The organism is Sphingobium sp. MI1205, assembly GCF_001563285.1.
Taxonomy (GTDB): domain Bacteria; phylum Pseudomonadota; class Alphaproteobacteria; order Sphingomonadales; family Sphingomonadaceae; genus Sphingobium.
This window is the reverse complement of record NZ_CP005188.1, coordinates 3,307,030-3,351,250: the sequence shown is the minus strand read 5'-3', so window position 1 is coordinate 3,351,250 and position 44,221 is coordinate 3,307,030. Positions and strand designations below refer to the sequence as shown.

Below are 44,221 nucleotides of genomic sequence, written 5' to 3'. Positions count from 1 at the left end.
AGCAAGGGATAGGTTGCGGGTAAAAATACCCCTTTTGGATAGCACCCACTAGCCGGAATCTTATCCACATGCCCCCAACAGGCCGTCATTTTCATCCACAGCCTGTGGGTAACGTGGACAAGTGGATTGAATCGGTCCCGAATCCCTGACCGGGAAGAGTCAAGCTGTTGGCAAAACGGGGCACAGCGCATAAACCCCGCTGCCAAGCGCCCTACTATCATCATCATCCTTCTAAGAATCTAATTATAAGAGAGTATATGACGGGACCAGATGCCGGCCTTTCCACCGGAACCACCAAGCCGCTGCTTTCGGTGCTGAAGGGTGAATGTCCCGCCGTGCCGCCCATGTGGCTGATGCGTCAGGCGGGCCGATATCTGCCGGAATATCGCGCCTTGCGATCGGAAAAGGGCGGATTCCTGGAACTGGTCTATGACAGCCCTGCCGCCGCCGAAGTCACGCTCCAGCCGCTGCGCCGCTTCGGCTTTGACGGCGCTATCCTTTTTTCCGACATTTTGATCGTGCCCTATGCCATGGGCCAGGATCTCTGGTTCGAAACGGGGGAGGGGCCTCGCCTTGCACCGATCCTCAGTGAAACAGATCTCTCCGCGCTTAAACCCGACCTTGGCCGCTATGAGGCGGTCTATGAAACGGTGCGGCTGGTGAAGGCGGCGCTTGACCCGTCTGTCACCTTCCTTGGTTTTGCAGGCAGTCCCTGGACCATTTCCACCTATATGGTCGCGGGGCAGGGCAGCAAGGATCAGGGGGCGGCGCGACGCCTCGCCTATCAGGATCCCGAACGCTTCGGCGCGATCATTGACGCGATCGTCGATGCGACGGTTCTCTATCTTTCCGGCCAGATTCAGGCGGGTGTCGAAGCGGTGCAGCTGTTCGACAGCTGGGCAGGCAGCCTAGCCCCGCTCCAGTTCGAACGCTGGGTGATCGAACCCAATCGCCGCATCGTCGAAAAGCTCAAGGCCCTGCACCCCACCATTCCCATCATCGGCTTTCCCAAGGGCGCGGGCGCAAAGCTGGCCGACTATGCCGCCGGTACGGGTGTCGATGCGATCGGCGTTGATGAAACGGTCGATCCGCATTGGGCCAACCGCGTGCTGCCCCAGGGGCTGCCGGTGCAGGGCAATCTTGATCCGCTGGCGCTGATCGCCGGGGGCAGGGCGGTCGAGGAATCGGTCGACAATATCCGCGCGGCCTTTGCGGGCCGTCCGCATATCCTCAATCTTGGCCATGGCATCCTGCCCGACACGCCGATTGCGCATGTCGAAGCGTTGATCGCCTATGTCCGGCAAGGAAAGGATCGCTGATGCCCTATCTCGGCGCCGCCTATCTGTGGGTGAAGGCCGCCCATCTCATCTTCGTCATCTTTCTGATGGCGGGCCTGTTCATGATGCCGCGTTTCTTCGTCTATCACCACCAATGCGCCGTGGGATCGGACGAGGATCGCAAATGGATCGATCGCGAAAGGCGGTTGCTGAAAATCATCCTCAACCCTTCGCTGATACTGGTATGGCTATTCGGCCTCATGCTGATGGTCGAAATCGGCGCGTGGCATTTCGGCTGGTTTCACCTGAAACTGCTCTTCGTCCTGGGCCTGTCCGCCTATCATGGCTGGATCGCGGGCTATGTGAAGAAACTTGCTGTGGGCCAGCGCCCCATGACCGAGAAGAATCTGCGCCTCATCAACGAAATCCCCGGCATAGCCGCCGCCGTGATCGTCGTCGCGGTGATCGTAAAGCCCTTCTGACTCTCATCATCCCGGCAACTTCCCCCGGCGTCCCAGCGGAAGCTGGGATCTCGTGAGGTCACACTGAACGCCAGAGATTCCAGCTTCCGCTGGAATGACGGCAGTCACGCAACCGGCTCGACCGCGATATTGTCGATCAACCGGGTCCGCCCCAGCTTCGCCGCGCCCAGCAGGCGGGCAGGGCGGTCGAGCACGCTCATCGGCTCCAGCGTCACCGCATCGCACAGCGACACATAATCGACCGGGTCAAATCCATGTGCAGCCAACATCGTAATCGCCTTGGCAATGGCGGATTCAACGGTCGCGCCCTTTTCCATCTGCCGCGCCGCTTCGCCCAGCGCGCGGGGCAGGGCGAGCGCGGCCTTGCGCTCTTCCTCGGTCAGATAGGCGTTGCGCGATGACAGGGCCAGGCCATCCTCCGCCCGCTGCGTCGGCACGCCGATGATCTCGATGGGCATGTCGAGGTCGCGCACCATCTGCCGGATCATGGCGAGCTGCTGATAATCCTTCTCGCCGAACAGCGCGACCTGGGGCTGCACCTGGTTCAGCAGCTTGGAAACGACTGTGGCGACACCGTCGAAATGGCCCGGCCGCGCTGCGCCATCCAGTCCTTCGGTGACGCCGGAAACCGAAATATTGGTGGCATATCCTGCCGGATACATGACCTCGGGCGTCGGCGCCCACAGGATGTCGACGCCCGCCGCCTGGAGCATCTGTGCATCCTTGGCCTCGCGGCGCGGATAGCTATCGAGATCCTCATTGGCCCCGAACTGCTTGGGATTGACGAATATCGACACCACCACATGCCCGGCATGCCGCCGCGCCTCCTCTACCAGCGCCATATGGCCTTCATGCAGCGCGCCCATGGTCGGGACGAGCGCGACGGGCCGTCCGTCGCTTTTCAGGGCTTCAATCGCGGATCGCAGGGCAGGAAGGTCACGCAGGGTTTGCACGGGACGAATGGCTCCGATAAGGCAACGGCCAAGGGGAATAATATCCCGCTAAAGCCACGACCCGGCAACAGGGTCAAGAATCGTTGCGATAATAACGGGGGTATCAATGGGTCCGAATGCCCACGCGCATCATATCGTCTTCGCCAATGAAAAGGGCGGGACCGGCAAGTCAACGACGGCTGTCCACACCGCCATCGCGCTGACGGCGCTCGGGCACAGGGTCGGCATGATCGATCTCGACCCGCGCCAGCGCACCGTCACTCGCTACATGGAAAATCGCGCCGAAACCGCCCGGCGTCGCGGCATAGAGCTGCCCGCGCCCGAATTCGCCGTGTTCGAAGGGGACACGGTAGAGGCGCTGGAGGAACAGGCCACCGCCCTTGCGGAGGGCAAGGATTTTCTGGTCGTCGATACGCCCGGCCGCGACGATGTCTTCGCCCGGCACATGGCGGCTCGCGCGCACACGCTGGTGACGCCGATGAACGACAGTTTCGTCGATTTCGACCTCATCGGCCAGGTCGACGCCGAAACCTTCAAGGTCCGCCGCCTGTCCTTCTATTCCGAACTCATCTTCGAAGCGCGCAAGACGCGGGCAAAGGCGGATGGCGTCTCGATCGACTGGGTCGTCCTGCGCAACCGCGTCCAGCATCATGACGCCCGCAACAAGAAACGCGTTGGCGATGCCCTGATGGAACTGTCCCGCCGCGTCGGATTCCGGGTGATTCCGGGTCTCTCGGAACGCGTCATTTTCCGAGAGCTTTTCCCCTCGGGGCTCACCCTGCTCGACAAGGGGCATCTGGGCGACCTGGGCGTCAGCCATATCGCCGCCCGCCAGGAACTGCGCGAAATGGTGTCGGGGCTTTCGCTGCCAGCCCGGGAGGAAACGGCGTCGTTCGATCTGCTCGGCGCTGCTTGATGGGTCTTTTCGCGCTTCTTTTTCTCGGGCTTGCGGCCTGGCTGATCTGGACGGGACGGTTGCAACGCATGAGCGTGAAGGACGGAATGGTGCTGGGCGCCGCGCTGGTGGGCGCGGTGATGGCCGCCAAGGGCAAGCCGCTCGCCGGCGCGCCCTTGCTGATGGGAGCGGTCTACTTCTTCTTCAATCAGGCGAAGAAAAAGCCAAAGGCCGTGCGCTCGAAACAGCCATCGCCTGAAACCCTCAGCCTCGACAAGGCGCGCGCGCTGCTGGGTGTTGGCCCGGATGCCGACGCGAATGCGATTCGCGCGGCGCACCGGCGGCTGATCGCCTCGGTCCATCCCGACCGCGGGGGGACCGAAGCGCTGGCGGCGGAAATCAACGCCGCCCGCGACCTGCTGCTGGCCCAGGCAGCGGAAAAGGACGCGTCACGCCGGGGCTGATGCGATAGAAGGGTGCATGTCGATGGCCCACCCTTTCCACCCCTCGCTATTGCGCGAATATGACATGCGTGGCGTGTTTGGCGACACGCTGGACGAGCATGATGCCCATGCGGTCGGCCGCAGCTTCGGCACGCTGGTCAGGCGGCGCGGCGGATCAAGGGTGGTGATCGGCCGCGATGGTCGGCTGAGTTCGCCCTGCCTCGAATCCGCGCTCGCCGACGGCCTTGCCCAAAGCGGCGTGGATGTGCTGCGCATCGGCATCGGCCCCACGCCAATGCTCTATTATGCCGAAGCGGTCCTGGATGTTGACGGCGGCATTCAGGTAACCGGCAGCCATAATCCCGCCGATCACAATGGCTTCAAGCTGGTATTGGCGCATGAACCCTTTTTTGGCGCGGACATCGCCCGGCTTGGCAGCATGGCGGCGGCTGGCGACTGGGAAGAGGGCAGCGGCAGGGTCGAGAGCATCGACATCGTGGACCGCTATGTCGCCCGGTTGTTGCAAGGGTTCGACGGTGCGCCCTGCCGGATCGGCTGGGATGCGGGCAATGGCGCGGCTGGCCCCGTGATCGACAAGCTCGTCCAGCTGCTGCCGGGTGAGCATCACACGCTCTTCACCGAAATAGACGGTAATTTCCCCCATCATCACCCCGATCCCACGATCGAGGCGAATGTGCAGGATCTGCGCGCCCTTGTCCTTTTAAACAAACTCGATTTCGGAGTGGCTTTCGACGGCGACGGCGACCGCATCGGCGTGATTGACGGCAAGGGGCGGATTATCCAGGGCGACCAGCTGCTCGGTCTGTTCGCCGAACTGGTCCTGAAAAACCGGCCCGATGCGACGATCGTTGCCGATGTGAAATCCAGCCAGGCGCTGTTCGACCGTGTCGCCGCGCTTGGCGGCCGACCGCTCATGTGGAAGACCGGGCACAGCCACATCAAATCCAAAATGAAGGAGGTTGGCAGTCCCTTAGGCGGCGAGATGACGGGTCACATCATGTTCGCCGACGATTATTACGGCTTCGACGACGGCCTCTACGCCGCGATACGGCTGATCCGTGCCGCGAGCGAGTCTGGCGAGACGATCGCCTCCCTTCACGATCATATGCCCGTCATGCTGAACACCCCGGAACTGCGCTTTCGCGTCGAGGAAAGCCGCAAGTTCGCGATCGTGGAGGAGATTCTGTCCCGCCTGCGGGCGGAGGGCGCAAGCATTGATGAAACGGACGGCGCGCGCGTCGCTTCCGATTCCGGCTGGTGGCTCCTGCGAGCGTCCAATACGCAGGCAGAACTGGTGGCCAGGCTGGAGGCGCATGACCCTGACGGGTTGGAGCGCCTTCGCACCGAACTACTCTCGCAATTGCGGCAGTCAGGGGTCGTTCCGAACGGCTGAACGGCCCTGTTATAGTGATCGGCCGGAAAAATTCGCGAGGCACTTCAACCGCTTTACCTTACGGAACCATGGCGTTTCGGCGTCGATTGCATGAAACGCAATCAAGCCTCCGTCTTTCGCAGTTGCGGTATGCCGGGTCGAAAGGCAGAAGGAATGGGCCTTTCAGGCATCCTCTCCTAAAACTTTCAAAGCCGTCCTTCGGGGCGGCTTTTTTTTGTCCCTCGCGACGCGCGCGCCTTTTTGGAGTGCTGAACTGGAAATTAACCATATCGCTGCTAGGCGATGCCTGGATTAGTTCAGAGAGGTTCTTCAATGCTCTTCAGTCGCGGCGCAACTGCCCGCTTCCTGGCCGCACTCGCCCTGACGGTTCCCGTCCCGGCACTTGCTGGCGGTTTCTATCTGCAGGAACAGTCGCCCAAGGAAACCGGCCGCGCGCTTTCCGGCGGCGCGGCGGCGGCTGACGATCCATCCACCGTTTATTTCAACCCTGCCGCCATGACCCAGTTGCCCGGCATCCAGATGTCGGCGGGAAGCGTCATGCTGTTCGCGTCGTCGGCGCAGGACAATCGCGGTACGAACCGCACCGTCCCCGGCCTTCCCGGTTCCGTGCCGGTATCGGGCGGTTCAGGTGGCCAACCCTTTGACAGCCTGATCCCCGTACCCAGCTTTCATGCGACGGGACAGGTCACCGACCGGCTCTGGCTGGGTTTGAGCGTGACCGCGCCCTTCGGCCTGAAGCTGGACTATGATCCGGATTTCTTTGGCCGCTACGATTCCCTTCATACCGACCTTAAAACCTATAATGTCCAGCCTTCCTTCGCCTACCGGATCAGCGACAGCCTCTCGATCGGCGGCGGCGTGGATGTGCAATATGCCAAGGTGACGCTCACCAACGCCCTGCCCAACCTGTCCCCGCTTGATGCCGACGGGATGTCCCGGGTCAAGGGCGACGACCTGTCGCTGGGCTGGAACGCAGGGCTTTTCTACACCAATGGCGTCACCAATGTCGGCGTCCATTACCGGTCTGGAATGGACCACCATATCGAAGGCAGCTCGACCCTGTCGGGCTTGCTCGGACCGCTTTCCGCCGTCAATGGGACGACGCCCGCATCGTCCGCGCTTCGCTTGCCCGACATCGCCACGGTCAGCATGATGCACCGGTTGACGCCACGCGCCCGGGCGATGCTAACCGCGCGCTGGTATAACTGGTCGGTTTTCCGCGACATCTCCATCACTTCGGGCACCGGCACGTCGGTCAAGGAACTGGAATATCGCGACAGTTTCAGCGTCAGCGCAGGCGGCGAATATGATGTCAGCCCCGCTTTGACGTTGCGCGCGGGCACGATGTTTGACCGCACGCCCACCAATCCCCAATATCAATCGACGCGCGTGCCCGATGGCGACCGCGTCTGGCTGTCGACCGGGGCCAGCTGGACCATGTCGTCCGCGCTCACGGTCAATCTCAGCTATGCGCATAATTTCATAGAACAGGCGACGGTGATCCGGCCCGACCGATTTTATTCAGGGTCGGCCAGCGTGACCGCGAGCACCCTGTCGCGGGTCAGCGGAAATGTTGATCAGATCGCCGCGTCGGTCACGGCGCGCTTTTAACAGCGCGGTTTCAACTGGGGCCGGGAATCACTATAGGGGCGTCATCATCATGGAGCCCCTCGTTCATGTCCGACCATAATCCCGGCCTTCGCCCCTGGCGCGACATCGCTCGCCGCCAATGCCGCCAGATCATGGTCGGCAACGTGCCCGTAGGCGGCGGCGCGCCGGTCACTGTCCAGACCATGACCAATACCCCGACCCATGACGTCAAGGCGACCGTGGATCAGATCCGCCGGTGCGAGGAAGTGGGCGTGGACATCATCCGCGTCTCCTGCCCGGATGAGGAATCGACCGCGGCGCTGAAACAGATTGTCCGCGCCGCCCGCGTGCCGATCGTCGCCGACATTCATTTCCATTATAAACGCGCTCTGGAAGCGGCCGATGCGGGCGCGGCCTGCCTGCGCATCAACCCCGGCAATATCGGCAGCGAAGCGCGGGTGAAGGAAGTGGTCGACGCGGCCAAGGCCAATGGCTGCGCGATCCGTATCGGCGTCAATGCCGGTTCCCTTGAAAAGGATCTGCTCGAAAAATATGGCGAGCCCTGCCCGGAGGCACTGGTCGAAAGCGCGCTCGACCATATCAAGCTGCTCCAGGACCAGGATTTCCATGAATATAAGGTCGCGGTAAAAGCCAGCGACGTATTCCTTGCCGTCGCCGCCTATATGCAGCTTGCCGAAGCGGTCGATTGTCCCCTGCACCTTGGCATTACCGAAGCGGGCGGCCTGATCGGCGGCACGGTGAAAAGCGCGATCGGCATCGGCAACCTGCTCTGGGCCGGGGTCGGCGACACGATCCGCGTCTCTCTTTCCGCCGAACCGGAAGAGGAAGTGCGCGTCGGCTATGAAATCCTGAAATCCCTCGGCATCCGCACGCGCGGGGTCAAGGTCATCTCCTGCCCCAGCTGCGCGCGGCAGGGTTTCGACGTGATCCGCACCGTGCAGGCGCTGGAGGAACGTCTCCAGCATATCCACACGCCCCTGTCGCTGTCGGTCCTTGGCTGCGTGGTCAATGGTCCCGGCGAAGCGCGCGAAACCGACATCGGCCTGACCGGCGGCGGCGCGGGCAAGCATATGGTCTATCTTTCCGGCCTCACCGATCACACGATCCAGGATGAAGGCATGATCGACCATATCGTCAACCTGGTCGAAGCCAAGGCAGCGGAGATCGAGGCGGCGAAGCTGGAAGCGGAAACCACCGACGCGGGCAACGCAGAGGCGGCGGAATAGGGCAGGGGGCGGCTTCCCGGCCCGCGATCGTTTGTGGCGGACCGACCCATTTGCTCGGTAACAATTAGCTTGCTCACTATCACTCCCGTTCGGGCTGAGCCTGTCGAAGCCCTTCCCGAACGTCCGTGGCAAGCAGGCAGTCGAAAGAGCCTTTTCTTCTTAAGCTCCACCCGCGAAACGCCGCGCCCCTTCCACCGCCACAGCGATGTCATGAACATAACCCAGTCCCGCTCTCTCGCCGTCCCTTTCGCCGTCTGCTGGGCTGCGGTCGCGCTTTTCGCCGTGATGGACGCGACGATGAAGGGACTCAGCCTTTCCATCGGCCTCTTCAATGCGCTGTTCTGGCGCGCCCTGACCGGCAGCCTGCTTGGCCTCGCCCTCATGCTCGTCAGCCGCCATCGCTGGCCCCGACCGGCGGTGCTGCGGCTGCATCTGCTGCGCGGCAGCGTGGTCGCGGTGATGGCCAGCCTTTTCTTCTGGGCGCTCATGCGCATGCCGCTGGCCGAAGCCATCGCCCTGTCCTTCATCGCCCCGCTGATCGCCCTGTATCTCGCGGCGCTGCTGTTGGGGGAACGGGTCGAGCGCGCCGCTGTCGCGGCATCGCTGCTTGGGCTTGGGGGCGTCGGGGTGATCCTCTCGGGCCGGATGCAGGGCAGCTATGACTGGGACGCGCTGCTGGGCGCGGGGGCGGTGCTGCTGTCGGCCGTTCTTTTCGCCTGGAACCTCATCCTCCAGCGGCAACAGGCGCAACTCGCCTCCCCGGTCGAGGTCGCCTTTTTCCAGCATCTCGTGATGTTTGGCCTGTTCGGTGCGTGCGCCCTGGCTGCGGGGCTGTTGCCAGCATGGGGGGTGCTGCGCCTCGATGTGCCCGAGGCGCATTCCTGGCTGCTGATCGCCCTGGCCGCCGCGCTCGCCTTCACCTCGCTCGCCGCTTTCGCCTGGGCTTATGCGCGGGCGGAGGCGCAATATCTGATCCCGGTGGAATATACCGCCTTCGTCTGGGCGGCGATCATCGGCTGGCTGGCCTTTGGCGAGCGGCTGACCTTCTCCACCCTCGCGGGGGCCGTGCTTATCGTCGCAGGCTGCCTGATCGCCGCGCGCGTAAAGCGCCCGATCGAAATGCATGAAGGAATCGCATAGCGCTTCACGGACGCGCAAATTCCTTTCTTCTCGCCACTTCATTCACGCATTCGATCAAGCCGAGCCGAAAACCCGGACTCTTGACGCGGACTCCCCGCTCGGCGCATTGTGCCGAAACGGAACATTTGGGGGACATTCAAGACCATGGCTGTCAGCCGCGGAGCCAAGCGCACGCCGGAATGGCGCGAAATGCTGAAACGCAGTCTGATCCGCAGCGGCGCGCTAATCAGCGCGATCGCGCTGATGCTGGTCACGCTGTTCCTGGCGCTCGCGCTGCTCAGCTTCCGCTTAAGCGATCCATCGATGATGACGGTCGCCGACGATCAGGTCCAGAACATCATGGGCTGGCCGGGCGCATGGGTGTCCGCTTTCCTGTTCACCCTGTTCGGCGTGCCGATCGCGCTGCTGTTGCCCCTGCTGGCGATCACCGCTCGCCGCCTGTGGGGCGATCAGGACATGACCGGGTGGAAATCGCAATTCGGCAAATGTTTTGGCGGCATCGCGCTGGTCGGCATTGCGCTGGCCATGTTCCAGCCGGATTCGCTGATCGACCTTCCCTCCGGCTGGGGCGGGCTGCTCGGTTTAGCGACAGCCAATGGCGTGCGCAGCCTGGCGGTTCAGGCGGGAGCGGCACAGGGCTGGATTACTGGCATCCTCATCGTGCTGACGCTGATAGGTGGGCTAGCGCTCTGGTATCGCAGCCTGGCGCTTGAAAAGCCGATCCTGGCGCTCCGTCGCCCCACCATGCCGAAACTTGCCCTGCCACGGCCCAGCTTCGCCCTGGCCGGGTCTGGCGCGACCGCGGATCTGGATGATGAAGCCGAGGCCGAGGATAGGGTGGTCGCGCCGCGCCGGACGGTCAGCAACGAGCCCAAACCGCCCATCACCATCCAGACGCCCAAGCCCGCCCCGGCGCAGCGGCAGATGGCGCCGGTGTCGCAGGATGACCTGTTCGGCAATAGCTCGCTGCCCTCCCCCGACCTGCTGAACCCGATCCCTGCGAGCCAGAACCAAAAGATCGACAAGGCGGCGCTCGAACGGAATGCGCGGTTGCTGGAATCCGTGCTCGACGACTTCCATGTGAAGGGCAATATCGTCGAGGTTCGTCCCGGTCCGGTCGTGACGATGTATGAGCTGGAGCCCGCGCCGGGGATCAAGGCCAGTCGTGTCATCGCGCTGGCTGATGACATTGCCCGCAACATGTCAGCCCTCTCGGCCCGCGTCGCCACGATTCCGGGACGCACCGTCATCGGCATCGAACTGCCCAACGCGAATCGGGAAGGGGTGTCGTTCCGCGAACTCATCACGTCCGAACAGTTTGTGCAGGATGCTACGCTGCCGATCATCCTGGGCAAGAATATCTCTGGCGAGCCGATCATCGCCGATCTTGCGCCGATGCCACATCTGCTGATCGCGGGCACGACCGGATCGGGCAAGTCGGTGGGCCTCAACGCCATGATCCTGTCGCTGCTCTACCGCATGACGCCGGATCAGCTGCGTCTCATCATGATCGACCCCAAGATGCTCGAACTGTCGACCTATGACGACATCCCGCATCTTCTCTCACCCGTGGTCACCGAACCGGCCAAGGCTATTCGCGCACTGAAATGGGCGGTGGAGCAGATGGAGGACCGCTATCGCATGATGGCGTCTATTTCCGTCCGGAATCTCGCCAATTACAATGAAAAGGTCCGCGCCGCGAAGGCAAAGGGCAAGCCCCTGGGCCGCCGCGTCCAGACCGGTTACGACCCGGAAACCGGCAAGCCGATCTATGAGGAAGAGCAGCTGGATTTCCAGCCGCTGCCGCAGATCGTGGTGGTCGTGGACGAGCTGGCCGACCTGATGATGACGGCGGGCAAGGAAGTCGAATTTCTGATCCAGCGTCTCGCGCAAAAGGCGCGCGCCGCAGGCATCCACCTGATCCTCGCCACCCAGCGTCCATCGGTTGATGTCATCACCGGCGTCATCAAGGCAAACCTGCCTACCCGCATCAGCTTCTTCGTGACGTCGAAGATCGACAGTCGCACCATCTTGGGCGAACAGGGCGCCGAACAGCTGCTGGGCAAAGGCGACATGCTCTACATGCACGGTGGCAAGGGATTGATGCGCGTTCACGGTCCCTTCGTTTCGGATGATGAGGTACGGGTAGTCGCCGATCATTGGCGGGCTCAGGGCCAGCCCGACTATATCTCCGCCGTCACCGAAGAACCGGAAGAAGGCAGCTTTGCGCTTGATGGCGTCGATCTGGGCGACGATAGTCCCGACGCGCAGCTGTTCCGAAAGGCCTGCCAGCTCGTCTTCGAAAATCAGAAAGCATCCACCAGCTGGCTCCAGCGCCAGCTGCGGGTCGGCTACAATAGCGCCGCGCGCCTCATTGAACGGATGGAAGAAGAAGGACTGGTCGGCCCGCCCAACCATGTTGGTCGCCGGGAAGTACTGCGTGACGAAAATGGCAACCCGATCTGATCACGATTGCGTCAAATGCAACCGCCTTCGTGCATTACGCATTTGCTCAAAAAATCCATGCCGTTCAATAAGGAACTGCCTTTCAGGCATCCTCTCCTAAAACTTCCAGGCTGGTCTTCGGACCGGCCTTTTTTTTGGCCGCGCGGCACCGTACAGCGGACAGGCAATCGAGCGGCAGGGCGAGCGTCATCAGTTCGCGGGTTCAGGAACGCATCAGTTCACCATGGGTTCAATGCATCGCCCCTATTTTTGACCCCTTAACAACGCGGAGAAAAATGCATGAAGCGCCTGGTTGCGCCCCTCATACTGGCTCTTGGCGCCGCGCCCCTGCCGAATTTGGCCGCCCCTGCGGTTGCGCAGCAGGCACAGCGGGGTCTCGAGCAAGTGAATGCCTATATTCGTGGCGTCACGACCATGACGGCCGACTTCACTCAGACTGACCGTAATGGCCAGACGCTAACGGGCAAGCTGACCCTGAAGCAGCCCGGCAAAATCCGCTTTCAGTATCAGAAGGGCGTGCCGATGCTGATCGTCGGCGATGGGAAGGCCCTGACCATGATCGACTATGAAGTCCGCCAGGTGCAGCGCTGGCCGATCGGCAGCTCGCCGCTTGGCGCTCTGCTTGATCCCCGAAAAGACCTGTCCCGCTTCGGCAAGCTGATCCAGACCGGCGATCCGAAGGTGATCAGCGTTCAGGCGCGCGATCCCAAGCGTCCCGATTTCGGTACGATCACCATGATCTTCGAGCGGGATCCTTCTGGCCCGGCGGGACTGCAACTCTACGGCTGGGTGGCGCTGGACTCGCAGAATAACCGGACCACGGTGCGACTTTCCAACCAGCGCTATGGCGTCGCCGTGGCTGATTCGGCTTTCCGCTGGAACGATCCGCGGCCAAAGGGGCGTTCCGCGGGCGGATGAACTGGGCTTGGGTTGAGATGGACGGATTGACGGTTAATCCTGTTCATCTTCGGCTCATATCCAGAGCTCTAATAAGGACTCCACGGCGAGAGACGAAGACCGGGATTTCCCCCCTGTTACCCGGAACCTTGGCTCCCGTCGCAAAGCGCTTAAAGGGCGCGATCGAGACCCCCGTTCCATGCCCCCGGAGCGGGGGTCTTAATTTGTAGCCTTCTCCCTGCGCCGAGTCTCCTGCAGACCTTGCACCTCCTATCGCGGGGTCTTAGGGGATCAGCATGCCGCAGACACTCAGCATCGCCTCCTGGAACATCAACAGCGTTCGTGCCCGGCTCGACATTGTGGAACGTTTCCTGACCGAGGAAGCGCCCGACATCTTATGCCTTCAGGAAACGAAGGTGGTGAACGAGACATTCCCCACCGACATGTTTCGAAGGATGGGTTATGTGCATCAGGTGCTGAACGGTCAACGCATGCACCACGGCGTCGCGATCATGAGCAGGGTGCCGATCCATGAGGATGACCGGCTTGACTGGCAGGCCAATGGAGAGGCGCGGCATGTCGGTGTCCGGCTCGACAATGGCGTGCGGATCGAAAATGTCTATGTGCCGGCCGGCGGGGACGTGCCGGATCGCTCGGTAAATCCGAAATTCGGCCAGAAGCTCGATTTCCTGGAGCGGATGATCCAATGGTCCGCGCAGCTTGAAGACAAGCCGACGATCCTGACCGGCGACTTCAACATCGCCCCGATGGAATGCGATGTGTGGAGCCACAAGCAGCTTCTGAACGTAGTCAGCCATACGCCGGTGGAATGCGAACTGCTTGAACGGCTGCAGATTTCAAATGACTGGGTCGATATTGGCCGCAAATTCTTCCCCGCGCCGGAGCGGCTCTATACCTGGTGGAGCTACCGCGCACGGGACTGGGCCGAATCCGATCGGGGGCGGCGGCTTGACCATATGTGGATGACGCAGGACGTTGCGGCAAAGGCGACCGCCCATCGCGTCGTCGAACCTGCCCGAAGCTGGACCAAGCCGTCGGACCATGTCCCGATCATTACGGAGTTCGCCTTCTAATGGGTTTCGGGTCATGAAGGGGCGCGCCGCCGCCCGCGCCATTGATGCGCTGCGCCGGGGATGGGCTGTGACCATCCATGCCGCCGATGGAGACTTGCGCATCATGGCCGTCGAAGGGGCGGACGCGGTGACGCTGGCTGATTTCGACCCCTCGAACGAGGCGGATATACTGGTGGCGGCAGCGCGGGGCGAGACGCTTAAACTGGCAAACCAGCTGGCGGCGGCTGATCCGGACATGCCTGTGCTGATCGCCCGCGCTCCTTGGATCGACGGGGCAGTCGCCATGGCCATCGCCGACCCGGTACTCGACCTGGCGTCGCCGCTGAAAGGGCCTTTTGCCGCCAAGCCAATCGCAGCCCCGGCGGCCGCCAAGGCTGCACTGAAACTCGCACGGCTGGCGGGTATCCTGCCGGCTTATTTCGTGGTGCCAGACGGCGATAGCGAAGCAAGGGTAAGCGCGGACGAGCTGGACGCTTATGACGATGCCACGCACCTTGCCATAGCAACCCGCGCCCGCCTGCCCGTATCCGCCAGCGAAACGGCTGAGATCGTTGCGTTCCGTAGCCCGGACGAGCCGCGCGAGCATGTGGCGCTTGTCATCGGGACACGCGATTCCTCGCTGCCGGTGGTCAGGCTGCATAGTGAATGCCTCACGGGAGATGTGCTGGGCAGCCTCAAATGCGATTGTGGACCGCAACTGCATCAAGCCCTCCACCAGATCGCGGATTCGACCTGGGGCGTGCTGCTCTATCTGCGGCAGGAGGGGCGCGGGATTGGCCTGATCAACAAGTTGCGCGCTTATGCGCTGCAGGATCAGGGCTTCGACACAGTCGATGCCAATGTCCGGCTGGGCTTTGCCATTGATGCGCGCGATTTTTCGGTCGCGGCGCGGATGCTCGACTTGCTGGGCATAGGCGGCGTCCGTCTGCTCACCAATAATCCCAACAAGGTTGGGGGATTGGAAAAGGCGGGCATCAAGGTTGCTGAGCGGCTGCCCATTATCCTGCCCTCCAATCCCCATAATGAACAATATCTGGCCACCAAACGCGACCGTACCGGCCATCAGCTATGACCGTCATCCGCGTTGATAGCGCTGCCGGCAGGCTGCGGTTCGACGGAATGGAGATGGCATGCACTCTTGGCAGGAGCGGCGTGTGCGCGGCGGCTGGTAAGCGGGAAGGCGATGGCTGCACGCCGGTTGGCAGCTGGCCGGTGCGAGGCATTTTGCTGCGGCCGGGCCGAGTGGAGGCCAAAGGCATTCGGCTACCCTGGCGCTGGGTAAGGGAAGGTGACGGCTGGTCCGACGACCCGGCTGACCCAGCCTATAACCGTCCGGTGCATCTGCCCCGAAATTTCTCTGCCGAAACACTGCTGCGCGATGACGATGCCTATGACGTGATCGTCGTGCTGGGCCATAATGACGCGCCGCCGGTGCCGGGGCGAGGGAGCGCCATTTTCTTCCACTTGTCCGAAGGGCGTCCGACCGCCGGATGCATTGCGATCGACAGGCACGATATGCTGGAATTGTTGCCACTGCTCGCGCCGGGCGATGTTATGGAAATAGCATAGGCGCGAGCGTTTACGCCTGTTGCAGCGCTTCTCCCACCTCGCCGTCAGCCGCGTCCCGCAAACGCCGTTCCAGGGTCTGGGTGCGCCCCTTGCTCTCGATCTTTCCGCCCAGAAGGTCCGTCACGTAAAAGGTATCAACGGCGCGCTCGCCATAGGTGGCGACATGCGCGCTGTGCACCGTGACCTTCGACTGAAACAGGGCATTGGCCAGGCTGAAGAGCAGTGCCGGGCGATCTCGGGCATTGACTTCGATCACCGTGAAGCGGTTCGACGCCTTATTGTCGATCAGCACATTGGGTTCGATCCGGAACGCCTCGGCGCGGGTGCGGGGCAGGGGGCGGGCTTCCAGCTTGGTGATCATGCGGTGCCGGTTGGCGAGCGAGTCCTCGATGGCGTTGCGTATGCGGGTAAGCTGTTCCGGGCTGTGGAAAGCGCCGCCCAGCGGGTCCTGCACCAGGAAATTGTCGATCGCGACGCCATCGCGTGTGGTATGGATGCGCGCGTCTATGATGTTGCCGCCGGCCAGATGGATGGCGCCCGCAATGCGGTAGAAGAGGCCCGGATGGTCAGCAGCATAGACGGTGACGAGCGTCGCGCCCCGCTGCGGGTAATATTGCGCGGCTATCGATAACGGAGAGTCGCCGGATTGCAGGATGTGCTGGGCATTGTGGATCAGTATGTCCTCTGGCTCCGCAATCCAGTAGGATTCAGGCAGGCGGTTGGTCAGCTTCTGGAAATCGTCCGCCGACATGCCGAGTGCCTTGCGAAGCGACTCCTGTTTGGCGGTAACGCGCTCGCCACGCCCCTTTTGCTTATGGCCAAGCCGCAGCTTTTCTTCTGCCGCATCATAAAGGTCGCCCAGCAACTGGCGTTTCCAACTGTTCCATACGCCCGGACCGACCGCGCGAATATCCACGACAGTCAGGCACAGCAGCAGACGCAGGCGCTCAGGGCTCTGCACGACTTCGACGAAGTCCAGGATCGTCTTGTAATCGGCCAGGTCGCGTTTAAAGGCGGTGGCGGACATCAGCAGATGATGGCGCACCAGCCATGCGACCGTTTCGGTTTCGGCGGCGCTGAGGCCCAGTCGCGGGCAGAGCCGCTCGGCCACCTCGGCGCCCAATATGCTGTGATCGCCGCCCCTGCCCTTGGCGATGTCATGCAGTAGAACGGCTACATAGAGCACGCGGCGCGACAAGAGCTTGCCCATGATCTCGGTCGAAAGCGGATGATCTTGCGCCAGATCGCCCTTTTCGATGCGGGCCAGCAGACCAACGGCCCGGATGGTGTGTTCGTCCACCGTATAGTGATGGTACATGTCGAACTGCATCTGCGCGACCACACGGCGGAAATCGGGAACGAAGCGGCCGAACACCGTCGATTCATTCATCCAGCGCAGCACGGTTTCAGGATCACGCGGAGAGGTCAGCACATCCATGAAGGCCGTGTTGGCGCGCGGATCACGGCGGATCTTGGCGGTGATGAGGCCCGCATCGCGGCTTGCCGTGCGCATCGCGCTGGGGTGGATGCCCAGTTCATGGCGATCCGCGACGGCGAAGATTTCGATCAGCCGCACCGGATCCTGCTGAAAGAAATCGTCGCTCGGCAGGGCAAGGCGGCCACGTTCCAGCACGAAGCCGTCCAGCTTCTTGGGCCGGCGGAAGATAGCCGGGATATACCGCCGCCCCTTGGGACCCATCTGGTCATCCAGATGGGCCAGGAACACGGCGGTCAGATCGCCCACCGTCTTTGCGTTCAGGAAATAATAGCGCATGAACCGCTCGACCCCAGACCGGCCCTGCCGTCCGATGAAGTGCATCCGCGTCGCTGTTTCCAGCTGTAAGTCGAATGTCAGACGGTCTTCCGCGCGCCCCGTGATCATGTGCAGGTGGCAGCGAACGGCCCAGAGGAAATCCTCCGCTCTCTGGAACTGGCGTAGCTCCTGCTGTGTCAACAGGCCAACATCGACCAGCTCGGCCACCGATTTCACCCGGTTCACATATTTGCCGATCCAGAACAGCGTGTGCAGATCGCGCAGGCCGCCCTTGCCTTCCTTCACATTGGGTTCGACGACATAGCGGCTGTCGCCCATTCGCTTGTGCCGCTCCTCACGCTCTCCCAATTTCTCGGTAACAAAGGCCCGGGCTGTGCCTTGCATAATTTCGGCGTCGAAGCGCTTGGCGGTTTCTTCGTAAAGAGCCCGGTCGCCCCATACATAGCGAGCCTCCAGCAGCGCCGTGCGGACAGTCAGGTCGGCCTTGGCCATGCGCATGGTCTCATCGATCGAGCGACTGGAATGCCCTACCTTCAGGCCCAGGTCCCAGAGTGAATAGAGCATCGATTCGATGACCTGCTCTGTCCAGCCAGTCGGCTTCCAGGGTGTGACGAAGGCGATGTCGACGTCGCTGTGCGGCGCCATCTCGCCGCGTCCATAGCCGCCCACCGCCATCAACATGATGCGCTCCCCGGTGCTGCGGTTGCTTGCCGGATACAGATGATGCGTCGTCGCATCGTAAAGCAAGCGCAGGATCTGGTCGATCAGGAAGGCAAAAGCGGTGACCGCTTCTCGCCCGCGCGTCGGTTTGGCTTCCAGACGCCGCGCTACGTCAAGGCGCCCGGCATCCAAGGCTGCTTTCAGTTCGTTGACGATCAGCGCGCGCATCTTTGCCGGATCGCTCCGATGATCGTGCGCGAGGGCGTTGATGCTGTCAGAAATCGCGCGCCGATCAATGATCGTACGACGCGATCCCAGGGAGGGGAAGTGCATGACCATGGACTTAATCTAGTCCTCGCTGCCGGCAACGGCCAGTTGTTTCAGGCGATAAAGCTGCTCCAGCGCTTCACGTGGCGACAGTGCATCAGCATCGATCGCCTCCAGGGCGGCGCGCAGGGGATCGACCTTCTCCTCTTCCTGCGCCGCTATAGCCGCGAAGAGCGGAAGATCGTCAAGGCCTGCGGCAATGCCTCCGGTTTTGGCCTTGCCAGCCTCCAGCCGGGTCAGCACATCCTTGGCGCGCTTGAGTACCGCCGGAGGCAAGCCTGCCAAGCGGGCGACCGCCAGACCGTAGCTGCGATCGGCAGGGCCTTGGGCCAGCTCATGGAGCAGGACAAGGTCGCCTTTCCACTCGCGCGCACGCACATGGTGGAGCGACAGCGCGGGGAGCGTTTCGGCAAGTCGCGTCAATTCATGATAGTGGGTCGCGAACAGGCAGCGGCAGCGATTGACCTCATGCACAGCCTCTACCACGGCCCATGCCAGCGCCAGCCCATCATAGGTGGACGTGCCGCGCCCCACTTCGTCCAGAATGACGAAGCTGTGTTCCGTCGCCTGGGCGAGGATCGCCGCAGTCTCCACCATCTCGACCATGAAGGTTGATTGTCCGCGCGCCAGATTGTCGGACGCGCCGACGCGGCTGAACAACCGATCGACGAGGGTCAGCGTGGCCGATTGCGCGGGCACATACGCCCCTGCCTGCGCGAGGATGACGATCAGAGCATTCTGCCGCAGGAAGGTCGATTTGCCGCCCATATTGGGACCGGTGACAAGCCAGAGCCGGTCGCTGGCGCCAAGTCGGCAGTCATTGGCGACAAAAGCTTGCCCTTCGCGTCGCAGCGCGTCCTCGACAACCGGATGACGGCCACCGATTATTTCCAGACATGGCCCGTCGCCATCCTGGGACAGGAAGTGCGGCCGCTGCCAGCCTCCTTCGGCCGCCCGCTCCGCCAGCGCCGCCGCTACATCGAGCCGTGCCAGGGCGTCGGCGGCCAGCGCGATCTCGGACTTCCGAGTCAGCGTGGATTCGATCAGATCCTCCAGATGCGCAGCCTCGGCAACCAGCGCATGCGCGCCTGCCTGTGCTACGCGGCCTGCCTGTTCGTGGAGATCTATCGAATTGAAGCGCACCACACCGGCCAATGTCTGGCGATGGGTAAAGCCGCTCTCTGGCTGCATCAATGGGTCCGCTGCGCGTGCAGGCACCTCGACATGATAGCCCAGCACGCCATTATGGCGGATCTTGAGCGATGAGATGCCCGTCTGCTCTCGATATTTCGCTTCGAGCGCGGCGATCGCCCGGCGGCCGTCACCGGCCATCCGGCGCAGTTCATCCAACGCCGGGTCATAACCATCGGCAATATAGCCACCGCTTGCCGTTTCGGTCGGGGGACTGGAGACAAGCGCTCGGGACAGGCTGTCTACCAGGGCGCCATGGCCATCGAGGGAGGGCAGCAATTGCCGCAGCAAAGGCGGCTGATCGGCGAGCCGCCCCAGCCTTTCGCGCAGCAACCGTGCTTCATTAAGCCCATCGCGCAATTGGCCCAGATCGCGCGGACTGCCCCTCCCCACTGCGACGCGCCCAAGCGCCCGGCCAACATCGGGCAGTGATCGCAGTGCCGCGCGCAACTGATCGCGCAGCATCGGATCGTCATGGAAGAGCTGGACCAGGCCCAGCCGTTCTTCGATCAGGCCCTGGTCCACAAGTGGCGCCGCCAGGTCCTGCGCCAGCATTCGCGCGCCGGCGCCGGTGACGGTGCGATCAACCGCGCCCAGCAAACTGCCCGCGCGTGCGCCGTTCATCGTCGCAATAATTTCCAGGCTCTCGCGCGTCGCGGCGTCGATGGCGACATGCGTACCGCTCGCCTTGCGCACCGGCGGAGCGAGGAAGGGCAGGGTGCCCTTGCCCGCATGATCGAGATATCCGACCAGCCCGCCCATGGCCGCCAGTTCGGCTCGTCCAAACTGCCCGAAGCCGTCGAGCGTGGCCACGCCAAACAACCGCTTAAGCGCTGCCTCGGCCCTGTTGCTGGAAAAGGCTGTGCGGTCAAAGGGGTGGGAATCGGCCAGATCGAGCGCCAGACCATCGGGCACCACGATCTCGCTCGGCCGCAGCCGCGCCAGCTCAGCGGGCAGATCAGCGGCGCGCAGCGTCAATGTCTCGAACCGGCCGGTTGATATGTCGGCGGCGGCCAGTCCTATCTCCGCCGTGCCCTCGCCTCCCACCTGTGCCAGCGCGACGAGCATGTTGTCGCGGCGGGAATCGAGCAGCGTTTCCTCGGTCAGCGTACCGGCGGTCACGTAACGGACGATTGCCCGGGCGACGAGGGCCTTGCTGCCTCGCGCCTTCGCCTCGGCCGGAGTCTCGGTCTGCTCGGCTATGGCGACGCGGTGGCCCGCCTTGATTAGTCGGGCCAGATAGCTGTCCGCGCTGTGCACGGGCACACCGCACATGGGTATCGGCGCGCCGCCATGTTCGCCCCTGCTGGTCAGCGCAATGTCGAGTGTTGCCGCCGCCGCCTTGGCGTCGTCGAAGAACAGTTCGAAAAAGTCGCCCATCCGATAAAATAGCAGGCAATCCTGCGCTTCTGCCTTCAGCGCGAGATATTGCACCATCATCGGCGTCGGTTGGCTGGCGGCAATGTCCTTGGGGCTGTGCATGACGTTCAGGCGATAGCCGCAAGCGACACATCAGGAAAGAGCGCGAAAAAAGCTGTTCTCGCGCTTGCCCACAGGACTTCCTTGCCGCTAGGGCCAATGGGCAAGGAAAATTGGGGACGGGTAAGTCATGACAGACAAGTCGAACGTGGAATTTTCAGAGCGCGAGGCGCTGTTCTTCCATTCGACGGGTCGCCCCGGCAAGATCGAGATCATCGCGTCCAAGCCCATGGCGACGCAGCGCGACCTCAGCCTCGCCTATTCGCCCGGTGTCGCGGTTCCGGTGCGGGCCATCGCCGAAGACCCTGCAACCGCCTATGATTACACCGCAAAGGGCAATTTGGTCGCCGTCATCTCCAACGGCACGGCGATCCTTGGCCTTGGCAATCTGGGGGCGCTGGCGTCCAAGCCGGTGATGGAAGGCAAGGCAGTATTGTTCAAACGCTTCGCCGACGTCGATTCCATCGATATTGAACTCAAGACCGAGGATGTCGACAAGTTCATCGACGCGGTCGAGTTGATGGAGCCGACCTTCGGCGGCATCAATCTTGAGGATATCAAGGCGCCCGAATGCTTCATCATCGAACAGACCCTGAAAGAGCGGATGAACATCCCGGTCTTTCACGATGACCAGCATGGCACGGCCATCATCGCGGCGGCGGGTGTCATCAACGCCGCAAGGCTGACTGGACGCGACATGAAGGACATGAAGGTCGTCGTGAACGGCGCAGGCGCGGCGTCCATCTCTTGCACCGAATTGATCAAGGCGATCGGCGTACCGCACGACAATGTGATCATGTGCGACAGCAAGGGCGTCATCTACCAGGGCCGCACGGAGGGCATGAACCAGTGGAAGTCGGCGCACGCGGTGAATACGGACGCCCGCACGCTGGGTGAGGCGATCAAGGGTGCGGACGTATTCCTGGGCCTGTCGGTTGCCGGGGCAGTGTCGCAGGAGATGGTGAAGGCGATGGCGGACAAGCCGATCATCTTCGCCATGGCAAACCCGGATCCGGAGATTACTCCACCCGATGTGCTGGAGGTACGCCCCGACGCGATCGTCGCTACGGGTCGGTCGGACTATCCGAACCAGGTGAACAATGTTCTCGGTTTCCCCTTCATCTTCCGCGGCGCGCTCGACGTGCGGGCGACAGGGATCAACGAGCCGATGAAGGTCGCCGCGGCGCATGCTATTGCCGAACTGGCGCGCGAGCAGGTGCCAGAGGAAGTCGCGAAGGCCTATGGCCGTTCGCACAGCTTTGGTCCCGACTATATCATTCCCGCCCCTTTCGACCCGCGCTTGATGGAGGTGGTACCCGCTGCCGTCGCCCAGGCGGCGATGGAAAGCGGCGTGGCACAAAAGCCGATTGCCGACATGGGTGCCTATCGCCAGTCACTCAAGGCCCGGCTCAATCCGACGACGTCGGTCCTCACCACTGCTTATGAAGTCGCGAAGGCCAATCCCAAGCGTGTCGTCTTTGCCGAGGCGGAAGAGGAAGTGGTTCTGCGCGCCGCCATCCAGTTCCGCGATCTTGGCTATGGTATCCCCGTGCTGGTCGGCAGGCACGACGTCTATGACAAGCTGAAGACGCTGGGCGTCCAAGACCCGGAAAGCTTTGAACTGCATAACAGCGTCAATTCGCCGCTGGTGCCTGAGATGGCCGATCGTCTTTACGAGCGGCTCCAGCGGCGCGGCCATCTGCGCCGCGACTGCGAGCGGATGGTCAACCGCGACCGCAATATCTTTGGCGCGCTGCTGGTCAGCATGGGTCACGCAGATGCGATGATCACGGGCGTGACGCGTCCTTTCGCCCAGACGCTGCGCGAGGTGAAACGGGTGATGGACCCCGTGGCGGGGCGCACGCCCTTCGGCATCCATATCATGGTGTCGAAGGACAAGACGGTGTTCCTTGCGGATACGACCGTCAACGAACGCCCTTCGGCCAATGAACTGGCGGATATTGCGGAGGGAACGGTCGCTGTTGCGCGCCGCATGGGTCATGATCCGCGTGTCGCCTTCCTTTCCTACTCCAATTTCGGCAATCCGCCCGGCGGCCATCTGGAAAATATCCGTGACGCACTGAAGGTGCTCGATGGCCGGGACGTCGATTTCGAATATGAAGGCGAAATGACCGCCGACGCGGCGCTCAACCCGACGGTGATGAAAAACTATCCTTTCAGCCGCCTGTCTGGCCCCGCAAATATCCTGGTCATGCCGGGGCTGCAGTCCGCCAATATCTCGGCAAAGCTGCTGCGCGAACTGGGGGGGACGACGATGATCGGGCCGATGCTGGTGGGTATGGAAAAGTCGGTGCAGATCGCGACCATGGCATCAAACGCTTCGGAACTGCTAACGTTGGCGGTTCTGGCGTCGGCTGGCATCGCGGTTTGAGGCCGCTGCGGCAGAGCCTTCAGCTCTGCCGCCAAAGCGCGATATCCTCCGGCCGATCGACGTCCAATGCCAGACCTGTCCTTTCCAGACGCAGGAAGGGCAGGCCGAGCCACGCGGCTTCTGCCCGGTGGGCGGCGCAACTGCCGTTCCCATAGCGGAAGCGGAATTGCGCCGCGGCAGGCAGTGGCAGCGACAAAGCGTTGGTGCCGGTGCCCGCGCGATCAGGACCCAGAGCGATGGCGTCGCGCGGCACATCCAGCAAAGCCGCCACATCTCCGGACTCGATCATTGGAAGGTCTGCGGATAGCAGTATCAAACGCTCCACATCTTGGCCTATCGCGGCATCCCGCGCGCTCGCCAGCGCCACGTTCAGCCCCCGCCCCGGATCGGCGAGCAGTGGCGTGTCCTCCGCCAGCCCGTGCCGGAATGGACCCAGCAGCAGCACGCGCTCGCGCCCTGCCACGGCTTGAGCGGCGGACACAGTCTGGCGCAGCATCGCCGCCACAAGCGATTGTCTCTCACTGTCCCCCAGCGCCGGTGACAGCCGAGTCTTGCACGCTGGGGGCGCCTTGATCGGAATGACGATCCAGCAGCGCACGGCTTTATCCGGCGATCCGGTCTGCCAGCGCCAGGGCGGCGCGCGCGACCCGCTCCCGATCCTCCAGCGTTTTCATCAGCGTGTCGGTCACGGCATATTCGATGGACAGCCCCGCAGCATTGTCCCGCCCATCGATCAACAGCCCGTCGATCACGCCTGCATAATGGTTGGCGATGCTATGATTGGTCAGGGCCAGGCCTAATTCCGCCATCAGCTTAGTCGTGGGCCCCTTGACCGCCTGACCGCCCACGATCGGGGAGACGGCCACGACCGGCGCCTTGGCGGCAATTAGGGCATCGCGGATGCCCTGAATCGCCAGGATCGGATCCACGCTCAGCCAGGGATTGGACGGCGCGATCAGGATGGCTCGTATATTCGGATCAGTGATGGCGTCAATCACGCCGGGTGCAGGCGCGGCTGCCTCTGCGCCTTCGAAGTGGATCGTCTGCACGGCAGGCGCGCAGCGGCGCTCAACGAAATAGCGCTGGAATGACAGGTGGCCTTCATCAGTCGCCAGATGGGTAGCGACCGGGTCATCGCTCATGGGCTTGATCGAAAGTTCAATCCCCCAGGCAGCGGCAAAGCGCGCGGTCACGGCGCTCAACGTCTGTCCACTCGCTAGCAGGTGCGAACGCAGGACATGTAGCGCCAGATCGCCATCGCCCAGCAGGAACCAGTCCTCGCCACCCAGCGACTTCAGGGCATCCATGAAGCTCCAGCTTTCGCCTTCTCGGCCCCATCCCTGCGACGCGTTGGCCTTACCCGAAAGGGTGTAGAGCAGCGTGTCGATGTCGGGTGATACGGTTAGGCCAAGATGGCGGAAATCATCGCCAGTGTTGACGATCGCGGTGATCCCCTGCGGGGGGCAAACCTTCATCAGGCCCAGCACCAGCTTTGCGCCGCCTACGCCGCCGGTCAGCACGACGACGCGGCTCATCGGAACAGGTCCTCTTCCAGAGGGCGAACGAGCGCGGAGGCGGGAGCATCACCGGGCGGCAGCGCCAGGCCACGCAGCAACACCGCCGGTATGCCCTCCGCGCCCTCCCCGGCCGCCAGAGCGGCGGCTGTCGCGATCTGGTCTGCGAGTGCGATCTGGGTCACTTCCAACCGGCGGCCGTCCCGGTCTGCCTCGCCCCGGCGATCTACCAGCGCGGGCAATCCCGCAGCGCCGATCGCTACGCCGACGACGCCATGCCGCCACGGCCGCCCGAAGCTGTCCGATATGACCACCGCTGGCGCGATTCCGTCGCCACCGGCAAGGGCATGGCTCAGTTCAGCCGCCGACCGATCGGGATCGACCGGCAGCAACAGGGCGCGCTCTTCTCCACCCGGGCCAATGTTCGACCGGTCGATGCCGCTGTTCGCCATCACATGCCCCAACCGATGCCGGGTGATCAGGACATGCGGCACAGCGCGCACGACGGCGCTGCTTTCACGCAGCACCAGTTCGACCAGCCGGGGGTCCTTGCGCGTTGCCCGCGCCAGCTTCTGTGCTTCGGGGCTGGGCCGCACCTCTTCCAGATCAGCCATGCGGCCTTCCGCCTTGGACAGGATCTTCTGGGTGACGACCAGCACATCCCTTTCCTGCATGGGCCAAAGCCCGGCAGTCTCCAGCGCCTCGCGCAGCATCTTGGCTAAATCGTCGCCGGCGCATATCTCTGGCATGCCGGTCAGCGGATGAATCGCAATCATAATGCGATGTAGCGCGCTATCCCGCCAGAGGGTAGCGGCTGGATGAGCTTAATCACCGGCCAGGCACGAAAGCTTGGTGATTTTCCCTTGCCAGCCAAAAGGCGAGCGGTGAATTGTCCTTGCGAGAGCGCCTCTGACGCCAGATTTGCAGGATAACAGTCATGACCGATGCCGCAGAATTCGATAGCGCCACGTTCCGGCGCGTGCTGGGCCATTACCCCACGGGCGTCTGCGTCGTGACCGCTGTCGGACAGGACGGTGCGCCCACAGGCATGGTGGTCGGCTCCTTCACCTCAGTCTCGCTCGACCCGCCATTGGTGGCCTTTTTTCCAGCAAAGTCGTCCAGCAGCTGGCCCCTGATCGAGCGGGCAGGACGCTTTTGCGTCAACATCCTCGCCAGTGACCAGCAATTGCTGTGTCGTAAATTCTCGGCCAAGGGCGCGGACAAGTTTGCTGGCGTGACGCATCGCGTATCTACGTTGGGTTCTCCAATTCTCGACGATGTCGTCGCCTGGATCGATTGCACGATGGAGGCGGTGCACGAGGCCGGAGACCATTATATAGTTGTTGGCCGCGTAAAGGCGCTGGAGGTCGACAGGCCGGGCAAACCGCTGCTGTTTTTCCAGGGCGCTTATGGAGAGTTCGCGAATCTCGCGTAGCCGCGTCAGCCCCGTTACGGCTCCTTAAGGTGGTTTCGCTAGGGTGATCGTCATGACTGCCTTGCTCATCACCATCGACACGGAATTGTCGGCGCTGTTCCACGAGCAGGGTGTCGGTTTGGACGGCAATATTCGCCGCTCGATCTGGGGCGAGGTACGCGACGGCGCATATGGCGTTGGCTGGCAGATGGATGAACTGGAAAGACATGGCCTGAAAGGCGTGTTCTTTCTCGATCCCATGCCCGCGCTGGTTCACGGGGCCGAATTTCTCAAGCCCATCATCGATGCGATCGCGGGGCGGGGGCATGAGGTGCAGTTGCATATCCACAGCGAATGGCTTCGCTGGGTGCCCGCATCTCCCATCGGCGGACGGCAGGGACGCAACATTGGCGATTTCACGCTGGAGGACCAGGTCACGCTTCTGAGCCTGGGACGGCAATGGCTGGAGGAAGCGGGTGCGCCTGCCATCACTGCATTTCGGGCGGGAAATTTCGGGGCGAATGATGATACGCTGCGGGCGTTGGCGCAGGTCGGCATCGGCTGGGACAGCAGTGTCAATCCCGCCTATCATCGCCATGGTTGCCGTATCAGCGACGCGCGAAATCAAATAGGCCCGACGCGCAGATCAGGTGTATGCGAACTGCCGGTTTCCGGCATTGTCGATCGCCCCGGCGGCTTTCGGCCTGCACAGATATGCGCGATGTCGGCCCGGGAGATGCGCACGGGACTGCGGCATGCCGTGAGCGAAGGGCACCTGGCCTTTGTCGTCGTCACGCATAGCTTTGAAATGCTCTCCCGTGACCGGAAGCGCCCCAACCGTGCCGTGATGCGCCGCTTCACTGCCCTTTGCCGACAGGCGACGGAGATGACGGGCCTGGGCGTCTGCGCCTTTCGCGATCTTCCGCCCAATCTCCTTGCTGAACAGAGGCCACTGCAGACTCGCGTTCGGCCATGCCGCCTGCGTACCACCAGCCGCATGGTGCAGCAGCTCTGGGCAAGCTGGCGCTATGAACGGCGCTTGATCCCCGCTTGATGCTCGTCGCGGTGGAAGTCGCATCGACGATCATAAAACGGTGGCGGAGACGGAGGGATTCGAACCCTCGGTACCGTATTCACAGTACGACGGTTTAGCAAACCGTTGGTTTCAGCCACTCACCCACGTCTCCAAACATGGCCTGAACGCCCGCTTGGGGCGGGACAGCGGCTAGGCGAGAAGCGCTATAACGGCGGCTTTCGCGCAAGGCAACGGGTCTTGGTCATGAAATTCCATCAATTCTGATCGCCAGATTCGTTCCACCCCGTTATCGACTCGTGTCGCCGTTCGTTCATTGTCGTTTCAGCTTGCCATCCGATAATCTGCTAGATGGTTGAAGAGCGGGTATCCGGGGAGTTGTTGGCATGATCGGGATGATGAAGCGGATGGCGATCCGCGTGACGCTTGGCGGCACGTGGACCCTCGCGGCCCTGGGGATGGCGATGACGCCTGTCGCTGCACAGGCGCAGGTGCGCACGGTCGATCCCAACACGGCGATCGATGCCGACCTTGCGCCAGTCCCGCCGTCGAATAGCACCCCTACCGATCCCGGCGTCGATAGCAGCGCACCGCCAATCGATGCGCCGGCACCGGATTCAGTGCCCCCTGCGATTGGCAACAGCACGGCGACCGGCGCGCCAGTAACGGCCAACTCACCGCCCGCCGCCCTTACGCCCAGCGAATCCTATCAGGAAGATGATCTGATCGGCGCGGCCGAGGGGGTGTTTGGAAAGGGTGCCGAGGGCCTTGCGGGAATGATCGAAAAGATCCTGAAGGATCAGGGCCGTCCCAACGCCTACATCGCAGGGCGTGAAGCCTCGGGCGCCTTCGTCGTCGGTCTGCGATATGGATCTGGCACGCTGAACCATAAGGTGGAGGGACGCCGCGAGGTCTATTGGACCGGTCCGTCGATCGGTTTCGATGTGGGCGGCAATGCGTCCAATACCTTCGTACTCGTCTATAATCTCTACGACACACAAGATCTTTACCATCGCTTCCCGGCTGCCGAGGGCACGGCCTATCTGGTGGGCGGATTCACCGCCAGCTATCTGCGCTGGGGCAGCGTCGTGCTGATTCCGATACGGTTGGGCGTCGGCTATCGGCTGGGCGTCAATGCGGGGTACATGAAGTTCACCGAGAAGCGGAACTGGTTGCCCTTCTGAACAGGCTTCAGAGCGGGAAGTTCAGCTGTTGCGCCGCCTCTCTGCCATCAATCTGGTCAAGATTGTGGACGCCCAGACCCAGCAATCGTGCGCCCATGCGCAACGGCAGTTGGGCCAGTAGCAATGCGCGCGCCGTTTCCGCCAGCAGTTCAGGTGATCGTACCGGCGCAGCCATGCTCTTCGACCGGGTGATGATCCGGAAGTCGGCGAACTTGATTTTCAGCACGACCGTCCGGCCATAGGCGCCGCTTTTCTCAATCCTGCCCCATAGGCTTTGCGCGATCCGGTCGATCTGCGCGACCAGCATGTCCTGCGTGATAAGGTCTTCGAAGAAGGTGTCCTCGACGCTGACCGACTTCCTTTCCTGCCGTTCATGCACTGGCCGGTCATCCTCACCCCGTGCCGCGCGATAATAGAAGGGGGCGGCGCTGCCGAAATGCTGTTGCAGGAAGGCAAGGTCGCGCGACCGCAGATCCGCGCCTGTTTCGATCCCCAAGGCATGCATGCGCTGCGCCGTGACTGGTCCGACCCCATGGATTCGCCGCACGGGCATCGTCGCCATGAAATCCGCACCTCCGCCGGGCCGCACGACGCAAATGCCATCGGGCTTGTTTTGATCCGAAGCGAGCTTGGCGATCAGCTTGTTATAGGAAACGCCTGCCGAGGCGGTCAGGCCGGTCTCTTCCCGAATCATGCGCCTGATTTCCTCGGCGATGATCGTGGCTGATGCGAGGCCCAGCTTGTCGGAGGTGACGTCCAGATAGGCTTCGTCCAGCGAAAGCGGCTGGATGATGTCGGTGAACCGTGAAAAAATCTCACGTACCTGCGCAGACACAGCGCGATAGGCGTCAAATCGCGGCTTCACGAAGATCAGGTCCGGGCATAGTCGCCGCGCCCGCGCACCCGGCATGGCCGACTTGATGCCAAAGACGCGCGCTTCATAGCTGGCGGTAGCGACGACCCCGCGTGGACCGCCACCCCCGACCGCGATCGGCTTACCCCTCAGTTCCGGATTGTCGCGCTGCTCGACCGACGCGTAAAAGGCGTCCATGTCGATATGGATGATCTTGCGCGGTGGAGCCTCCATGGCGGGTTTTCATGCCATAGAAGGAACGAAAGGGAAACAAGCGGTCGCTTCAGCTCAGGGCTTTTTGTCCTTGAGGGATAGCAACGCTGCAAAGGGGCTTGCCTGCTCCTCGCTCAGTACGCCGGCCTCGCGGAGATAGGTATCGGCCTCCGTTGACCGGGGATAGGGGGTCATTGCCAGAGCTAGGGTCTCCGCCACGGCTTCGCCCATGTCGATCATCTGGCCGTCATAGCCGATGATGTCACAATCCAGCGAATCAATCTCGAGCTCCTCGGCCTCCGCTTCCTCACCGCTCTCTTTCACGAAGCGCAGGTGGAAATCGGTATCGATCGTCTCCGGCACGGCCACGCCGGTGGCGACGCAAGGCTGCGCGAGTTCCGCCCGCACTCGTCCGCGCGCAAGAATCGCATCACTTTCCTCGCTCAGCGCGTAGTCGGCTTCCAGCCGGTCGAGCCTGAGCAGGTTGAACCGGCGCGCCAGCGCGTCACGTTCGCTGGCATCGGCGGTGATGGTAATGCCTTGTGCATGACGAGCGATCTGGTCGGCGCGGACGGGCCGGGAAAATTCAGGCGCGGGGTTGATCATCCAAGATCTCCCATCAGCAGTGTTTCGCGAGATAGTGCGGAGAGGCGGATCCAGAGCGCCTGGAGAGAGGATTCGATGTGGCTAATTGCATTTTCAGTTGGTTCGTCGCCGCGATAGAGATTGCGGACCAGTGCTTCGCGCAGCTCGGCGCCCTCCAACAAAGCGGCCCGATAGGCCGACAGGCGGCCGCCCAGCGCGCTGACCATCCGGCCTATATGTTTGCCGACCACGACGTCGCCAATGCCTTCCTGCCGCAACTGGCCGTCCATGTCATCGACGAACAATTCGGTCAGCCAAACGCTTTCCTGCGCCGCATCCAGCGCTTCCAACCGCATCAGCACCTGCGCCAGAACGGCAACGATCATGTCAAACCGCCCATCGATCGTGTCGGGCGCCTGGCCTTCCAGATACCAATGGGGCTGGCGCCCTTCGTGGACGACGGCCTGATAGAGCGGCTGCATCGCGTCCTTTGGATCGGCGCGCGCGAACAGACGCTGGAAGAGGTTGGGCATGACGAAGCGGTTTCCTGGCTGAACGGAACGGAGGCCCCCTTGCCGGGGCTTGCGCATTTCCATATTGATCGGCAGGCCGCGTGATGCAATGGCGGCTTTGGTTTTCGCGTTTTCCGGGGCTCGTCCCGGCAGGAGAAGTTCATGCGTCTGTTCAGCCGACATCTGTTGCTCGCCGTCGGCCTTGGCGCGCTTGTTCTGGGAGCATCGGGCTGCACGCGCATTCGCACCCACCAGGGCTATCAGGTCGACAAGCTGCTGGTCGATTCGATCCAGCCCGGCATTGACAATCGGGCATCGGTCGAAGCCACTTTGGGCCGTCCTAGCTTTACTGCGCAATTTGGCGACCAGGATTGGTATTATGTGTCGCGCGACATGCGGGCGCTGGCCTTTTCCAATCCCAAGCCCGTAGCCCAGACCATCCTTCATGTCCGCTTTGACGCTGCCGGCAATGTGGTTGCCGTCGATCGCACGGGTCTGGAGCAGGTCGCGAAAATCTCGCCCTCTGGCGACAAGACCCCGACGCTGGGCCGTCATCGTAGCCTGTTCGATGAGATTTTCGGCAATATCGGCGCGGTTGGCGCGGGTGGCATGGGCGGCGGTGGCGGTGGCAGCAATACCGGCGGCCCCAACGGCAGCTGAGATCGCGGGCCGATCATTCCGGCCAGTCTCACCATCACTTTACTGTGGTCAATGGCGGCGCTGTTCGCGTCGCCGTTGTTGCTTTGAATCCATCAACGCTCCGAGTCTTACCAGCGGGATGCAGTCACACAGCTGCTTCCACCTCAAATGACGGGCATCCAAGTGATTGTTCTTATTAAGGAAGAGAATTAAAATTTGACGTTAATAAATAGAGACTCGCAACGGCGACATGGGAGGCATATGCTTTTGATCGTGTCCTTCGCAGTAAGCCTAAAGTAGTATTTCTGGCACTGCGCTTAAGGCATAGACTATAAGGATAGCACCGGAATCGTCTGTATTAACAAGATGTTACTGGATTTTGTTAATAACCCAAAATTTCCATTCAGCGATTCAGGACTCTGACGGCACAAATATGCTAGTCATAAGTTATTGAAACGAAAAGAAAGGGTCGCACTGCAGGCATTTGGTCACTGGTCTTTCACGCGTCGTTTGGGGCCTGCTAACGGACGTGGAAGAGATCATGAGGGGAATACCCAATGGCTTACCCAGTCAATGTGCGTCTGTTGTGCGGAAATGCAATTGTTCGAGAAGGTTTGAGTCGGATCCTGACAGAACGGGATTTCCGAGTCAGCCAGTATCCCAACATTGCAACTGCGCTTCAAAAAGCGGAGGTGCCGGAGGAAGATACCGGACCTTCTTTGCTTCTGTTGGATAGCGGTACGGACGAATTGGATGCAGATAGCGTTGCCGTGCTTCAACGGCGCTTTCCCTGCACCTATCTGGTTGTTCTGTCTGATCGTTTCGACTTCCAGATCATGCTCAAGGCGTTCCGACTGGGGGCGATGGGCTACATCATCAAGGAAATCAGCTGTGATCGTCTGGTGGCGACGCTGAATCTCGTTGCGATGGGCGAACGGGTGCTGCCACCGCAGCTCGCTGACGAATTGCAGTCGCGGCCTACGCTCACGGACGCTCTGGAGGTCGAACGGCCCGTGGATGCGGCCAGCTTGTCGGACCGGGAGCTGGAAATCCTCCGCTGGCTCATCATGGGATGCCCAAACAAGGTCATCTCAAAGCGGATGGAAATCAGCGAAGCGACGGTCAAGGTTCACGTCAAGGCGGTGCTGCGCAAGCTACGCGTCAAAAACCGCACCCAAGCCGCCATTTGGGCCGCAAATCACGGCATGCGTGGACGCGTGTCGGATGTAGAAGCACCTTTGGCAGTGGACGTGGCTGTTCCCCATCCCGCCCAACTGCCGCCGCTCGAGCTGACCGCTGTGCCGCTCAGCCGGGCCTGAATCGCTGCCGCCGCGGCCTGTGGAGGGGCCGCGGTACTGCGCTGCAGGGATCCTTTTTTGCCCTGACGTGAACGGTCCAGCATGCGAGTCGCCGCACTCTACGCGAGTGCAGCCGCACGTTCCGGCTGAAGGCGGCGCTGGCCGAGTGAAGCCCTCGATTGCATCGGTCTTGCTTGGGCGCAAAAGCTGCTATTTTCCGATCGTCCAAGTTTAATGGCGAAGGAAGAGGCTATTCTCTCCTGAAGATCAGGAGATCGCCTTCCCAATGTCCAAAGCTGATGCGATCAGCAATTTCCTGCGGCCGTGCGGCGATCGTATTGGCTACCGGAATATGGAGACCACGTGCCTTTCGATCATAGCGTTGCCGGTGCGAACGGCGGGCAATAGGAAGATGGCGCCACAGTTCGGCGTGCTCAGTGGTTCGGCGACGCTGAAGCTGGGCGGCCCGGACGGGCGGCAGGTAGCGGCCGCCGCTGGCGACGCGCTGTTGCTGCCAGCGCTGCATGTCGGCGAGCGAGGATTTCTAGGTGGTCGGCGCCTATCCGAAAGGGCAGAGCTGGGAAAGCCGCCGACCACGCAATCGGCGGTACGCAGTTGCTTAACCTTGCGCGTCGCGCGCTCGCCCGGTCGATAGGGCTCGGCGACCGCCTGGCGATCACCCCGTCGAGCGCGCCGCCGGTTTCGGTCAGCGCCATAGCAATAAGGCGGCGGGAAAACTGAAGTGGGAGGATACGGCGCTTCCAAACAGAGGTGTATCTTAGTTGCCCCCCGCCAGATATGTCTGCTGCAAACGGAGCGTCAGTGCATTATCGATACCCAATGCTTTGCGGCGATAGGCGTCGAAGGAACCATAACGCTGCTCTACCTCCGCAAAGGCAGCGTCCAGAAATGCCGGTTGCACCCCCAGCAGAGGCTCTAGCAAGGCGCGATCTACGCTCGCAAGCGCTGGGTTGCTCACAAGCATTTTTTTGTTCTTTTCCGCTAGCGCGGCATTGCTGGCCAGATAGTCGGCAACCACCGTTTCCCTCGGCACACCCAATAGGGTTAGGATGACCGCCGCGGCCCACCCGGTGCGGTCTTTGCCAGCTGTGCAATGGAACAGGGTGGCCTGTCGACCATCGGCTTCGGAGACACGTTGAAGCAGCAAAGAATAGGCATTCCGCGCGCTGTCGGCAGACACGAACTTCCCGTATATGCCGAGCCCATAATCATAGGCCTGCCCCGCCCGGATCAGCTTCATTACCTGCGCCAGATCGGCTGATCCTTCATCATCGGCCATGACGTTCATCACTTCGTGAACTGCGCCTGGCGGGATGGTGTCGGGCTCGCGTCTACGTTCCCCAGAGGTCCGCAGGTCAGCGATGTGACCGATGCCAAGCGCTGCCACACGGGCGAGATCTTCGCTCGTCAATCGATCAAGTTGATCGGAGCGATAGAGTAGCCCCATTCGCACCCACCGCCCATCGGTTGTTCGATATCCGCCCAGGTCGCGAAAATTCGGGGCGGATGCCAGATGCAGATCGCGATCGGCCACCACCAAAGGGCTGCCCTGGCTTGGCACGATCGCGAAAAACCAGCGCGGACCGGCAGCGAGGTTGGTCACAAGGACGCGCCCCCGCTCAGCCCCAAATCCGACAGGCCGGGACCGGTCGGAAACGTCCCGGTCGGCTCCAGCATAGACGGTAACGGCGCCCGTTCCAGCCCCCACCCAGGAAACGAGATAGTTGCCTTCCCCATCCCGTTTCGCTTCGGCATGAATAAACGGAATGTGCTCAGGGGCGAGATGAGCGGCCTGCCTCTCCCCACGGGGCAGCGCCGTTTGGCATCCCTGCAATAGCGGGGCGAAAGCCAGGAATAGCGCCGGGATGAGGCGGGCCAGTCTCATGCGCGTGATCCTTTCAGAATTTGAAGGTCGCCTCGACCCCGTAGGTTCGCGGCTCGTTGAAGTTGACGGTGTCGGTATTCGACAGCCCGGCTCCCGCCGCCCGGAACTTCCATGTCTCGAACTGCTCATTGAACAGATTGCGTCCCCAAAGGGCCACAGACATTTTCCCGGCGGCACCGACATCTATATCAGACAAGGTCACCCGTCCGTTGACAAGAAAGTACCCCGGAGAACGAGGAGACTCAGCAAAGGAGTGGAAGGAAGTGGAATAGTTCGCGTCCGCATGCAGGGTAATGGTTCGTTCATCAATTGGAACGGAGTAATCAACCGCTGCGGTTCCCGAATGCTTGGGTGTGAACGCCATATAGAAGGCTTGCGGCAGACCAGATAGCGGACTGACGATCTGGGGCACTTCAGTCGTGATGAAATTATAACTGGTGGTCAGCGTCAAACCTCGCGCAGGGGTGACGGTCAGGTCGACTTCCGCTCCTTCAATCTTCACCTTGCCCGGGACATTGGCGATTTCGCTGGTTGACGGGTTGGACGGGTAGGGAAAGACTACCTGCATATCCTTATAGTCGCTGTGATATAGGGCGATGTTCAGGCGCGCCCGCCGGTCCCAGAATTCGGATTTCAATCCGAGTTCCCATGATCCCACCTCCTCTTCGGCGAAGGGACGGAATGTGGGCGAACGCGAACCACCGCCACCTGCGCGGTAGGCAACGCCATATTTCACATAGGCGTTCACGTCCCTGGAGATGTCATAGGCGACCGTCACCATCGGGTCGGTGCGTTTGGAGGAGAAACGGTAGGCGAGCGTCGAGGGGACGCCACGCAACAGATCGAGTGTGCCGTGCTTGCGGTCATGGGTGTAGCGCAGACCGCCTGTCAGGTGCAGTCGGTCGTCCAATATGGAGGGCGTCCAGGTCGCCTGCGCAAAGAGTGCGTCTGACTTGACATGGTTTGAGGATGCACGATCGGGAGGCAGGCCGCCTACCGGCGGATTGTTGACCGTGTAGGCCGTGCCATTGGCGTTCCAGCGATAGAGGAAAGGCGCATAGGCGCTATCATGCGCATCCTCCTCGAAGTGAAATGCACCCACCACATATTTCAGATGGTCGGTCGTCCCGATGACCTGCAATTCCTGGCTGAACTGATCCTGCTTCACCGTGGCAAGACTGCGTCGAGCGAAATTGCCGTTGGGGCGATAGCCGATCAGGTAACCGCCATCATTGTCGTCCTGCGTCTGGTCCAGCTTGCGATAGGCCGTGATGGAACGGACAGTCATCCCATCGGCTATGTCCCAGTTGAGCGTCAGGCTATGGCCGTGCACCTTGGCCACCGACGGGTCCAGCGGCACGCCGATCCTTCCCGTATTCACCCGGTCGGGTTCCAGCGAGAAGATGGGCGGCAGCGCCACGCCGGGGAGTGCCTCGGCGATATGAGTGTAAGCGGGCGATGAACTGTCCTTCGATATGTCGAAGGAATAGAGCGCCTCGAAATCGGAAGAGGGTTCCCACAGAGCTTGCGCGCGGAAGCCCCATTTCCTGTACTGACCCCAGTCCCATGCATCGGAATATTCATTATCCACCCAGCCATCACGGCGACTGAAAAGACCATCGAGCTTGACGCTCACCCCCGCCAGTGCCGGAAGGTTCAGCGTGCCCTTCAGCCGCTGACCGTCGAAGTTTGACAGGCCGCCTGTCACCTCGAAACCCAGTCGTCCCGTCGGCCGCTTCGAGATGATATTGAGCGCGCCACCCACGGCGTTGCGGCCAAAAAGCGTCCCCTGCGGACCGCGCAGCACCTCAATCCGTTCCAGATCGAACAACTCGGTGCCCAGCCCCTGAACCCGGCCGAGATAGACGCCGTCGATATAGATGCCGACGGCAGAATCCCGGCTGATCTGGGATGGATCGCCTCCCGTGATGCCGCGCATCGTGACCATCAAGGCATTGCCGCGTCCGCTTTGTGTCGCCATCTTGATGGATGGAACGGCGCCGGACATCAGGTCCTGTATGCCCTGTATACCGCGCTGGGTGAGTTGCTCCGAATTGACGACGTCAATGGAAATCGGCGTATCTTGGACATTTTCCGCGCGCTTCTGGGCGGTGACGATAATATCGGACAGTCCAGCCGGCTGTGCCGCAGCTTCGGCAGGAGCCGGCGCGAGAGCCGCTGGCGCGTCTATCGGATGCGGCGTGCTCAGAGCTGCAAGCTTGTGCAGCAACTGAGGCGCGGGAGCCGCAGTGTTCAGCATGATCACGCCGTCAGACGTGCTGGTGGCATGAAGGCCCGAGCCGCCGATCAGCCGTTCGAGGGCCCCGTCGATCGGAAAGCGTCCCCGTAGCGCAGGAGCTTGTCGGCCCTGAACGAAGCGTTCCGAGAAAAGGATGGGCCTACCCGCCTGCAGGCCGAACTGACGCAGTGCATCGCCCAAGGGCTGTGCGGCTATGTTGAACTGCTTTTGCGGTGACTGCGCCTGCACCATGGCAGGCGTGACAAGAGCCGTTGCTAAAAAAAGAGACACCTGCAGCGCACAACGACGGTAAGACATCGCCATTCTTCCCCCCTCAGGACGGCATCTGCTGGCCGCCTGAAGGGTATGACGCAGGTCATGACCAAACCCGGAATAATTTTCTCATTTTTCCCGTCGAGCCCATGAAAGGTGAATGGAGCCGTCGGTCTTCCGACTTTTTGACAGCATGAACAGCTGGCTTACAGCCGTGGCGAAAACAGCTGGGTCAGAAACGGAGAACAGGCCGCTGATTCTGATCTGACGCAGGCCAGGATCGTCGAGGACCAGAGTCTGGCTGTTGAAACGGTTGAAGCGCTCCACGGCGGTGCCGAGCGGTTCGTCACTAAGCATCAATTTGCCATCTTCCCACAAGACGGAACTGCGCGCATCGACCGTCTGCAATTGCGCGCTGCCATCGTCCCAAATGGAAAGCCTGTCGCCCGGACGCAGTCGTACTGCTTGGCGCACCGGAGAAGCACCCGGCCATAGCCGCTGGAACAGGCCCTCTTCCTCATCTGGCTCAACGTTGACGCCCCCTTGCAGCAGGGTGATGATGGATTGCCCCTCCAACCGCTCGACGTTGAAATCGGTGCCGGTCGCGATCACCCTCTGTCCAGCCACGATCACACTGAAAGGTCGTGTCGTATCGTGCGCTACGCGAAAGCGCGCCTGACCTTCCTCCAGCCGGATCGTCCGGGCGTCACGAGTAAAGGTGGCGCTGATCCGGGTACGAGAGTCCAGGGACAGGCGCGAGCCATCCTGCATGGTCAATTGGCTGCGGTTGCCAAAGGCGCTTTCAAACCGCTCCTGACTGCCGGGCCGACCATGTATCGCCCAGGTCAGCATGCCGACAAGGCACAGGATGATGCAGGCTGCTACCGCGAAGATAGCGCGTGCCTGCGACCCTCGTTCGTTCAATCGCTCACGCGCATCCTCGGCGAACATGGACAACCGGGCTGTGGCAACCACAGCATCAAGTTCCGACAATGCCTCTACTGTGCGTCGATATGCCGTCCGATGTTGCTCGCTTTCCGTCAACCAGCTGTCGAAGCGTGCCGCGTCAGCACGGTCGATGACCGGCGCCGACATGCGTAGATGCCATCTAGCGGCATCTTCATTGATCCGATCATCGCTTGCCGCCCTGCTCATCAACCTACCGCCCGCGCTTTAGTCAGGAGAGCGATGGCCTTCACGAGATGTTTCTCCACACTGCTCAACGATATGTTCATCGCTGCCGCGATGTCCCGTTGCCGCATTTTTTCCAAACGGTGCAGCACGAAGATGTCACGAGTGCGCACCGGCATCGCCGCCAGCGCGATCGCGATCGCTTCGGCTTCCCATCTACCTAGTAAGACGCGCTCGGGGTCAAGAGTCTCAATCAGCGATGGCGGAACGGACCGTTCATCCATCGCACTTTCGATGGGCGTGTGCAGTTCAGCAGCGCGGGTCGCTGCGCGACGCCGATCATCGCGCAGCAGATTCGCCGCCACTTGAAACACATAGGCTTCGGAGCGGTCGATACCATCAAGGTCGGGGTGGCGGGCAAGACGGACGAAGACCTCCTGCGTCAGATCCTCCGCCTCTTCCACAGATTTGCGTCGCCGGAAAAAGGCCAGCAGCGGCTTGCGGAAACGCCCATAGAATGAGCTGACTTCATTCGGTCGGACGGGCTGAACACCAATAGATGACATGCCGGGCTCGTGCCCCCTCCTGAAACGCCGGGCATCTGACGGCCCATTCTCGAATGTACAAGCTCCGGTCGGCAACACAAGTCTGGCTACAGGAACAATTCCGCTCACGCGTGATACGGAAAACCATCAGGAAGCGCGGATTCACGATGCGCTGGCGAAGTAGCACGCGGTGGTAGCTTTCAGGCGGAATCCGCAAAAGTCACCTGGCCCGTCGCCTCAACGAAAGCAGCAAATTCGCGGTTCGTGACTGGCGCCGCGTCGATCCAGAAAGGGTCGACCCGGACTCGACACACCGGCGCCTCTTCAGGGTAGAAGTTATCAGCACCCATGGCAAAACTACCACCTGTCAGGTGAACCATGCCCAGGACGCGGGCGTCAGTGCGCGGCAAAAGGAAAGACATGCATCGGATGTCACTTTAAGGCGCCTCTCAGGAAACCATAGCAGCGTTGCCGCCGACGGCTCACCCCAAACCGACCCCGCCGCACATGCGGCAGGTGTCCGTCGTCAGAACATTTGGCGCAGGTCGCGGCGTAGATTAGCGGAGTGCGGCCTCGTCTCGGGATTGATGTTAAGTGGCGAGCTTGCGGGTTTGCCGACGGATATCCTTCACCACCCGCTCGGCAGGGGCCTTTTCGGGCAAATTTTTCAAGGAGGTTTAATTTAAAACCTCAAATCTGTGCCATTGGTGCTGACGATGGACAAGCCACTACGATACCCCTCGGATGAAAGGCAAAGCATAGCCAGATCAGCGCTTACGAAAATGTGGGGAGGTTTTTGCGCTTACGGAAATTCGGGTAGTGGTAGAGATGAACGAGATCCCACCGAACACCCGCATTCTAAAATTATCGTAAAGTCCTTGTCCGCCATGCATGGCGAAATTACCGCCCAGTGTCAGGTCAGGCGATGCTGATTCGTCCCTTTCGTGGTCCAGGCTATCATAGTCTATGGGCCACTCAGCGGGGGCAGATCATTGCGCCGGGGACCATCTCGGGAAGGCAGCGCATGGTTCCACTTAGGTGCCAATAAATATCAGGCGGTGAGATGGGCGATCGCCTCGGCCGGCATGACGCTGAACAGCTCCTGGCCGGTGGGATTGCGCCGCAGTGTTAGGCCGCCGTTCACCTGCAGGTTCTGTCCGGTCATGAAGCATTCGTCACGCGCCAGAAACACGGCGGCCTCGGCGATATCCTCCGAGGTACCGATCCGCCCGAGCGGATATTCCTTCACGAACGCTTCCATCACCGCTGGATATTTCAGCGACTCACCTGCCATCGGTGATTCGGTGACTCCGGGCGAGATGGTGTTGGCACGGATTCCCTTTGTGCCATACTCGTTTGCAACGGTGCGCAGCACATGATCGGTGCCCGCCTTGGTGCCCATATAGGCCGCGTGATTCTCCAGCATGATCGTGGCGGTAGCGGACGAGATCTGGATGATCGACCCGCCGCTCGTCATCGCGCGCACCAGCGCCTGATAGAAAAAGAAGGGGCCTTTGAACTGAATGGCTATGATTTTGTCGAGATCGGTCTCGCTCGTCTCCTCAAACGGCCGCAGCAAGCCCCATCCGGTCGCGTTCAGGCCGATATCGATCTTGCCGTGCTGCGAGAGCGCGAACTCGACGATACCGTCAAGCTGCTCCTTGCGCGTGATGCCGCACTCATATGCGGCGCCGCCGATTTCGCGAGCGAAATCCTCTATCCGATCGCGCCCACGCCCGCCGACGATGAGCTTCGCGCCCTCGCGGGCGAAGCGACGCGCGATGACCTGCCCCATATTATTCTTGCCCGCCGCGCCGAGGACGATCGCGACCTTGCCTTCCAGTGCTCCCACGCTTGTTCTCCGATTGTTAGTGATGCAGCCACTCGCGCGGACAGCTTTATGCCCAGCGCAGAGGCAGGCAAGTCATGCTTGCGACCGGGCCGCTCGACATCCTGACGGATCGAGCGGGATCGAGCTCGAACTCGGGAACGGCATCGAACCATTCCTCTAGGAAAGCAATCAGCTCTTCCCGTGCCAGGCCAGCGCCGACGCAGCGATGTGCGCCGCCGCCCATCGTCGAGTGACGGCAAAGCCCGCGGTTGAAATCCACCTTCATGGCGTTGGGGAAGGCTTCGTCGTCCAGGTTGTGCAGCATCGTGGGCAGCAGCACGATATCGTCAGTGCGCAGCGTCAGCTCGCCGACTTGGATGTCGCGCACGGCGACACGAGCATTGGTCACCATGCCGAAGCGGCGGATGAACTCATCCGCCGCCCGGGGAATAATTTCCCGATCCTCGCGAATCGCCGTCTGGTGATCGGGGCTACACGCGAGGAAATAGGTGACGAAGCCGATCATCGCTGCCACGGTGTCCAGCCCACCGATCAGCATGTTAAGGCTCAGCCGCATGGCCTCGTCGAGTGTCCAGGCGCGGCCATCGATCGGCGTCGCCAGGATACGGCTGATCAGGTCGTCGCCCGGCTGCTCCAACCGTTCGATCACGTACGGCCGCAGATAATCAGAAACGAGCGCCACCACCTCCTCGGCCGTCTTGTCAACGGGCCGCGACAGCTGGGTGCCAACTTGGCGCAGCATCTCGCGATCGGACAGCGGCAAGCCTATCAGCGTGAGGAATACGCCGAACGGCATTTGCTCGGCGAAATCGTCTACGAACTCGCAGCCACCCCGATGCTTGAAGGCATTGATCAGCTCGCGCGTCAGGCTCCGGATCGTTCCCTGCAGGCCGAGGATATATTTGGCGCCAAGTCCGCGCACCACGGGCGCTCGGTAGATGGCGTGCATCGGAGGATCGGATTGCAGCGGGATGAAATTGGCGATCGATGTCTCGCGCGGCACGCCGGTCACTGCGCTCGACAGATTGACGTTGTCAGTGAACAGGGCTTGGATCAGCTTACCCCGCACAGCGATCCAGTGGCCGCCGTTGCGTGGTGTCCATACCATATCGGTGTTCACGCTGCGCTGCAGCTTCTTCCACGCCTCGAAGAAATCGGTTCCGTCGTCGGTCAGGCGGTAATAATCGAAATCTACGACGCACTCTGGGGGGACATGATGCGGAACTTCACTGGCCAGGCTGAACATTGACCCGTTTCCTTGCAGGTATGGGGACAGGCTGCTCGCTGTCGCTCGAACCAACTCGCGCCCCGCCCTCGTGATAATGGGGCAAGGTAGAAGGGGCCATGGCAGACGGCAACGCGTTCTTGCGAAACTTTCGGTTCGGCATTCCAAAATATTACGGACCAGTACCATGCCGCGCGCCTCGATGTCCCGTAAAGCCGAAGCACATGTTCCGCCTAGACTCCATTCTGCGCATTTACAGTTGCAGAGGAATATAGAATATCACGCAGTAAGTTTGAACGAGAACTGGTTGTCTCTGGTACGTTCTAACCGGCCCAAATACCCGGTTCGCGTGATAATAATGACGAGCGATATATAATCCTTGGGGAGGGTTAAGGCATGTCTGCAAAAGAATATCATAGTCTCATGGCGGGCGTCGTGCCGCTTGTGCTGGTAAGCCTGCCGGTCGCTGCTTTGGCCCAGCAGCGGGACACGCCAGATCAGCAGACTCCCGCAACCGCCGCATCGGGCGGCCTGGCGGAAATCATCGTTACCGCGCAGAAGCGGTCGGAAAACCTTCAGGACGTTCCGATCGCAGTGACCGCACTATCCTCCGCCCAACTCGCTGGCGCGAATATCGATGGGCAGCTGACGCTTCCCAAAATTACGCCAAATCTCAATTTCACTGTCTCGTCGACCTTCGTTGCTGCCTATATCAGAGGTGTGGGCACCCAATATGCCAATCCTGGCCTCGAGCCGTCAGTATCGGTCTATCTGGATGACCTCTACGTTCCCCGCGCCGCTGGCGGACTATTCTCGTTCAACGACGTCGAGCGGATCGAGGTGCTCAAGGGTCCGCAAGGAACGCTCTACGGCCGCAATGCCACGGGCGGAGCGATCAGGATCATCACCCATGATCCCAAGCCCCGTTTCGAGGCGGCCGCCTCGGTTACGGTTGGCAGCTTCGAGACCCGCAATATCGACGGAATGCTCAACGTGCCGATCGCGGAAGGAGTGGCTGCGCGGTTCGCGGCGCGCCATGCGGAAGACAAGGGATACGTCCGCAATCTCGCCGATGGCGGCGGACTCTCGGGTGCGCGACGGCTCATGTCGAAAAACGAGGAACTCTATACCGCCAAGCTGCTGATCGAGCGTGGACCGCTCACGTTCAAGCTGAGCGGCGATTATGAGAGAAAGGATGATACGGATGGAGAGGCTTTCCTAAACCTGTTTCGCGGCGCTCCGGAGCAGGCGGCCGCGGTGTCGGTCGAAGATTCGCCGCCCGGCGCGCTTCCCGGCGCCTATGGCGGCCGCGTCGGCACCGGCTTCTACGATGCGTATGCCAACGCCCCCACCCTGACGCACGTTAAAGCGTGGGGTATCGCAGCCCGGCTCGATTATGATCTAGGGCCGGCGACGCTGTCCAGCATCACTGGTTACCGGTCGTTGAAGGAATATAGCTGTGCGGATCTCGACGGTACAGACGCCGACTTCCAGGCAGGATGCGGCCGGCCCTTTACGCGGCAGTTCACCGAGGAAATCCAGCTCACCTCTACACAGTCTGGCCCGCTGAACTATGTGCTAGGCCTGTTCTATTTGCACGAGAGGACAGGTTATCCCTACTCCATCAGCGGTCCGGGGATCGGCCTCCCGTCGGGCTTCGCGCTGCTGAGCACATCGAAAGGGTTGCGGACCCGTTCGCTCGCACCGTACGTGCAGCTTGACTATGAATTGAGCGATCGCATCACCATAACCGGGGGCGCACGTTACACCAGCGAGAAAAAGCGTCTCATTCAGAACATCGGCTATTTTGGTCCAATCGAGCTTGAAACCGGAATTCCGGCGCCGGGTGCTGCCCGTCCGACCAGCGCCGCGCCCTGCGTGGAGGGCGGCCCGCCATTATGCGAGGATGGCGACCGCTCGATCAAGTTCAACCAGTTCACGCCCAAGGTCACGCTGAGCTATAAGCCGGCTCCGCGCATCCTGCTCTACGCAACGTACAGCCGCGGGTTCAAGAGTGGCGGCTTCAATCTGCCCGCCTTCGGCTACGTCGCGTCGGTCCGTCCCGAGGTTCTCGAGGATTTCGAAGTGGGGTGGAAGATCGAGCGCGGCCGCGTACGCTGGAACGGCGCGATCTTTCACTATAGGTACAAGGATCTTCAGTATCAGACGACTGACATCAGCACTGGCGGCGCCACGACCCGCAACGCTGCCTCCGCGCGGGTAAGCGGTATCGAATCCGACGTGACCTGGGCGGCCACCGAACGTTTCGAACTCGGGATCGGCGCAGGCTATATCGACGCCAAATACCGCCAGTTCCGCGGCGACGCTTATTATCTCTGCAATCAGCTCGGAAATCTCAATCCGGAGGATGAAGGCGAGGCAGCCGGCATCGCCGCCGCGATCGCCGCATGTCCCCGATCCCCTGCCTATCCCGAGGGAATTGGCCTGGCCACCGTGGCCAATCAGAACCTGGGTGGAAACCGTCTCGCGAACGCGCCGGACTTTTCGGGCTATG

35 protein-coding genes, 1 tRNA gene and 2 pseudogenes (1 of these 38 cut by a window edge) are annotated in these 44,221 nt (G+C 61.7%); 20 read left to right on the top strand and 18 right to left on the bottom strand.

The window, feature by feature from the left end:
* Window positions 1–257: 257 nt before the first annotated feature.
* Window positions 258–1,319 carry a uroporphyrinogen decarboxylase gene (gene hemE / locus K663_RS16555; protein ID WP_062120016.1) on the top strand — a complete coding sequence of 354 codons (1,062 nt, stop codon included), beginning with the start codon at window positions 258–260 and terminating at the stop codon, window positions 1,317–1,319.
* Entirely contained in the window at window positions 1,319–1,759 is a 441-nt protein-coding gene (locus K663_RS16550; protein ID WP_062120013.1) for a CopD family protein, read from the top strand. Before hemE ends, K663_RS16550 begins: the two co-directional genes overlap by 1 nt.
* Window positions 1,760–1,863: 104 nt before the next feature.
* Here the strand turns inward: K663_RS16550 and panC are convergent, their stop codons facing one another.
* Window positions 1,864–2,712, bottom strand: coding sequence for a pantoate--beta-alanine ligase (gene panC / locus K663_RS16545; RefSeq protein ID WP_062120010.1), 849 nt, complete (start codon window positions 2,710–2,712; stop codon window positions 1,864–1,866).
* A gap of 106 nt (window positions 2,713–2,818) precedes the next feature.
* Between panC and K663_RS16540 the strand changes: the two genes are divergently transcribed.
* The 11 genes from K663_RS16540 to K663_RS16490 all read left to right on the top strand — a co-directional run bounded on the left by K663_RS16540 (window position 2,819) and on the right by K663_RS16490 (window position 15,467).
* Complete coding sequence (locus tag K663_RS16540) at window positions 2,819–3,628, top strand: division plane positioning ATPase MipZ (RefSeq protein WP_062120007.1); 810 nt, start codon at window positions 2,819–2,821, stop codon at window positions 3,626–3,628.
* The gene (locus K663_RS16535) at window positions 3,628–4,071 is read left to right on the top strand and encodes a J domain-containing protein (RefSeq protein WP_062120004.1); all 444 of its coding nucleotides are present in this window, start codon (window positions 3,628–3,630) and stop codon (window positions 4,069–4,071) included. Before K663_RS16540 ends, K663_RS16535 begins: the two co-directional genes overlap by 1 nt.
* A 22-nt stretch (window positions 4,072–4,093) precedes the next feature.
* Complete coding sequence (gene pgmG, locus K663_RS16530; RefSeq protein ID WP_062121120.1) at window positions 4,094–5,464, top strand: phosphoglucomutase/phosphomannomutase PgmG; 1,371 nt, start codon at window positions 4,094–4,096, stop codon at window positions 5,462–5,464.
* Between the two features lie 312 nt (window positions 5,465–5,776).
* A complete protein-coding gene (locus K663_RS16525) occupies window positions 5,777–7,075 on the top strand; it encodes an OmpP1/FadL family transporter (protein WP_062120001.1) in 1,299 nt (432 codons plus the stop codon).
* 65 nt (window positions 7,076–7,140) lie between these two features.
* Window positions 7,141–8,301 carry a flavodoxin-dependent (E)-4-hydroxy-3-methylbut-2-enyl-diphosphate synthase gene (gene ispG / locus K663_RS16520; protein ID WP_037468982.1) on the top strand — a complete coding sequence of 387 codons (1,161 nt, stop codon included), beginning with the start codon at window positions 7,141–7,143 and terminating at the stop codon, window positions 8,299–8,301.
* A gap of 210 nt (window positions 8,302–8,511) precedes the next feature.
* Window positions 8,512–9,441 (top strand): DMT family transporter, encoded by a 930-nt coding sequence (locus tag K663_RS16515; RefSeq protein WP_201026651.1) that lies wholly within the window; start codon window positions 8,512–8,514, stop codon window positions 9,439–9,441.
* 144 nt (window positions 9,442–9,585) lie between these two features.
* Complete coding sequence (locus tag K663_RS16510; protein WP_062119998.1) at window positions 9,586–11,907, top strand: FtsK/SpoIIIE family DNA translocase; 2,322 nt, start codon at window positions 9,586–9,588, stop codon at window positions 11,905–11,907.
* A gap of 279 nt (window positions 11,908–12,186) precedes the next feature.
* Window positions 12,187–12,825: a LolA family protein gene (locus tag K663_RS16505; RefSeq protein WP_062119995.1), complete on the top strand. Its 639-nt coding sequence runs from the start codon at window positions 12,187–12,189 to the stop codon at window positions 12,823–12,825.
* Window positions 12,826–13,100: 275 nt separating this feature from the next.
* Window positions 13,101–13,898 (top strand): exodeoxyribonuclease III, encoded by a 798-nt coding sequence (gene xth / locus K663_RS16500; RefSeq protein WP_062119992.1) that lies wholly within the window; start codon window positions 13,101–13,103, stop codon window positions 13,896–13,898.
* A gap of 13 nt (window positions 13,899–13,911) precedes the next feature.
* Window positions 13,912–14,970 (top strand): GTP cyclohydrolase II, encoded by a 1,059-nt coding sequence (gene ribA / locus K663_RS16495; RefSeq protein WP_062119989.1) that lies wholly within the window; start codon window positions 13,912–13,914, stop codon window positions 14,968–14,970.
* Window positions 14,967–15,467, top strand: a complete 501-nt coding sequence (locus tag K663_RS16490) for a L,D-transpeptidase family protein (protein ID WP_062119986.1) — start codon at window positions 14,967–14,969, stop codon at window positions 15,465–15,467. The genes ribA and K663_RS16490 overlap by 4 nt, the downstream gene beginning before the upstream one ends.
* Window positions 15,468–15,477: 10 nt before the next feature.
* On the opposite strand, the gene K663_RS16485 is transcribed toward K663_RS16490, so the two are convergent.
* Both K663_RS16485 and mutS read right to left on the bottom strand, forming a co-directional pair.
* Complete coding sequence (locus K663_RS16485; RefSeq protein WP_062119983.1) at window positions 15,478–18,240, bottom strand: [protein-PII] uridylyltransferase; 2,763 nt, start codon at window positions 18,238–18,240, stop codon at window positions 15,478–15,480.
* A gap of 9 nt (window positions 18,241–18,249) precedes the next feature.
* Window positions 18,250–20,901: a DNA mismatch repair protein MutS gene (gene mutS, locus K663_RS16480; protein WP_062119980.1), complete on the bottom strand. Its 2,652-nt coding sequence runs from the start codon at window positions 20,899–20,901 to the stop codon at window positions 18,250–18,252.
* A gap of 127 nt (window positions 20,902–21,028) precedes the next feature.
* Between mutS and K663_RS16475 the strand changes: the two genes are divergently transcribed.
* Complete coding sequence (locus K663_RS16475) at window positions 21,029–23,290, top strand: NADP-dependent malic enzyme (protein WP_062119977.1); 2,262 nt, start codon at window positions 21,029–21,031, stop codon at window positions 23,288–23,290.
* Window positions 23,291–23,309: 19 nt separating this feature from the next.
* Here the strand turns inward: K663_RS16475 and cofC are convergent, their stop codons facing one another.
* Genes cofC through cofE form a run of 3 tightly spaced genes read right to left on the bottom strand, consistent with a single transcriptional unit; the run spans window position 23,310 to window position 25,580 of the window.
* Window positions 23,310–23,888, bottom strand: coding sequence for a 2-phospho-L-lactate guanylyltransferase (gene cofC / locus K663_RS16470; protein WP_062119965.1), 579 nt, complete (start codon window positions 23,886–23,888; stop codon window positions 23,310–23,312).
* Between the two features lie 4 nt (window positions 23,889–23,892).
* Window positions 23,893–24,825, bottom strand: coding sequence for a 2-phospho-L-lactate transferase (gene cofD, locus K663_RS16465; RefSeq protein WP_062119961.1), 933 nt, complete (start codon window positions 24,823–24,825; stop codon window positions 23,893–23,895).
* Window positions 24,822–25,580 carry a coenzyme F420-0:L-glutamate ligase gene (gene cofE / locus K663_RS16460; RefSeq protein WP_062119959.1) on the bottom strand — a complete coding sequence of 253 codons (759 nt, stop codon included), beginning with the start codon at window positions 25,578–25,580 and terminating at the stop codon, window positions 24,822–24,824. Before cofE ends, cofD begins: the two co-directional genes overlap by 4 nt.
* Before the next feature lie 161 nt (window positions 25,581–25,741).
* Here cofE and K663_RS16455 point away from each other — a divergent pair, with 161 nt between their 5' ends.
* Window positions 25,742–26,239: a flavin reductase family protein gene (locus tag K663_RS16455; RefSeq protein WP_062119956.1), complete on the top strand. Its 498-nt coding sequence runs from the start codon at window positions 25,742–25,744 to the stop codon at window positions 26,237–26,239.
* A gap of 52 nt (window positions 26,240–26,291) precedes the next feature.
* Window positions 26,292–27,272 carry a polysaccharide deacetylase family protein gene (locus tag K663_RS16450; protein ID WP_062119953.1) on the top strand — a complete coding sequence of 327 codons (981 nt, stop codon included), beginning with the start codon at window positions 26,292–26,294 and terminating at the stop codon, window positions 27,270–27,272.
* 41 nt (window positions 27,273–27,313) lie between these two features.
* On the opposite strand, the gene K663_RS16445 is transcribed toward K663_RS16450, so the two are convergent.
* Window positions 27,314–27,405: transfer RNA gene (locus tag K663_RS16445), tRNA-Ser, on the bottom strand.
* Between the two features lie 232 nt (window positions 27,406–27,637).
* Between K663_RS16445 and K663_RS16440 the strand changes: the two genes are divergently transcribed.
* Complete coding sequence (locus K663_RS16440) at window positions 27,638–28,435, top strand: EipA family protein (protein WP_062119951.1); 798 nt, start codon at window positions 27,638–27,640, stop codon at window positions 28,433–28,435.
* A 7-nt stretch (window positions 28,436–28,442) separates the two neighbouring features.
* Here the strand turns inward: K663_RS16440 and dinB are convergent, their stop codons facing one another.
* From dinB to K663_RS16425, 3 genes are read right to left on the bottom strand one after another with little or no spacing between them, the layout of a single operon-like run.
* The gene (gene dinB, locus K663_RS16435; protein ID WP_062119948.1) at window positions 28,443–29,522 is read right to left on the bottom strand and encodes a DNA polymerase IV; all 1,080 of its coding nucleotides are present in this window, start codon (window positions 29,520–29,522) and stop codon (window positions 28,443–28,445) included.
* 54 nt (window positions 29,523–29,576) lie between these two features.
* The gene (locus K663_RS16430) at window positions 29,577–30,107 is read right to left on the bottom strand and encodes a YceD family protein (RefSeq protein ID WP_443018976.1); all 531 of its coding nucleotides are present in this window, start codon (window positions 30,105–30,107) and stop codon (window positions 29,577–29,579) included.
* Window positions 30,104–30,619, bottom strand: coding sequence for a ubiquinol-cytochrome C chaperone family protein (locus K663_RS16425; RefSeq protein WP_062121114.1), 516 nt, complete (start codon window positions 30,617–30,619; stop codon window positions 30,104–30,106). Before K663_RS16425 ends, K663_RS16430 begins: the two co-directional genes overlap by 4 nt.
* Before the next feature lie 141 nt (window positions 30,620–30,760).
* Here K663_RS16425 and K663_RS16420 point away from each other — a divergent pair, with 141 nt between their 5' ends.
* Together K663_RS16420 and K663_RS16415 are read left to right on the top strand one after the other, a co-directional pair.
* Entirely contained in the window at window positions 30,761–31,258 is a 498-nt protein-coding gene (locus K663_RS16420) for an outer membrane protein assembly factor BamE (RefSeq protein ID WP_062119945.1), read from the top strand.
* A gap of 536 nt (window positions 31,259–31,794) precedes the next feature.
* Window positions 31,795–32,556 carry a LuxR C-terminal-related transcriptional regulator gene (locus K663_RS16415; protein WP_062119943.1) on the top strand — a complete coding sequence of 254 codons (762 nt, stop codon included), beginning with the start codon at window positions 31,795–31,797 and terminating at the stop codon, window positions 32,554–32,556.
* Between the two features lie 232 nt (window positions 32,557–32,788).
* Here the strand turns inward: K663_RS16415 and K663_RS25285 are convergent.
* The 8 genes and pseudogenes from K663_RS25285 to K663_RS16375 form a co-directional block, all read right to left on the bottom strand.
* Window positions 32,789–32,962 (bottom strand): annotated as a pseudogene (locus K663_RS25285) (IS30 family transposase); the annotation flags it as partial.
* 351 nt (window positions 32,963–33,313) lie between these two features.
* Window positions 33,314–34,441 (bottom strand): tyrosine-protein phosphatase, encoded by a 1,128-nt coding sequence (locus K663_RS16405; RefSeq protein ID WP_062119937.1) that lies wholly within the window; start codon window positions 34,439–34,441, stop codon window positions 33,314–33,316.
* Window positions 34,442–34,454: 13 nt separating this feature from the next.
* Complete coding sequence (locus tag K663_RS16400; RefSeq protein WP_235589469.1) at window positions 34,455–37,004, bottom strand: TonB-dependent receptor domain-containing protein; 2,550 nt, start codon at window positions 37,002–37,004, stop codon at window positions 34,455–34,457.
* A gap of 78 nt (window positions 37,005–37,082) precedes the next feature.
* The gene (locus K663_RS16395) at window positions 37,083–38,048 is read right to left on the bottom strand and encodes a FecR family protein (RefSeq protein WP_235589468.1); all 966 of its coding nucleotides are present in this window, start codon (window positions 38,046–38,048) and stop codon (window positions 37,083–37,085) included.
* 59 nt (window positions 38,049–38,107) lie between these two features.
* Entirely contained in the window at window positions 38,108–38,758 is a 651-nt protein-coding gene (locus tag K663_RS16390) for an RNA polymerase sigma factor (RefSeq protein WP_201026650.1), read from the bottom strand.
* 74 nt (window positions 38,759–38,832) lie between these two features.
* Window positions 38,833–39,009: pseudogene (locus K663_RS16385) on the bottom strand (SUMF1/EgtB/PvdO family nonheme iron enzyme); the annotation flags it as partial.
* Between the two features lie 671 nt (window positions 39,010–39,680).
* Window positions 39,681–40,481, bottom strand: coding sequence for an SDR family oxidoreductase (locus K663_RS16380; RefSeq protein WP_062119922.1), 801 nt, complete (start codon window positions 40,479–40,481; stop codon window positions 39,681–39,683).
* 46 nt (window positions 40,482–40,527) lie between these two features.
* Window positions 40,528–41,727: a cytochrome P450 gene (locus tag K663_RS16375; protein ID WP_062119919.1), complete on the bottom strand. Its 1,200-nt coding sequence runs from the start codon at window positions 41,725–41,727 to the stop codon at window positions 40,528–40,530.
* A gap of 375 nt (window positions 41,728–42,102) precedes the next feature.
* Between K663_RS16375 and K663_RS16370 the strand changes: the two genes are divergently transcribed.
* Window positions 42,103–44,221: the 5' portion of a TonB-dependent receptor gene (locus K663_RS16370; RefSeq protein WP_083535942.1), read on the top strand. 299 nt of this gene lie beyond the right edge of the window; only the first 2,119 of its 2,418 coding nucleotides appear in the window; its start codon is at window positions 42,103–42,105; the stop codon falls past the right edge of the window.

Coding starts and splice junctions, on each gene's coding strand:
- hemE (WP_062120016.1), top strand. CDS start 258: ATGACGGGACCAGATGCCGGCCTTTCCACCGGAACCACCAAGCCGCTG.
- K663_RS16550 (WP_062120013.1), top strand. CDS start 1,319: ATGCCCTATCTCGGCGCCGCCTATCTGTGGGTGAAGGCCGCCCATCTC.
- K663_RS16540 (WP_062120007.1), top strand. CDS start 2,819: ATGGGTCCGAATGCCCACGCGCATCATATCGTCTTCGCCAATGAAAAG.
- K663_RS16535 (WP_062120004.1), top strand. CDS start 3,628: ATGGGTCTTTTCGCGCTTCTTTTTCTCGGGCTTGCGGCCTGGCTGATC.
- pgmG (WP_062121120.1), top strand. CDS start 4,094: ATGGCCCACCCTTTCCACCCCTCGCTATTGCGCGAATATGACATGCGT.
- K663_RS16525 (WP_062120001.1), top strand. CDS start 5,777: ATGCTCTTCAGTCGCGGCGCAACTGCCCGCTTCCTGGCCGCACTCGCC.
- ispG (WP_037468982.1), top strand. CDS start 7,141: ATGTCCGACCATAATCCCGGCCTTCGCCCCTGGCGCGACATCGCTCGC.
- K663_RS16515 (WP_201026651.1), top strand. CDS start 8,512: ATGAACATAACCCAGTCCCGCTCTCTCGCCGTCCCTTTCGCCGTCTGC.
- K663_RS16510 (WP_062119998.1), top strand. CDS start 9,586: ATGGCTGTCAGCCGCGGAGCCAAGCGCACGCCGGAATGGCGCGAAATG.
- K663_RS16505 (WP_062119995.1), top strand. CDS start 12,187: ATGAAGCGCCTGGTTGCGCCCCTCATACTGGCTCTTGGCGCCGCGCCC.
- xth (WP_062119992.1), top strand. CDS start 13,101: ATGCCGCAGACACTCAGCATCGCCTCCTGGAACATCAACAGCGTTCGT.
- ribA (WP_062119989.1), top strand. CDS start 13,912: ATGAAGGGGCGCGCCGCCGCCCGCGCCATTGATGCGCTGCGCCGGGGA.
- K663_RS16490 (WP_062119986.1), top strand. CDS start 14,967: ATGACCGTCATCCGCGTTGATAGCGCTGCCGGCAGGCTGCGGTTCGAC.
- K663_RS16485 (WP_062119983.1), bottom strand. CDS start 18,240: ATGGTCATGCACTTCCCCTCCCTGGGATCGCGTCGTACGATCATTGAT.
- mutS (WP_062119980.1), bottom strand. CDS start 20,901: ATGCACAGCCCCAAGGACATTGCCGCCAGCCAACCGACGCCGATGATG.
- K663_RS16475 (WP_062119977.1), top strand. CDS start 21,029: ATGACAGACAAGTCGAACGTGGAATTTTCAGAGCGCGAGGCGCTGTTC.
- cofD (WP_062119961.1), bottom strand. CDS start 24,825: ATGAGCCGCGTCGTCGTGCTGACCGGCGGCGTAGGCGGCGCAAAGCTG.
- cofE (WP_062119959.1), bottom strand. CDS start 25,580: ATGATTGCGATTCATCCGCTGACCGGCATGCCAGAGATATGCGCCGGC.
- K663_RS16455 (WP_062119956.1), top strand. CDS start 25,742: ATGACCGATGCCGCAGAATTCGATAGCGCCACGTTCCGGCGCGTGCTG.
- K663_RS16450 (WP_062119953.1), top strand. CDS start 26,292: ATGACTGCCTTGCTCATCACCATCGACACGGAATTGTCGGCGCTGTTC.
- K663_RS16440 (WP_062119951.1), top strand. CDS start 27,638: ATGATCGGGATGATGAAGCGGATGGCGATCCGCGTGACGCTTGGCGGC.
- dinB (WP_062119948.1), bottom strand. CDS start 29,522: ATGGAGGCTCCACCGCGCAAGATCATCCATATCGACATGGACGCCTTT.
- K663_RS16430 (WP_443018976.1), bottom strand. CDS start 30,107: ATGATCAACCCCGCGCCTGAATTTTCCCGGCCCGTCCGCGCCGACCAG.
- K663_RS16425 (WP_062121114.1), bottom strand. CDS start 30,619: ATGCCCAACCTCTTCCAGCGTCTGTTCGCGCGCGCCGATCCAAAGGAC.
- K663_RS16420 (WP_062119945.1), top strand. CDS start 30,761: ATGCGTCTGTTCAGCCGACATCTGTTGCTCGCCGTCGGCCTTGGCGCG.
- K663_RS16415 (WP_062119943.1), top strand. CDS start 31,795: ATGGCTTACCCAGTCAATGTGCGTCTGTTGTGCGGAAATGCAATTGTT.
- K663_RS16405 (WP_062119937.1), bottom strand. CDS start 34,441: ATGAGACTGGCCCGCCTCATCCCGGCGCTATTCCTGGCTTTCGCCCCG.
- K663_RS16400 (WP_235589469.1), bottom strand. CDS start 37,004: ATGGCGATGTCTTACCGTCGTTGTGCGCTGCAGGTGTCTCTTTTTTTA.
- K663_RS16395 (WP_235589468.1), bottom strand. CDS start 38,048: ATGTCGGCGCCGGTCATCGACCGTGCTGACGCGGCACGCTTCGACAGC.
- K663_RS16375 (WP_062119919.1), bottom strand. CDS start 41,727: ATGTTCAGCCTGGCCAGTGAAGTTCCGCATCATGTCCCCCCAGAGTGC.